Origin of the sequence: Francisella sciaenopsi, from assembly GCF_045862875.1 — a bacterium.
GTDB lineage: Bacteria > Pseudomonadota > Gammaproteobacteria > Francisellales > Francisellaceae > Francisella > Francisella sciaenopsi.
The window spans coordinates 1-57671 of record NZ_BTHG01000007.1 but is presented as its reverse complement, the minus strand read 5'-3'; the positions used below and the strand labels follow the sequence as shown (position 1 = coordinate 57671).

The window sequence follows — 57671 nt, the reverse complement described above, 5'->3', positions numbered from 1 at the left end:
AACGTTGAGGGTCAATATCTTAGAACTCTAGAAAATATTGGTTATGTTGTAATGGATATTAAATCAACATCTAATGAGGCAAAAGACCTTGTTGATGAATTCAAAAAAATCAAAACAACAATAAAAGCTCGTTTTCTTGTATAAATGTCTCTAGATAAAACCCAAATTATCTCTCAAATTTTAAAACACTCTCCTTCTCACATAATTATCGGTTATAGCGGTGGTATAGACTCTAGTGTTTTGTTAGATATAACAAAAGATTTAGACATCCCAACTATTGCTATTTATGTTAACCATAATATCCATCCTGATGCACTAGAGTGGCAATTGCATTGTCAAACAACATGCCGTAATGCAAACATAAAATTCATTACTCATTTTCTAAGTCATGCACCTAAAGGAGAAAGTTTTGAAGCTTGGGCAAGTAAACAAAGGATGGATTTCTTTATCGAGATCATGCGTCAGTATTCTAATCCGATTCTTCTACTAGGTCATCATCTAGATGATCAAGCTGAAACATTCCTAATTCAAGCGATAAGAGGATCAGGATTAGCTGGACTAGCGAGTATGCCATTCTATAAACAATTAAATCATGGGGGTGTGCTACGCCCTCTTTTAGACTATACAAAGAAAGATATCCAACAATTTGCAAAACAGCATAATATTGATTATATCTATGATGATAGTAATGAGGATATAAAATATCGCCGAAATCTTATTCGTAATCAAATAATGCCAATATTAGAGCAAATTAATCCAAATATTAGCAGAACTCTTTCTCGAAGTGCTAAGATCTGTGCAGAAAGTAGTAACATATTACAAAAGCTACTTAAGGAAAAATTACAGAAAATTTCTAAAGATAATAATCTAGTTGTCTCTGAGTTACTTACCTTAGATAATGATATACAAAAAAGTTTAATTCATCATTGGTTTAAAGAAGCAACAAACCAAAGTCTAAAAAGTAAGCAAATCAAAGAGATACATAAAGCTCTTAATGGTGATATCCATACTGGCTGGCTGCTTGATATCAATCAACAATATCAAATATCTGTAGAATATAATCAGCTAATAATCAAAAATAATAACCTAATAGATTTAAGCTCAGATAATAAAGATATAATTGAATGGCTCAAAAAGAAATGGAATAAAGACTTTAATGCTGAAGAAATTATAGTCCGAGAAAGACAAGCTTCTGATAAATGCAGATATCAAGGCAGAAACAAAGCAAATAAATTGAAAGTACTATTCCAAGAGCTAAAAATACCAGCATCAGAACGCTCCATAACAAAAGTTATATTACTAAATGATAAAATAGTCGCAGTTTATCCTTTCTTTATCTGCAACTAAAATTATTATCTTAGTTTTTTTATAAAAAATGCGACCACAAACCATAGTAAAATAGTCACGCCTAAGATAATCATAATGTGAGTAAACAATCCTTCAAATAAATGGGCTTGCTTAATTAAATCAAGATCTTCATTTGCTCCTTTAAATGCAGCTAAGTCAGCAACTTTTGCTCCTATAAATCCTGCAACACTTCCTGTAAAAAGCATATATGATGCTGCTAAAAAACCTGTATATTTTTTATCTTCAATAGAGGTAATCTCAGAAAGTGCAATAGGATCTATAAATAATTCAGATACTCCTAAGAATGCCAAAGCAATAATTACTAATAATGCTGATGTTGTACCATCCAAACTAGCATTTTTGGCAGCTATAAAGAATAAAACAAAACATATCAGTTGGAAAATAAATCCAAATGAAAATTTTATCATCCTACCGAAATCATCATCTAAAGACTTTACTCTTTTCCAAATCCAAGCAAGAATTAAACCTCCAAATAATATTGACAGAGAGTTCATAGAAGTGAATGTACTAGCTGGTATATCAATCCCGAATAAATAGGTATCCACATTTCTATGTATAAATATTTCTACAGAAGTATATAACTGCTCATCAAAAACCCAAAAAACTATGCCAAAAATATAAAAAGGCAATAAAGTAACTAATGATTTACGTGTAGAAAAATCTGTTTTGATGAAAATAATTATAAAAAATAATGTTGTTATGCAAGCAGCTACGGCTAAAAGATAACCATCAAAAAGATACTCTAAAGCAAAATAAGCAAGCACAACCATAACAACTATACTCAAAACAACTATAAAACCGTTAAAATACTTAGGTAAAGGTTTCTCAGGAAGAATATCTGGAATATATTTAGAACCTAGTATAAATACAATTAAACCAAATATCATACCAATACCAGCAACTCCAAAACCATAGTGCCAACCATAGTAATGGGCTATCAAGCCACATATCATAGGAGCGAATATACCTCCGAAATTCCCTCCTAAGTATAGTAAAGTAAATGCTGAATCTTTTTTAGGATCATGAGAACTATATTGCTGCCCCAATAAGCATGAAACGTTACTCTTGAAAAACCCATAACCACAAACTATAAAGGCCATTCCTAGATATAGTTTAGCATCTCCTCCAAAACCTAAAATAATATGTCCAATAGACATAAGTGCTGCTCCATAAATAACAGCTTTCTTATACCCCAATACTCTATCTGCAACTACTCCACCAACAATCGGTGAAAGATATACTAAGGTCACATATGCTCCAGCAATTGCATATGAGGTTGTATCATTAAATTTAAGATGCTCTACTAAATATAAGATTAAAAGAGCTCTCATACCATAGAAGCTAAAATATTCCCACATATATATTGCTATAATATACCATAATGCTTTAGGGTGTTTATCTGACTGATGAGTTATTTCTACCATTAATTAACAAGATTTATTTATATATAAATAGATTATAAATAAACAAATTAGTCAGTGAAAGTTTAATTTCACCTATTAAAAATTATACATTGACATCAAAATATGAATGGTACCAATCTATTAAAGTTATGCTAATATCAAAATAACTAGTTATAAATAAAGGATAGTCATTGATGAAGTTTTTAGCTAAAAAAGTTTTTACTTATATTTTGCTACTATTTGTATTATTTTCACAGTCTATAGCTTGCACTGCAGTAACCCTAGTAAATAAAAAAGGTAATGTAGTATCAGGGAGAACTATGGAATGGGCTCTTGATTGGAACTGGCAACTTCTCTATATTCCTAAAAATACTTCTCATTATTTAACAGCGCCTAGTAATACTAATTTACCGAAACAGGAATACAAATCTAAATATTCAGTACTAGCTACTGGTTTGTCAAAAGATGGACAAACTCTTGTAATTGACGGACAAAATAGTCAAGGATTAAGTCTAAGTGCAAATTATTTACCAGGTTTTACAAAATATCAAACTGTAGATAAAGATGACACTAAATACGCATCAATAATTGAATCTACAACATTTATTTTGAGTCAATTTACTAATGTTAATGAAGTTAAGCAAGCTTTAAAAGAATATAAAGTTTGGTCTGATACGAATATAGAAATTGATGGAATATCTCCAGAAGTTCATTTTTTAATAACAGATAAAAATGGTGCTGGTTTAGTTGTTGAATACATAGATGGTAAAGTTAAGTTCTACAATATAAACTCAAATGTTAAAGTAATGACTAATGCGCCAACTTATGATTGGCAGCTACTTAATCTAAAAAATTATTTATCATTAGATAATAGAACACCTACGAATCTTAAAATCAGTGATGTCATTAATACTGAAAAACATGAAAGAACTATTCAAGATATCAGTGGTTTCTTAGGTGGTGGATTACTTGGAATTCCTGGAGATTATTCTCCTCCATCAAGATTTGTTAGAACAGCTGCAATTGCTTATTATGCAAACAATAAAAGTCCTAAAGATGATGACAACCTTGTATCAAAAGTAACGCATATATTACATAATGTTGATATTCCAAAAGGTGTTGTAGCTGATGAAATTCAAAATAAAAAAATGTTTGATCATACAGCATACGTAGTAATCAAAGATTTAAATAATAATAAACTATACATAACAACATATAACAAACCCAATAATCCTGTTATGATAGACTTAAATACTTTAGATAAAGATAATACAAAAAGCTTTGATATTATCTTAGAAAAACTACCTTTCCCAAATAATGATATTACAAATAAATTAGTTACGATGAATAAAAACTAAACAGTATATTCTAATTACTTTCTTTTCAAAAATTTGTCATAAACCTTCTGAATTCCTTCAGCTTCATTTTGGATTTTATATTTTGATAATACCAAATCATAACCATTTTGAGCTATTTCATATCTTAATTTATCATCAGACATTAAGATATCTAACTTCTCAGCAATTTGTTGACTTGATTTTGGTTCAATCAAATATGCATTTTGAGCATCAGTAATAATCTCAGGCCAAGCACCAGCTTTAGTAGCAATCACAGCGCATTTAGATGCCATAGCTTCAAGAGCTGGCAAGCCAAAACCTTCTTTATGACTAGCACAAACCACAATATCTAATGCTCTATACCAACTTGGAATCTCTTTACTATTCTTGATAAACCCTGTAAATATTATCCGTTCTGAAAAACCTGCCTGCTTAACCATCTGTTCTAGTTGTTTTTTGAATTCTAAATCTTTGGGTGTTGCTTCACCAATAACTACTGCTGTCCAATCAGGATATTTTATTAGCATGGCTACTACTGCTTCAATAAATTCATAAGTTCCTTTAGACTTTCTGATTCTGCCAAATATCCCTATACCGTATTTACCTGGTAATTTTCTATTTTGCCACTCTCGAACCTTATTGTCAGCAGGATAAAAAACTTCCGTATTAACTCCATGCGGCACTATATAAGGTGGTCTCTCAAGATATTTTGCAGATATTTCAGATGGACATATAACAGCTTCCATTCTGTTTATATAAAATTTTGTCAACTTCTTATGATGCCTTTGTGCTACAGAGGTAAAAACTAGTATTATTTTATATCTAAAAATATACTTTAAAATAATACCCACAAGCATATCGATGTTTCTACGTGCATGCCAAATACGCCATTTATCACGCCAGCACTTAAATAAAAAGTCTCTAAATCTAATCGTCTTGATACCATTAGAATCAATATTAAAACCCATACCTACAATATTTACTAGCTTAGCTTGCTCTGGCATCACAGCTAACATACTAGCATTAATCCCAGAAAATCTACGACCTAATGACAAGGCAACAACTTCAATATCTTTTATATCTTTAGTTTCCACTGATTTAATTACAATAATATGTTATATCAGACATACTAAAGCAATATCTGATTATTTACAAGAGTCTCAAAATCTAAGAAATAGTAATTACTAATATTTACTGATATCTAATAATTGTAATGTAAGAATTACTGGCTTAAAGTGTTATAATGTTTTCATATATTAGTTAGTTGTTTGAAGTAATAGATGTCCTTTTTAAAAAAAATTTATAATATATTTTCTTACAAAAAACCCATTATAAAAGACAATACATTTTTGCTATGGGAGCCTTGTACACACAGCCATGCTGAAATAGTTCCTGGATTTGCGAAGTACTTACTTGATTTAGGTTACCATGTTTCTATCCTAATCAATCCTAAAAGATACAAAGAAGGATTGTTCTGTAGATTTGACAATGAAAATATCTCGTACAATAAAATGTCTAAAAGACAAATTCGCAAGTTTTTCAAAAAAAGCACTCTAGCTAGTATCCAAGGAACACTGATCACAACTATTGGTAAACTGTATGATGGTAAAGATCTAGACCAAGCATATAACTTTTTTAGTAAAAAAGCGGATAGAAATAAACTTTTTTTTGTTGAGCATGAGATTGATAGCTACTTTGATAATAATTCTGAAACACGTAAGGATATCATTACACTTAGAACAATGAATTACAAAAATGCTACTACTATAGCTGTTAACCCCCACTATTTTGGACAATTCAAGCTAAATAATAAAAACTCTCTTACAACTTTTGTTACTATTGGAGCAATTTCAGAAAAAAGAAAAAGCACTAAACTACTTGTAAATGCTGTAGAAGAACTAGCAAATACAGGTGTTACTAACTTCAAAGTTGTTGTTATTGGTAAAGGAAATATCAAAGATTTACCCACGCACCTGCAAAAGTATTTTGATATCAAAGGACGTCTTGACTTCAAAGAAATGTATACTGAAATTGAAAAAGCAGACTTTATCCTATCAGCATACGAAGATAATCCTGATCACATCAAATATATTACTTGTAAAACTAGTGGTACATTTCAACTTGTATATGGTTTTCTAAAGCCAATTATCATTAGAGAAAGTTTTGCTCCGATAAATGGCTTCAATCAAGATAACGCTATATTATATAAACAAGATGATAATTATGCAGAAGCTATGGCTAAAGCAATAGAGTTATCTCAGCACGATTATTTGCAAATGCGCGAAAACCTCAAAAAATACTCAGATCAACTATATTGCCAATCGCTTAAAAATTTACAATACGAGATTAAAAATAGACATTAATCAATTCTTGAACTGCTTTTCGTTCTTTATTATTTTTCTTATCAGAAATAAACTACGAGTTGGTTGTAGTAAGATATATTTGATACCTATCAATCTAGCCTTATTAAGCTTACCTTCAAGATAGAGTGAATCAATAATATATCGCCCTTTTCTTTTGTTAAAAAATTTTGACTTGACTCTATCAATTTTGCCAGAAACAAAACATTTACCAGTAAACCAGCATAACGAATAGTTGCCAGCAAAACTTTTTTTTAAATTTACATGAAGATCTTTTTTATATGAACGATTATACTCGGGTTTTATAAACATAGAGTTTTGATGCGTATAGATTGTATCTTTTATATATGGGAAGAGTTCAAATCTAAAATTATCTATATTATTAACACCTGAATTTAAAGGAGTCTTTTCTTGTTGACCAACTGTTAGATTGATGGCCTTACCCAATAATCCAGGTCCTGTAATACTCAAAGGATCATTACCATAAAAGCCATTCTTTGAGTTCTCTACTATCATGTCAATAGCTTTCTTCAAAAACGGATGCTTTGGCTTTGAGCATATAAATGCCTGATAAATATAGCCATCAAACTCATAGTCTGACTTATATTTATCTTTAACTGAAGCAAACTCAATATCAAAGCATAAAGTATCATCAAGACTAACTAATAACTCTTGCTTAATATCACTATACACGCCACCATGTACATATAACACACAATAGCGCCATAAGTCACATTTATATGCTCCAGGTATTATATTGTCATATGTATCAAGCACATCTTTCTCAAAGTTTTCTTTAAGAAATTCTCGACATGCCTCATCATCAAAAAAATAAAAATCCCATTCAGGATTTTTATTAATCCATGTATAAACCGCATTATACATCTCTTGACTTACTTCACTTGTTCTCCAAGTTTTAAAAATCTTTTTAGGAATGTACTTATATTCTATAGAATTTGATAATTTAGCTCTTGAAGGAATAAAAGCCGGAATCTTTTTAATCGAAGTTGACATAAATAAAAGTCCAAATAGTTTAATTTTTACAAGCTAGGTTATTACATAGTAGAACTTTAATAAATACTAACTTAAAGCATAACACTTGCCAATATGATGATGAAGTAGAAATAACTAACTGTTGTTTATAGCATTACGGTCTTTTTTGTTCTCACATTTCCTTTGAGATAAGAATATTGCTGTTAAATTTGCAAATAAAATTACCATTATTTGTGTAGTAAAAAAATAATCAAATAAGCAACCAATAAACATTGCCAATATCAATACTCTAAAATATACACAATTACGATAATCTAACCATCTTGCTTCAACAAAAAATGCCACAAAACACAATAAAAGAGAAATTCCAGCAATAATACCTGCTCTAAAGATATAGTTAACAAATTCATCATGAGCCATAATACCATCATTAACTACGCGAGGATCATCTCTTAATCTTTGATTTTTATTTATCAACACTTTAGTACATTCAATAACATCTGTTGTATTTGTAAGATAAGGACATCCCAGTATATAAAGTTTAGGATACTCTCTTAAAACTTTAAATGAAGAACTATAATATAGTAATCTAAGTCCCGTCGATGTCTCATACTGTTTTCTTGCATCAGTATTATTATAATCTTGATTAAAGAATACTTGTGATTCTTCTACAGATGTTTGTAATCTATAATGAAAAACACTTGAGAATTTATAGACAACTCCAAAAATGATACTAATTGCAACGATACAGCAAGTTAGAATCGTTACAAGTCGTTTTATACATAATTTATTATTTTTAAAGCTAAAATATTTTAAAGCTATAAATGAATAATAAATAAATACCACAAATTCAATAACATAACCGGCCTTACTACGATTTACAAAAAGATCTATAAAGATGACCAGTAAACCAGCAGCATACATCAGAATCTTTGGCATCATATTTGGTATTCTAATAGCTTTACCAATAATCACTACAGCTGAAAAAGGGAAAGTCAATGCAACTATTGATTGGATAACACTACCACCATGTATACCAAAATATATTTGACTAACCACGAAGTCCATATGCAATACATATCTAACTAACGCATATAGAGAAAATATAACCACAATGGATAAATAAAAGTTTAAAAGATAATTAGCATATTTAATATTTCTAGATAAAAAATAACTAGCCGAACATATATATAAAAAAACAAATATTGGATTAGAAAATCCTAATATTGACTTAACATCTAGGCTATGACTCGCAAAAGATGCATAAATCATGCCAATATTTATCATTATCGCGGATATTAATAGAAACTGTAATGATTTATTTTGTTTAAGAACCCTAAAAACTTCTTTATTAAAGAAAGAAAAAAGAATAATCAATATAAAGCTTATAGATATTAAAGCTCTAGCAAAAAAGAATATACTTACAAACATTACCAACATAAGTACAAATACTATCTTGGTATATATTTCAGATCTCAAAACTTTTCTCCTAATATAAAACAAATAATTATGATAAGTACTACAGATTATAGTATAACAGCTCTTGTTTTCATTAATAAAATGATTCAATCAATTAAACTAAAGTTTTTAAAAGTTTAAATATTTCCTTAAATGACTTATTGGGCTTTTTCTTCTCAACCTCTTTATGATGATTTCTAATTAGCTGGCGCAATTTTTGCACATCCATATCAGGATGCTCTTGTATTAGTTTTTCTAATGTCTCATTAGCCTTTATAGGATCCAAGAGATTACTTCTAAGATTCTCCAAACGCTGTATCATAAGATTTGCATCTTTATCTTTATTAACCAGAACGTCATACGCCTTATGAATCTCTTCTAAATTATGAGTTTTGCGTAGTAGCTTACCTATAAACTGTGTTTGCCTTTTTAGAGCTATCTTTTGCAAATTTTTAGCACTAAGAATATTACTTTTAAGATTTTCATCTATTGGTAGCTTACCTAACTGTTCTTTACTTAACTCAGTTAAGGATCTACCAAAATCAGTTATCTCTAATGCATCTTTTTTTACAGTAGTCTTACTCTTTACGGCTTTGTATTGCGAGTTTTCTTCTTCACGTTGTAAACGCTCTATTTCATCTAAGTCTATTACTTTACTCATAGCTATTATTTTAATTTGCTTATATATATATATAATATAAGCTATAATTTTAAACGTTTAATTTATTTTATCCACCTAAAAAATATCAGGAGACTACCAAATATGTTTAGCTTTGAAAAAAATAGCCTAAAAAATACTGATAAAGAAATTTTTGACGCTATAGAACTTGAGGTTAAAAGACAACATGAACATGTTGAACTTATTGCATCAGAAAACTATGCAAGCCCAGCTGTAATGGAGGCTCAAGGCTCTCAACTTACAAATAAATATGCAGAAGGCTATCATGGAAAAAGATATTATGGTGGCTGTGAATTTGTAGATATAGCAGAAAAACTAGCTATCGAAAGAGCTCAAAAACTATTTGGTGTTGATTATGCAAATGTTCAACCTCATTCAGGATCACAAGCAAATGCTGCTGTATATAATGCTGTACTTAAGCCAGGTGATACAGTTCTTGGCATGGATCTTGGAGCTGGAGGACATTTAACTCATGGTAGTAAAGTAAATTTCTCGGGTAAAATTTATAATTCTATTCAGTATGGTCTAGATGAAAATGGTGATATAGACTACAAACAGGTAGCTGAACTTGCTAAAGAACATAAGCCAAAAATGATAATTGCTGGATTCTCCGCATTTTCTGGAATTATTAATTGGAAAAAGTTCAGAGAAATTGCAGATTCAGTAGATGCTGTACTTATGGCTGATATTGCTCACGTTGCAGGACTTGTTGCGGCTGGATTATATCCAAATCCATTCCCTTATGTTGATGTTGCAACTACAACTACTCATAAAACTCTGAGAGGTCCAAGAGGTGGGTTAATACTTTGTAATGATAATCCTGAACTAGCTAAAAAATTCCAATCAGCTATTTTCCCAGGTATTCAAGGCGGACCTTTGATGCATGTAATTGCAGCTAAAGCAGTTGCCTTTAAAGAAGCATTAGAGCCTAGCTTTATTGACTACCAAAAACAGGTATTGAGAAATGCTAAGGCTATGGAAAAAGTTCTAAAAGAACGTAACATTAATATTATTTCAGGTGGTACCAATAATCACTTATTACTACTAGATATAACAAATACAGGGTTTTCAGGCAAAGAAGCTGAGGCTGCTTTAGGTAGAGCGAATATCACTGTAAATAAGAATTCCATACCTAATGACCCTCGCTCTCCATTTGTTACAAGTGGTTTAAGAATAGGAAGCCCTGCTATCACAACGAGAGGATTCAAAGAAGCTGAGTGTGAGCAAATCGCAAACTGGTTGGCAGATGTAGTATATAATTGTGGAAATGAGAAAATTGAAAATGAAACTGCGACAAAAGTTTTAGAACTTTGTGATAGATTTCCTGTTTACAAATAAACATCTTAATTTTATTTTTAGTAATATTAATTATTAATATTCTAGACTCACAATTCTCAAATTAATTTTAATTTCATTACCAAATCCCATATTGAACTACATATATGTACTAATATCCGCACATACTCAGATTACATTATTAAATATAAGTAAATTATTTGAATTTTATTTTAAATTTTATGTTGACTTAAAATTAACATTAAATATAATAGTCAAATATTTTAAACACTTAAATAATACTAATTTAATATTTTATTAATCATGGAGATTGGAATGAAAAAAACTATCACTATTGCTCTTTTAGGTTCAATTGCAGCTACTTCTGTTTATGCAGATGATTTAAATGCTAACATTGTAAACAACTCTATCATTGATTATTCAAATAAAGTGGAAACAGCTGCTGATACTGATCCTAACTCTCCAATTTATGCTGTCAAAAGCATAGCTGCTGACGCTGCTAACATACAAGCAAATGGTGAAAAAATAGCTAGAGGTCTAGTTTTAACAAATAACGGTAAAGTTAAAATACCTAATGCTGTTAAACCTAAAGACATATATATGAAAGATGAAGCTTCTGCTGCTCAAGGTCTTGAAAAATATAGAGCTGAAAGAGATGAAATTAACGAAACTATCGAAAGATGGACTGAAAAAAGAAATAATGTTTCAGGAATCGGTAAAAAAGTTAAACAATTAAATTATGATCGTAAAATAGCTCAAAAGAAAGCTGAGTTAAAAGCTATAAACACTAAAATTGATATCTTAAAAGGTATTGAAAATGGTGATAAAGCTTATGCTGAAGAAAAAATAGCTCAGTTTAATATTATTAAAAATATAACTGTAAATGGTCCTACAGCATACTATAATGATATTGCTAAACCTGTTTCATCTGAGTTGACTGCTGCATGGAATTCAGCTAGTGCTCTTGATTACATCGGTTATAGAAATAATATAGACAAGTTCTGGAGTGCAAGAGTTGCTCTTTGGAATGGTCAATACAACATCAATAGTAAAGATGCTGAAACAGCAATAGAGTTTAACAATATAACTAACTATTTAACTATTCAGGCTATCCAACTTATTCAAGGTGGTAACAGTGATAAAGCTATCGCTACATATGCAAATGTAAATACACTTGCATATACAGTAACTACACTAGGTGATTTAGAGAGTGGAATTCAAGAGAAAATAGCTTCTCCTAGAACTGCTCAATCAATATGTGAAGCTGATTTACTTGATATCAGAGCTAATAGTAATATTGCTACAGCAAGAAATGTTTTAAGTGACTTATCTGATGAAAAAGCTGTAGAATCTATTCTTACTCAATTCTTAGATATCATTAATGTTGGTGATATTAAAGTATATGATTTAGATAATCTTGGAAGCAATTGGGCTGTTAAGGCTGCTGTTAATGCTATCGCTATTGCTATAGGTTCTGAAGGTGTTATTTATGTTAAAGATCATACTTTAATGTTAAGACCTGCAAGTGCAGTAGCAGCTCCTGTAGCTAATGCTATCGCTGAAAATGGTATATATAAGCAAGTAAGTGATGCTGATAGCATACTGTTTGGCCAAAACGCTTGTAACTTCACAGCTGCTCAAAATAGCGATAATCCTGTTGCTAAAGCAATGGTCGCGGCTACTAAGCAAATAGCTGAACAAATAGCTAAAGGGCAAACTGTCGATGCAGCTTTCGAAGAACAAGTTTATGTAGCTCTTCAAGCAACTATGTTCGAAAACTTAAACAAAGTTATTCCTAACTAATTCTAATCCTTTATAGTCTTATACAAATTCTTATTTAGATTTTCATAATTAATTTTCCAGTAGTAAAATGCTTAGTGCGAACTTACTAGATATTAATTATTTTCTACACATACCTCCTTCTTGCCAATACTCACTGCCTACACAGTGATGACAATAAAACAGGCCATTTGGATCATATTTGTATTTAATTTTGAGAAGTTTACTATAGTTATCTCCCCAAAAAACTTGTTGCCAATTTTTTTGGAAATAATCTGCTTCATTTGCATAGGTTCCTGCATTAGGAGCTAAAGACATAATCATCCTCATGGCTTTATAAATATTATCTATTTTTTGTTGTGTTTCTGTAGTCATTTTTGCATTGCCAATCTGTGGTTCATCAGTACTATAGCTCATAATAGCCAAAGCTCCAGCATCATATACTCTTGGATGCATTGACGTTTGCTTGGTTAAATGTAAAGCTTTTTTAGATGCGCCTGCTAACCCCTTGTTGATCTGTATAGATACAGGAGCCAATCGAGATACTTCATAGAAAGTGTCTGCTGTTGTGTCAATATTTTTAGGATCAAACAACTTCTCCGGCAAATACCAAGACTGATAAGTATACCAATATGCAGAAACCTCTCCAGTATTTGAAGCCCACCAAAACTCTCCATTACGCGCATCTGGATCAGTGTTTTTAACAACCATATCAGGATAATTTTTATGCCAATAATCATAGTTCCAAATCTGAGTTGGTGGAATATCTATATATTTAGCTTGATAATGAAGATCTGGTTGATTTTCTACCCATTTTTTAAATGGTTGCCAAATTTTTAAAGCCTCTTTCTCACTTAACCCCTGAGTTACCATTGCTATAGTTATCTTATTATTTGGACGAAAAGCAAACTGTTCACCCCAATTCTCATTATTCAAGTTCGAATAATAGAATGAAAGAAACTCTTTTATCAAAATCTTATATGCTTCATCAGAGCTCGCTATTATTTCACCACTAATCAGACCAAAATGGCTAGGAAGCTGATGTGTTCTTAATGTTAAATTTGTAACAACTCCATAAGTTCCTCCACCACCACCTTTAATTGCCCAAAACAAATCTTGATTTTGGCACTCATTGGCAATAAGTATCTTACCATCTGCTGTAACGACCTCAGCCTGTACTATTCCACCCGCACCTGTACCATACTTTTTAGACCAACTACCAAAACCTCCACCTTGAGGAAAACCTCCAGCTGCACCAACCGTTGTACAGCCTCCTCCTTGTACATATTCATGATGTTTGTTAGTAACAATATCATAAGCCTCAAGCCATCTTGTTCCGGCTCCAACTGTAACTGACGAATACTCTTTATCTTTTGGACAATTCTTAGGATGAAAGTGTTTATCATAGTTAATATTTCGCATATTATGAGTCCATATCAACAATGCATTAGGAGAGCTAGAGCGCCCTAAATAGTCATGTCCTGCACCTTTGATAACAATACGTAAGTTATACTCCCTTGCAAAGTTAATAGCATTCACAACATCTTGAGTATCCTCTGCTTCAACAGCATAGCTACTTGGCTGAATATGCCATGCTCCATACCATCCTTGAGATTCATTTCTACTAGAATCTGACTGCATATAAAAAGGATTTTTCATATTTTGTAAATTTGATTTACAACTATCATTTTCTGATTTTTTTTCACATGTAGAAAAAACAGAAGTTGGTTTTATAAGCTTGCCTTTAAGTGATTTTGCCAATACATTCCATTGTTTAGAATCAGGCCAGCACGTCTCTGAAGGTAAGCAACGACAGCTAGACTTTGAAGTTTCATTTGAAGTATTTGAAAGCGCTTGACTATATGCTAAACCAACTATCGAGGTTAAAATATAGCTTGTAATAATTTTTTTGTACATTTTACCAAGAAATTATTCTTTGATAAGAAATATACTAAAGCATTAATATTTTAAAGAAAAGGAGTTATGTATTTCAAAAGTATTTTTAGAGAAAATTTCTACAACCAGCCAAACCATCTATCAAACCAAGTAGGATTTTCCGTACCATCTGGACGTAAGTTATTTACAAACTTATTTTTAGGATAGTTCTTCTTAAGCACTCGTATATTGTCCTTAGCTTGATCATACAAACCTAACTTATTATATGCTCTAATTGTCAATACTAAAGCATCTTGTGTCGATGTACTCTGTGGATAATTTCTTATAATTTGAGAAGCTCTATCCAAAGCTGCATTATATGCTCCTCGCTTATAATAAAAGTTTGCAATATCATAATAATGTTCTGCAATAATATTGTTTATATAGATCATTCTACGTTTTGCATCAGGAACAAAACCACCTTTTGGATCAAGCTTTATAGCCTTTTCAAAGTTAATATAAGCATCTTGGTAACCAGTTGGATCATGATAGTTCATGTCATAAGGGGCATACGTTTGTAACATTCCCCTACCATCCTCAAATCCAACGACACCAATCATATAATATACATATCCTTTATATGAACTATATGGATACATTTTAATAAATTGTTGACCCAGTGCTAAAGCCATAGTTGACTCATCATCCATATAGTAAACATAGATCAAATCAACCATACCTTTCTCAGCTAATGGAGTAAATGGATACTGTGCTACTAATGACTTATAAGATCTAATAGCATCAAAATACTTTTCATTTTGCATCTGTTCATGCGCTTTTGCATAAATAAAGCTTGCTGTATAACCAGTATAAACCTGAGGAAGTTCACTATCTTTTTTAGGTCCACAAGACACCAGCATCATTACCACAAGTGCAGTAATTATTAAATATAAAAACCTTTTCATTTAATTTAACTATCCTTAGAATTTTCTTATATAATTCTATATAAAATTACTTTTTAGTAAAAATACTTATATTAAGCATACAACATGGCAAATGATACACTATCTAATAAATTTCATCAAAAAATTATGATGCATCCTGATCATGCAGGAAAGAGAATTGACAGCGCGATCAATGAATTATTTGAGCAGTTCTCTCGCTCTCAAATACAGAAATGGATAAAAGACGGTTTAATTACAATTAATGGAAAGACCACTAAGCCAAAACATATTCTGCTAGGAGATGAAGAGATTGAAATTAATATAGAACTTCTACCTACAAATGAATGGCTAGCTGAAGATATTGATCTAAATGTTATTTTTGAAGATGATGATATTATAGTAATTGATAAACCAGTCGATATGGTTGTTCATCCCGGTGCTGGTAACATGACAGGTACTATATCAAATGCCTTACTCCACAAATATCCTAATCAAGACAAATTACCAAGAGCTGGTATCGTTCACCGTCTAGATAAAGATACATCAGGTTTGATGGTTGCGGCTAAGAGTAGTATTGCTTACCATAATTTAGTTCAGCAACTTTCTGAAAGGAAAGTATCTCGAAAATATCTTGCAATTGTAGAAGGTGAAATTTATGAAGAAGGCACTATTAATCAACCGATAGGAAGAGACCTTAACAATCGTACAAAAATGGCCATCAATTATAAAGGGAAAGAAGCCATCACACATTATAAGCCTATAGAGGTATATAATGGTTTCACGCTAATTGAATGTCAGCTAGAAACAGGAAGGACTCACCAAATAAGAGTTCATATGAAGAGTATCAAACACCCTTTGGTTGGCGATCAAACTTATAATAAGTCATCAACTAAATTAGATAAAATTGGAATAGAAAATATAAACAGACAGGCTTTACATGCATACAAGCTATCTTTTATACACCCTACCTCTCAAAAGATTGTTAGATTTAAAAGCAAACTTCCTGAAGATATGCTAAATTTAAAACTAGAACTACAACAAACTATCGAAAGCTACGACGACTATGAAGAAGATTATTACGATTATGAATAAAGTTGATAAGAAGTTAAGCTTCAAGTATTTTGTTGGTGTATTTATTGTACTCATATCTGCGGCAATATTATCACCTATTGGTAACTCTAAACATGAAAAAATGAATTATTTCTTGGAATCCCGAGCTCCTTTTATAGTCAAAAAACCTAATTTCTCTGAAATTAAAGACTTTAAGGAAAGAAAAAAAATATTCATAGAGTACATGCTTTCGGCTATCCAAAAAGCTAATAATGAAATATGCTTGCAAAGAGAGCAAATACATAAATTGCAAAAAGATTTATCCAATAACCGTACGCTTAGTAACCGACAGCTTGACAAGCTAAACTTATATTTAAAGTATTATAAGATTGATTCTATAGATAATTCTGCTAATGAATTAGAATACCTCAATATTAAAGCTGAAAGAATTCCAACAAGCTTTGTATTGGCTCAAGCAGCTCTTGAAAGTGGATGGGGAACATCCAGATTCTCCAAAGATTATAACAATTACTTTGGACTACACTGTTTTTATGAAGGTTGTGGCGTCAAGGCTAAGTCAGCAAATATCTATCTTGAAACATTCAACAGTGCTGAGGAAAGCGTTCTTGGCTATTACTATAGGCTAAATACAGGCTCAAAATTCAAAGACTTTAGAATAATTAGGGATAAAATAAACAATAATCAACTCCCTGAACAAGATTTACTAAATACCTTAGAAAATTACTCTGCTCTTGATGGAGATGATTATAAAAACAGACTTATTTCAGTTATTGAGCATAATAACTTAACTCAATATGACTCTATTAAATATTGTAAATAATATGCTTCTAGTTGGTATTACTATTATTTTTTAGTATATTTGAATAATTAAGATAACGCCATATAGAAAATAAATGGAAATAATAATAAAACAAGATACTATTTATTTTGAAGGTATATTAACTCTAAAACAAATAGACTCTAAGCTTATTGATAAAAGAATAAGCCGGAGCAAAGATAAACTAAAACAAATCGATTTGACCAAGGTTGTATCATTAGATACTGCTGGCGCATACATAGTTATCAAAACAGTAAATGATCTGAACTTATCAAAAGAAGATATTATTTTTGCTAATGAGAAAGATAAAAATCTTGTAAATATTGTATTTAAAAACTTTCCAACCACAGCTGAGGAAGAATTATCAAGTAAATCAAATGTCGTTTTCAATAGTATTTATACCCTTGGTAAAAATACAAATAACTTATTATCAGAAGTTAAAACAAGTATAAGCTTTCTTGGAGCTATCTTTTTAGGTTACATAACATTAATTCGTAGACCTTATAAAGCTTTTTTTTCAATTGTTCTAAATATTTGTTATGACTCTACAATTAGAGCATTGAGTATAGTAATACTATTATCATTAATTATAGGTTTAGTATTAACATACCTTCCTCTTAATTTACTAATGCAGTATGGAACTCAAATATTTGTAGTTGATATGCTTGGAATTTCATCATTTAGAGAATTTGCTCCACTATTCACTGCCATAATTATTGCTGGCAGAAGTGGTTCTGCATTTACCTCTGAAATAGGAATAATGAAGGTTAATGAAGAAATTGATGCTCTACAGACAATAGGTGAAGATCCTATGCAACGTCTTGTTTTGCCAAGAATAACGGCATTGGTCATTAGCTTACCTGTACTTACAGTCATAGCTATGATTGCAAATATTACTGGTGGTATCATTATTGCCGACCTAATCGCAGGAATCACGCCACTACAGTTTATAGAAAGACTATTTTCCAATGTAAATGTAAATCACTTCTATATAGGTCTTCTAAAGACACCTTTTTTTGCATTAGTAATTGCTGGAATAGGTTGTCATCAAGGATTATCTGTTAAAAGAGACTCCCAAAGTGTTGGTAAAGCAACTACTACAAGTGTTGTTTACTCAATATTTTTGATAATACTGGTTGATGCTATCTTCGCAGTAGGTCTAAATGGATCTTAGGAGAAAAACATGAGTGAAAGCCTAATTCAAGTAAGAGATTTAAGTACAAAATTTGGTAAAGAATGGATTCATAAAGATCTGAACTTAGACATACCTTTTGAAAAAATCAGCTGTATTATCGGTGCTAGTGGTTGTGGTAAAACGACTTTGATGCGAGAAATTTTAATGTTACAACCAATATATTCTGGTAAAATTTTCTTATTAGGTCAAGAAATCTCAAAACTAGCAGATAATCCAATTAAACGTAAAGAGATATCTAGCACAATGAGTATGATGTTTCAACATTGTGCCCTTTTTTCATCTTTGACAAACTTACAAAATGTAATATTCCCACTAAAACAACATACAAACCTTCCTTTAGATGTTTTGACTGATATAGCTATTATCAAACTAAAAATGGTAGGATTAAGAGAAGAAGCATTTAACAAATATCCTTCAGAAATAAGTGGTGGTATGCTCAAAAGAGTTGCTCTAGCCAGAACTATTGTTTTAGATCCTAAAGTTGTATTTCTAGATGAACCGAATGCTGGATTAGACCCTTACTCTGCTAGAGCTATGGATGATCTTATTTTATATCTAAAAGAAGAGCTTAAAATGTCAGTAGTTATGATTACTCATGATTTAAGCACTATTTGGCATATTGTTGATGATATTATATACATGGATGAAAAGAAAATAATGCTACATGATACTGTTGAATTTGTATCACAACAAACTCAGTATGAAAGTATTAGAAAGTTTTTTGATTCACATAATGATAGTAAGTATTAGGAGCTTATAATGAATGAAAATAGTATAAAAAACCTAATTGCAGGACTATTCGTAATTTTTATGGTATTCGTAATGGTATTTATAGGTTTCTTCCTATCAGGAGGATTTAAAAACCAAGACACCACTACATTCGTTACGAATTTTAAGAGCATTTCTGGTCTAAATGTAGGCTCTGATGTCTCGTACAAAGGTTTTAATATTGGTAAAGTATCTGATATTTCAATAAATAAGGAAAATCCTAAACTTGTTAGTGTTTATATGAAAATAAACAGTCAAATTCCAATATATAAGCAGACAGTAGCAACTTTACAAAGTGTAGGTATTACAGGTCAATCTAAAGTTGAGCTCTCTTTAGATATTTCAGAAAAAAATACTAGCTTAGACTTAATAGATTTAAGAAAAGGTAAAATACCAGAGATAAAATCAAAACCTTCACAACTTGAAACTATTTTGACTAAAGTAAATGGAATTGCGGGTTCTCTCGAAGAAATTTCTAGTAAATTTAATAAAATGATGTCCCAAGAAAACATTCAAAGATTTAATGAGTTTGCCGATAGCCTAAATATTTTATTGTACAACTTAAGTAATTCATCAATATACTTTAACAGAACTCTTATGAATTTTAATGACACTATGCTAGAGGGTCAGGAAACATTTAGTCGACTTAATAGAGTAATAAGTATACTTGATTATGATCCATCAACAATTGTTAGAGGCGTGACCCATAACGACGAGGACTAGAATAATGAAAAAATATATAATTTTATTTACAGTGATACTTATACCTTTTCAATTATTGGCTTTTTCTATATTTGGAGATCCCTTAGAGGTACCCACAAAAAAACAGTATGTAATATACAATCAACAGATAGAGGCTAATAAGCTTCCTGATACTAAAGATGCTGATATTAGTACAACCTTACTCATCTACAATATCCAAACTCAAGCATATAAATCTACACAAATGTTTTATGTTAAAGGTAACAGACTATATACTTTCAAAAATAGTGAATGGGCTTTACCTGTATCAAAGATGCTGACTGTTGCTGTATTTGAATACATTCTTGATAATAATATTGTTAATAATCTTGCATTCCAAGACATTAACATTAGACAAGAGTTTACACTATCTGGAACTACTACTTATGGGCCTCTACTAGACTTAGATAATAAACAATTCTTTTTCTATATTACGTTTTACTTAAAGAATGAAAGAACAGGATATACAGAGATAAAAACCATAAAGTATCATTATAAATTTGATAATAATAATATAACTTCTGATGAGTATGCTGAAATGACAAATAATGCTCTGGTTCATATATTTTCTCAATTAAAACCATGGTTATTAGAAAATCTCCAAAAAGAAAAACATAAAAATAAGCAAAGAGAGCAGAAAGAAAAAGCTACGTCAGTAAATAGTATTCAATCATTATTGACAGTTAAGCAATAAAACTGGCAACCAATCCTATTATACCCCCAAAAACTCCTCCCCATACAACAAGCCAACCAAGATGCTCACGAATTATTTTTTGAATAATCTCTTTAACCATCTGTGGTGTTAGCTCATCTAATCTTGCATCTATAAGTCTTTCTATTTTTTCTGATGCTTTTTGAGAAATATTATTAGTATCTATATTTAGATTACCCAAAAGCTCAATAACTTTTGCATCAAGTTTACTAATAAAAGGTTTTCGTAAACCCTCTAGTCCATCTTTACCACCTAAAAACATTTCGATCATTGAACCATACTTACTACTCATTAGCATTTCAAGAAAACTATCAAAAATTTTATTGTAATCTATTTTTGTAGCTACATTATTTGCAATATATCTCTTTATATCATCATTACTGAGGAACTTATTAAGATTCTCTTGAGAGAAAAACTGTTCCATAATCATTTTTTTTATCGCTTTTTTAAAGCTTTCAAACTTGTTAGGAATTATTCCAGAGCCATAAAGAAAAGGAATTTTCTCAAAAAGCATATATATCGCTATCCAATTAGTTAAGGCTCCTGATAGCGCGTAAAACCCGATATTCTTAATGTGTTGCTCAGCAAAATACCATCCTAATATAGCTAATACTGCAGCAATAAAATTAGTCAAAAAACTTTTATTAAAAATACTCATAAATATACCCTACTTTTTAAATGATTCTGAATTTATAATAAGAAACAGTATTTTATCAAATTTTAATTTTATGAGAACTATTCGAGGTTTTTTTGCAGATATTTCGGTACAAACAACTAAACTATCTATCACTGATGAATATTATAACTACTTCAAAAATGTGCTTAGACTTAAAAAATCTGATTTTATAGAATTATTTAATAATAATGATGGCCTGCAATATAGAACACAAATCATTGATATAAACAATAAAAGCATATTGTTAGACGTAATAGAAAAAAAAGAAATCCATAATGAAAATAGTTACATTGTAAACATTTATCAAGCTATTATCAAAAATGAAAATTTTGAACTTATTATACAAAAAACTACAGAACTTGGTGTAAATAATATTTATCCTATTATAACAGAGTACACAAACCACAAATTTGACAAAAAAGGATTTAATAAAAAATTAGAACGTTGGAATAAAATAGCTATCTCTGCTGCAGAACAATGTGAAAGAGTATTTATACCTAAAATTCATACTCCCGTTGAAATTAATACTGTACGGCTATCAGACAATGATATGAATATAACTCTTTGCCCATATTCTAATACTCCCGATAATTTTGAAAATCTTATCAAAACTCATAATAATTTTAATATTTTCATAGGTCCAGAAGGTGGTTTTAGTAACGAAGAAATGGATTTATTTAAAACTAAAAATTTCAATACTATAAATTTAGGTAAAAGAATACTAAAAGCAGAGACTGCGCCTATAAATATCCTTTCAATAATCAACTTTATCAAATAGTAAATTACTCAACATATAATTATTGCAAAACGCCTATTGTAATGCTTTAATTAAGTATCTTAATACTGTTAATTTTCAGGAAGAATATTCATGGACAAAAATTATCATACCCTATCTCGTCCTTTTTGGATAGTTTGGGCCATTGAATTCTGGGAAAGATTTGGATTTTATGGCTTCCAGGCAATTATTGCTTTGTATTTCACACAGCAATTACATCTTAGCGAATTAGAAACTATTTATCTAATGGGCTCTTTCTTTGCTTTTACCTATGGGTTTATATGGGTAGGCGGTATTATTGGCGACAAAGTCCTTGGAACCAAACGTACAATATTAATTGGAGCAATAATTCTTTGTCTATCATACCTAAGTTTCATCTTTGCCAACGAAAAATCAATATATTATATATTCGCAGGTATCATAGTCGGTAATTCACTATTTAAAGCAAATCCTTCTTCCTTAATATCTAAAATGTTTGATAAAGGAGATGGTCGTCTAAATAGCGCAATGACTCTTTACTACCTCGCTATTAATATGGGGGGGTTATTATGTATGGCTTTAACTCCTGTAATATCTCAAACTTATGGTTATGTTGAAGCATTTGTAATTTGTGGTATCGGTTTATTTATCGGTATAGTTGGTTTTATAATGTTTTACCGACAGCTAGAAAACTTAGGATCCGAAGCAGGTAAAAAGCCTTTAAATGTCGCAAATTTGGCATACGTAATAGTTGCGAGCATTATCTTAATATTACTCATAGCAAATGTACTTCCAAATACAGGGCTATGTATTTCAATTACTGCTATTGTAGTTATATTAGCTACAATTTATTTCTTAGAAATAGCTCTAAAACTTAAGCCATATGAAAGAAATAGAATGTTAGTCGCTTTGGTACTAATTATTGAAGCAATCTTCTTCTATGCATTGTATTTTCAGATGCCAACAACTCTAACATTTTTTGCACTACATAATGTTGATTTATCTATATTTGGATGGCATGTCCCTGCTGCGCAATACCAACTTCTGAATCCTCTATGGTTAATGATACTATCTCCTGTGCTTGCGATTTTGTATAAAAAGAGTAAGATGACACATGCAACCAAGTTTAGTATAGGTATTGCTCTTATGTTTGTCTCATATGCGATCCTATATTTCACAAAATATTTTGCTACAGATGGAATTATCTCAGGATATTGGTTAATTCTAACTTATGCTAGTTCATCTTTAGGAGAATTATTAATATCTGGATTAGGGTTAGCAATGGTTGCAGAATTATGTCCAGCAGCTATATCAGGCTTTGTGATGGGATTCTGGTTCCTTGCGACAATGGTTGCTTCTTACCTAGCATCATATATAGGATCGTTTATAGCACTTCCTCTATTTGACAATACTATAACTAGTCAACAGAGTTTAGATACTTACACATCTGTATTTGGATATGTTGCAATATCCATACTGATAGTTACTATCATAATGATTATTTTGACACCTATTCTTAACAGATATATAAAAAGAATAGAAGTTATTGATGATCATAGAGCAGATGCTCCTAGCGTAGTAATCAAAGCTAAATAGCCATAAATACTCGAAACCTATTACTTCCTTAATAAATTTAATATCCTAAAATTATTTCAATACGTTGTATTTTTGCTAGAATAACTACTAATGATGAAAAATCTTATTTACTATGAGTACATTTTCTAATAAAACTTGGATATCAAACTATCCAGAATATGCCCCAGCAGATATTCAAGAAAATCAATATACAATTTTAGATCTATACGAAAACACAATTATACAATTTCCATATAGAGATGCTGTTTCATGTCATGATGTAAATTTAACATTCTGTGAACTTGATGACTTAGCTACTAGTGTTGCGAGTTTCTTACAGAATGATCTGAATATTCAAAAAGGTGATAGAGTAGCTATTATGCTGCCTAACTGCTTACAATTTACTGTCTGCTTATTTGCCTGTATTAAGATTGGCGCTATTTTTGTTAATACAAATCCTTTATATACGGCTGATGAACTTGAGTCAATCTTTAACAACTGTGATATTAAAGCAGCAATTGTATTGGATATGTTCGCTCATCATATACAAAAAGCTAAAGTAAATATTAACTCGTTAGAAAATGTTGTTGTTACAAATATTGCTGATTTATATCCATTCCCAAAAAAGCAGATTATCGGCTTTGTATCAAAAAACTTAATAAAAGATAAACCTAAATACAATAAAAATATTTTTATACCTTTTAGTAAAGCTATTAAAGGCAATAAAAAACTATATAAAAAACCTGAAATAGATAAAGAAGATATATTATGTTTACAATATTCAAGTGGTACTACTGGCAAACCCAAAGGAGCTATATTAACACATAATAATCTTGCCTCAAATATTCAGCAGGTATGGGCATGGGTAAAGCATGACATGGATATGTCTGATCAGGTTATAATAACAGCTCTACCTCTTTATCACATATTCTCTTTGAGTGCGAACTTATTATGTTTTTTCTTTGCTGGAGCAAAAAACATTTTGATTCCTAATGCTAGAGATATTAAAGATCTAATAAAAACTATGTCAAAAAATGAGTTTACTATTTTTAATGGTCTTAATACTCTTTATATGGCAATGTTAGAGCATCCTGATTTTGAAAAAATAAATAAAACCAGATATCAATACTCTTTAAGTGGCGGTATGCCTATTTCTCGTAAAATATATTTACACTGGTTAGATAGAACAGGTGTAGAACTTAAAGAAGGATATGGTATGACAGAAATGTCACCAGCTATTGCTTTAAACAAGTTTAATGAGTCAGAAGATGATTACTTTGGCACTTGTGGCTACCCTATTCCAGGTACAAATCTTAGTATTAGAGATATCGAAACACAACAAGAAATCAATGAGTGTTATAAAGAGGGAGAAATTTGGCTTAAAGGTCCTCAAAAATGTCGTGGTTTCTGGAATGATAAACAAAATAATGAACTATACTTTACTGATGATGGTTGGTTAAAAACTGGTGATATAGGATACATAGATAAAAAAGGACGCTTAACTATATCTGATAGACTCAAGAATATGATTATTGTGTCGGGATTTAATGTTTACCCTCGTGAAGTTGAAATATGTATACTTAAACTAGACTATGTAAAAGAAGTAGCTGTTACAGGAGTTGAGTCTAAAACTTCTGGAGAAAGAGCTATTGCTTTTATATCCTTAGAAAAAGGTTCCAAAGCAACTGAAGATGATATTATAAAGCACTGTAAGGAAAAATTAGCTAGCTATAAAGTTCCTAAATCTTGTATTTTTGTCGAAACTTTACCTAAAAATAACACTGGTAAAATAGATATTAAAAAGCTTAAAAATCAATTCTTATAATACCTTTTAATTTTAATTTTCTTATTTGAAAAGTATTGTTTTGGCGTTTCACCAAACGCTCGTCTAAACATTGCAATAAAATTACTTGGTGATGCATAACCTAAATAATCAGATATTTCACTAACTGATATGTCTTGTGCTAACATATCTAACCCTTTTGCTAATTGAGCTTGCTGTCTCCAACGAGAAAAAGTTAGTCCAGTCTCTGATAAAAATGCTCTTCTTAAAGTTCTTGGTGACATTGCTCCAAAGGATGCCCACTCTTCTAAGCTTTTGTCAATAGAGGGACTATCCATTATTGCATTAGCTACTTTTATAACTCTTTGAGTTTTTGGCATCGGCATATGTAAAGATTCTTCAGGAGCCATAATAATTTCATTACAAATAATTGAAGCTATCGATTCTTGCTCTATAGTCAAACTATCTCGCCTGTCCCATTCTGTTGCTCTTAAGGAAAGAGCTCTAAGAACTTCACTTATATGTATAACACAAGGAGTTTTTGATAATCCTTCACATAATTCAGGTAATATAAAAACTGTCCAGCCTCTTACCAAACCATTAGTCCTAATTCTAAAAGGCATATTAGGAGGAATCCATGCTGCTCTATTAGATGGTAATATCCACGAACCATATTCTGTCATAACATGAATTACACCAGTTTCAATGCAAACTATTTGCCCTCTGTATGGTTTATACCATCTTACAGTTTGTGTCTCATATTGTGAGTTATCTGCCTTGATAGCAACAATTGATGGCCCATTACGCCATTCACCACAAAAGTTAATATCTTCTCCTAGATCATTTTGGCCATTTTTCATCATTTATTGTCCATATAATGCTACAATACATTCTATAATTATGTAATAATCTTAAAATAAAATAAACTATGATGAATGTTCTTACTTATTTTAAGAATAAAATTCATAAATTTAAATAATTGTTACTAAAGAAAAGCTAGAATATAATTTATGCCAACAAACACTTCTAATGTAGGCTTTTGGAGTCAAAAAAGAACAATAGTTGCGTTAGCAATAAGTTTGCTAGCATTAGCTGAAATTGTTGACTTAACAATCGTAGCAGTTGCTATTCCTCAAATCATGGGAGCAATAGGAGCAAATGTTGAAACTATTGCTGATGTAACTACAGTATATATTGTTACCGCTGCAATTTTCATACTATTATCGGGATTAATTATAGAAAAATATGGCATTAAAAGAGTTGCTTTAGTTTCATCTGTAATTTTTGGTATATCATCTATTATGTGTGGTTTATCAACATCTCTAGCAGAAATGATTGTATTTAGAGCTTTTCAAGGTATGGGAGGAGCATTTTTACCATCAGTAGCCCAAACATACATCTCTACAAATTTTAGAAATGAAGAATACAATAAAATGATGACTGTATATAGTATGGTTATCGTTATGGGTCCGATTATTGGGCCTGTACTTGGTGGTGCTATTTGTGAAAACATGTCATGGGAATGGATTTTCTATGTAAATGTACCTCTTTGTATAGTTGCTTTTGCAATTATATTCTTTATGATGGATGCGACTAAAATTAAAAAAATTAAAATAGACTATATTAGTTTTGGCTTTATGGCTATTGGTGTCGGATGTCTAGAACTTTTTATTGATAATGGAAACACTAATGGCTGGTTCTCTTCTATAGAAATGATTATACTTTTAAGCATATCTATTGTTTCACTGGGATTTTTTATCTGGAGGGGCTTAATATATTCCTCTGTAGTCAAATTTCGAATATTTAAGAATTTTAATTTTATCCTAGCATGTTTTTTATGCTTTATGTTCGTACTATTGTTTTCTGCTGCTATGGCATACTTACCAACAATGCTACAACAAGTATATGGTTATCCTGTTGATTTAGCTGGTTATATTACCGCTCCTAGAGGAGTCGCCGCAATTTTTGGCGCTGTAATAACTCAAAACTTCCTAGTAAAAAAGCTAGGCGTTAGAACTACAATCAGCTTAGGAATGCTTACATTTGGAGCATCTTGTCTAATGCAAGCAAGCTTCTCACCTACAGCAAGTGAGTTTGACATAGTCTTAACCACTGCTATTCAAGGACTAGGAATGATGATGTTTTTCGTTCCGTTTATGAGCGTACTTGTAGTTGGTGTAGCTGATGAGGATATGGGAGATATGTCTGGTTCCTTTAACTTTTTCAGAAATTTTGGTAGCTCCGTAGGTACCGCTTTTGTGGCGACTTTTATATCAAGAAACCAACAGACTACATATCAAGAGTTATCACAAAATATTTCATATATGAATAATAGCTTTCAAGCTTGGACCAATACATTACCAATTGCAAATAATACAGAAGCAATAGCTATAGCAAAACAACAAGTATTGCATCAAAGCAGTTTATTAAGCTATGTTAACTCTTTTTATGTTGTCGGTATTCTTAGCCTCTTATTAGCTATAGTACCATTTTTATTAAAAGAACCTCCTAAAAACGCTACTGTTCCAGCAATGCATTAATTTTTATTATAGGAATAATTTAAAATGTCAGAAGAAAAAATACTTGATACTCAGATACCGGAAGAAAAGCAAGAACATAATGTGAAAAAAGAATCTAAATTTTCACCTAAGAAAATAGCTATTGGACTTAGTATAGTTACTTTAACAGCACTTAGTATCTATGGATACTATAAGTATAATAAAATTTTTCCGAATACTGATAATGCATATGTAAATGCTGACGTAATTAACATATCACCTAAGGTTGGTGGATATATTGAAAAAGTTTATGTGCAAAACAACCAGTATGTATATAAAGGTGATAAGCTAGTACAAATTAATCCTAAAGACTATCAACTACAAGTTGCAAATGCAAATGCAAAAATTATTCAAGCTAAAGGGCAATTAGCTGTAGCCCAAGAGCAAGTAAGTGTTGCAAAATCAAATCTTACCAAAACTCAATCATCACTTGATACTGCTACAAGCATGGCTGATAGATATATAAAACTATACAAAGAAGATGCCGGATCTCTACAAGATGCTCAAAAATACATAAATCAGAAAATACAAGCAGAAAAAGCTAAGGATGAAGCATATTCATCTCTTAAACAAGCTCTTGTACAAGTGGAAATAGCAAAAGCTCAAGTTGATGCTGCAAAAGTTGGATATGATAATGCCAACTTAAATCTAGGCTATACAACTCTTATTGCTCCTGATGATGGTTATGTTTCAAACCTAAAAATTTATAAAGGTCAGCTTGTTTCTACTGGACAACCACTGTTTGGTTTCATTGATAACAAAACGTGGTGGATAGATGCCAACTTTAAAGAAACTGATCTCGATAGAATCAAACCAGGGCAATCAGTAAAGATTGAGCTAGATATGTATAGTCATGCATATACAGGTACAGTAAATAGTATTAGCTATGCAACAGGATCTGTATTTTCACTTTTACCTCCTGAAAATGCTACTGGTAACTGGGTTAAAGTTACACAACGTTTTCCAGTAAAGATAGTACTAAAAAATGACCCTAAATATCCGTTGAGAGTTGGTGCTAGCGCAACAGTAAAAGTAGATACTTTATAGGTGACTACTATGATTAAAAATAAAATTATTTTATTAGCATCCATTACAACAACACTCTTAATCTCTAGTTGTAGTTTTTTCGATCCAAAATATGAGAAACCTGAAGTTAAAGCACCAGCTCTTTGGAATAGCCAAGATAAAAATATTGGAATAACGAAAAATTGGAATCTTACAAAAATTGCATGGTGGAGAGAGTTTCACGATCCAGTATTAAATAACCTTATAACCACCGCACTAAAAGATAATAACAAGCTACAAGTTTCTATAGGAAATGTCCTCCAAGCTAATGCTGAAATAAATAAAGCCAACTATGGTTGGTTACCTACAGCAAGCGTTGGAGGTGGTGGGTTCGTAGCTCAAGCTTTTGATATTAATTCAAATTCAAGCATACCTCAGCTTAACAATGTTGGAACTCAAACTGCAAGTGGCTCTTTAGTAGGCATCATCCCTAGTTATACAATAAATATTGCTAGGCAGTTTAAACTAGGAGAAATTTCTAGATTAAGTAAAAAGATGCAAGTCAATCTTAAAAATACTACTAGATTATCAATAATAAGTCAGGTTAGTGCTGCATATTTCTCATTAATTACGGCTCAAGAGCAGTTAAAACTACAGACTCAAATGGTTAATCAACTTGAACTACTTTTCTACTATGCTGAAAATCAGCGTAAACTTGGGGCGACATCTCCAATGCTAGAAGAAGTTATAAGACAACAGCTTGAAACTCAAAAAGGAAAAGTAGCTATGATCAAGAATGATATAGTTCATTTCCAAAATACTCTCAAAATACTAATGGGTAGAAATCCTGGCAAGATAGTAACAACAAGAACACTTAATGAGATAAATGCTGATATTAAAGTGCCAGTAAATATGCCTTCTCAAGTATTAGAGAATAGACCTGATGTAGCTATTGCTGAATATAAATTACAAACTGCTAATGCAAATATAGGCTTAGCCAGATCTCAATTTTTCCCAAGTATCGATTTGACAGGTGCTTTTGGAAACGCAACCCTTGCTCTTGGAGAGCTTGCTACAATGAATGCTTGGGCATGGGCTGCTCAAGCTGTAGCTGCAGTACCAATATTTAATATGAGCATTCTTGCAGATAGCGACAAAGCAAAGGCACAGTTCTACCAAGCTTACTATGATTATATAAATACGCTGCAACAAGCCTTTCAAGATGTTGATGATACCTTATCAGAAAGATCAGCAAATGAAAAAAATTATACGAAACAAACAGTTTCTCTGAAATCAACAGAAAAACAAGAAAGTATATTCTCTAAAAAGTATAGTTCCGGTGCTATTAGCAAAGCACAGTATACAGGTATTACTCTTAATGTACTTTATCAACAAATGCAGGTAAATCAAGCAAAGCTAAAATCTTTGATAAGTATTGTCAACCTATACCAAGCGCTAGGTGCTGGCTACAATGTTGATAACTATATAGATCCACACTACGATCACCCTGCTTTTGATAAGTAGTTATCTTTCGATAACCTAGATACATTATCTTAGTAATAGTTTGTTGTTATGATAAAATCTCTCAAAATTAAAATCTTAATTAAAGGTAATCTAATATGAAAATAATAAAAAATTTTATTGCAGAAGAGTATTCTAAAAAATTAATAGAATGGTTAAAAAAAATTTGTATAAACTATCCTGCTGAAGGTTTTGTAATTGGCATCAGTGGTGGCATAGATTCAGCAGTAGCAGCATCTTTAGCAGTTAAAACTGGATTACCTACAACAGCACTAATACTACCATCAAAAAATAATCAAGATCAAGATATGAAAGATGGACTAGAACTCATTAAAAATCTTGATATAGAACATCATATTGTTCCAATACAACCTGCTTATGATACATTTATAGAGTCGACTCTTAACTTCACAAACACACAAAATGACCGCCAACATGTCATCAAAGGTAATGCTCAAGCCCGTCTTAGAATGATGTATTTATATGCTTATGCTCAACAAAATAACAGAATTGTTATAGGCACAGATAATGCCTGCGAATGGTATATGGGTTACTTTACAAAATTTGGGGATGGCGCAGCGGATATATTACCTCTTGTTAATCTTAAAAAATCACAGGTCTTCGAATTGGGAAAATATCTCAAAGTTCCACAAAATATTATAGATAAAGCTCCATCTGCGGGTCTATGGCAAGGTCAGACTGATGAAGATGAAATGGGTATTTCATACAAAGAAATTGATGATTTTCTAGATGGTAAAAAAGTCTCAGAGAAAGCTCTTGACAGAATAAACTTCTGGCATAATCGTAGTCATCACAAAAGATCTATGGCTTTTACCCCAGACTTTTAATAAAACTCTCAAAATTATATTTGACTATAATTAAAAATCTAATATATCATAACTAAAAAGAATCAACTAAAAATCATAATGAAAAAGTTATTTATAATATCTCCTTTTTTACTGTCGCTTGCTGCTTGTGCTCACTTAGGCAATAGTGACAAAATGACAGAGCTCTATATTGATAAGAAAGCTCCTGATATTCAAGATATAAATTTCAATAAATCAGGTACTCTTCCAGCAAATATAGAAAATCAAAGTTATTACAACGTTATAACTTCTGGCTCTGCAATAACTAATTGTAGTGTTTTTGACTATGGTAGTAAAAAAATTGATGAACCAGGAAAAAATCAAATATTTATAGGTGATGCACGCGATTGGGACATTGTTAGAATTGATTGTCGCAAAAATCATGGCAAAGGTAAAGTTGGCGAGAAATATAACTTAGAAATTAAAGTGTTTACTGATGGTACTACATATTATGCCTCAACAGAAGTTGTACATGGCTAATATGCTTAAATAATTCTCTTATGAAATCCTTTAAACAATGGCTTTTTATTATAACTATAGTTGTATCAGTAATAGGAGTGACTCCTTTTAGCTTCCTAGAACATCAATCTCAGCTAGAACGAAAAGATTATACAACCACGATAACATTTCTTGGAGAGAATTATTCGCAAATAACTCATATAGGAACAGCTAAATTAGCACATATCTCATGGGAAACAAATTCAAAAGGAATTATATTTAAATGCCCAAATGGATATGCTTTTCCAAGTTCCTCTAGAAGAGAAATCCCCCCAGACTCAATACAAATGCTTTCATCAGAACATCAATTTAATAAAAAAAGCATTACCATTATAACTACAATTGGGGAAATTATTTCAGATGATGATCAATTACCTAGTCAGCTATGGATAGCTAGAAACAAACTAACATTAGAAGTAGACTGCATACCTATAAAAGAGATAGATTCGTTTAAATAATTATAAACATTTACTCAAAAAATTTCTTGGCATAATCTTTGACATTATCAAACCAAGTTTTACTCTTAGGTGAATGTTTACTTTGATAATCCTCACCTAAACTATCTGCGAACTTTTCTAATAGCTCTTTCTGTTCAGAGTTTAGATTAATAGGAGTTTCAACAACTACTTTACAAAGTAGATCTCCTCTTCTTTGACCTCTGAGAGATTTCATTCCTCTTTCTCTTAAGCGAAATACTTTACCAGTCTGAGTTTCTGGTACAACTTTAAGTACTACCTCACCATCAAGAGTTGGAACTTTTATCTCTCCACCTAAGCAAGCCTTAGTAAAACTTATAGGCATTTCACAATATAGGTTCATATCTCTTCTTTCAAAGATTTTATGATCCTTAACTAAAATTTGGACATACAAGTCGCCATTCATTGAACCGTTAGATCCTGAATCACCCTCACCTTGTAGCCTAATTCTATCGCCGTTATCAACACCTTCAGGTATCTTAACTTTAATAGTTTTTTGTTTTTTAACTTTACCACCGCCATAGCAATCATCACAAGGATCAGCAATACTTGAACCTGTACCATTACATACAGGACAAGTTTGCTCAAAAGCGAAGAAACCTTGCTGTCTTCTAATTGTTCCTTGTCCATGACAAGCATGACATGTTGTTTTAGTTTTTGACTTAGAGCCTGTACCATCACAGCTATCACAAGATTCCATTCTTGGTATATTTATCTCTTTTTCAACGCCAAAAAAAGCCTCTTCTAAAGAAATCTCGATAGTATATTCTAGATCACTACCCCTAGATGCTCTAGACCTGCCAGATCCACGTGAAGCACCTCCAAAGAATGTATCAAAAATATCTTCAAAACCTCCAAAGCCACCTGCACCACCAGCCCCGCCTTGCTGATTAACTCCAGCATGACCAAACTGATCATACCTAGATCTTTTACTATCATCACTTAGTATTTCATAAGCTTCGGAGATCTCTTTGAATTTTATTTCTGCTTCTTTATCATCAGGATTACGATCTGGATGGTATTTCATCGCAAGCTTTCTATAAGCCCTTTTAATCTCAACACCTGAGGCTGTTTTAGATACATTTAAAATTTCATAATAGCATTTCTGTTGCATTTTACCTAACCTAAAAATTTTGGACAGACTATTATAACAAAAAGAAAAGTGTGGATAAACCACACTTTGTTGACTTATTCAGATTTTATTTATTTTTTATCGTCTTCAACATCTTCAAAGTCTGCATCGACAACGTCATCATCTTTTTTTGGCTCTTCAGCTTGAGCACTGCCTTGAGCACCTGCAGCTTGAGCTTGTTCAGCATATGCCTTTTGAGCAATTGGTGAGAACACTTCTTCTAGAGCTTTTGTTTTAGCATCAATTGCTTCTTTATCATCACCTTTCACTACAGATTCTAGATCTTTACAAGCTTCTTCTACTTTCTCTTTTTCTTCTGCAGTTACTTTATCGCCTAACTCAGCTATAGCCTTTCTAGAGCTATGAATTAAGTTATCAGCTGTATTTCTTGCAGATACTAATTCATGGAACTTCTTATCTGACTCAGCATTAGCTTCCGCATCTTGTACCATTTTTTCGATATCTTCTTCAGATATACCGCTAGATGACTTAATCACAATATTTTGCTCTTTTCCAGTAGCTTTATCTTTAGCAGATACATTTAAGATACCATTAGCATCTATATCAAATGTAACTTCGATTTGTGGCATACCACGCGGTGATGGTGGAATATCTGCCAAATCAAATCTACCTAAAGATTTATTTGCAGAAGCCATTTCACGTTCACCTTGAAGTACATGAATAGTAACTGCTGGTTGGTTATCTTCTGCAGTTGAGAATACTTGTGATTTTTTAGTAGGAATCGTAGTATTTCTCTCGATAAGCTTAGTCATAACGCCACCCATAGTCTCAATACCTAGAGAAAGTGGAGTCACATCTAGTAAAAGTACATCTTTAACATCTCCTGCTAATACACCACCTTGAATAGCTGCGCCAACCGCTACAGCTTCATCAGGGTTTACATCTTTGCGCGGTTCTTTACCAAAGAACTCTTTTACTTTTTCTTGTACTAGAGGCATACGAGTTTGTCCACCTACTAACAGTACTTCCGTAATATCAGACTTGCTTAAACCAGCATCTTCAAGAGCTTTTTTACAAGGCTCTAAAGATCTAGCTACTAAATCACCAACTAAAGATTCAAATTTAGCTCTAGTGATTTTAATATTTAAATGCTTAGGTCCTGTAGCATCAGCTGTAATATAAGGTAGGTTAACATCAGTTTGTTGAGCTGAAGATAATTCTACTTTAGCTTTTTCAGCTGCTTCTCTAACTCTTTGCAGAGCTAACTTATCATTATGAAGATCTATGCCTTGCTCTTTTTTGAACTCATCAATTAAGTAGTCCATTAAAGCTAAGTCAAAATCTTCACCACCCAAGAATGTATCACCATTTGTAGATAAGACTTCGATTTGGCTATCACCATCAACATCAGCAATTTCAATAATGGAGATATCAAAAGTACCACCTCCCAAATCATATACTGCTACTGTTTGCTCACCTTTTTTAGAGTCAACACCATAAGCTAATGCTGCAGCTGTAGGCTCGTTGATAATTCTTTTAACATCAAGACCTGCAATCTTACCAGCATCTTTTGTTGCTTGTCTTTGACTATCATTAAAATAAGCAGGAACTGTAATTACAGCTTCTGTAACTGGTTCACCCAAGAACTCTTCTGCTGTCTTTTTCATTTTTCTTAAGATTTCAGCAGATACTTGTGGTGGAGCCATTTTCTTACCATCTTTAGTAGCAACCCAAGCATCACCATTATCAGCTTTAACTACTGCATAAGGCACTTTCTTTTTAATATCATTTTGAACAGCTTTATCATCATACTTGCGACCAATCAGTCTTTTGATAGCAAAGAATGTATTATCAGGGTTAGTTACCGCCTGTCTTTTAGCTGCCTGACCTACTAATATTTCACCACTATCAGTATATGCAACAACTGAAGGTGTAGTTCTATGACCTTCAGCATTTTCTATAACTTTAGCACTCTTACCATCCATAATAGCAAGACAAGAGTTAGTAGTACCTAAATCTATTCCTATAATTTTTCCCATGAAAATTCTCCTGTATTATTTTAACTTTATTTTTAAACTTTTTTTCAATCTCAACTTATAAATGGGTATCTCTATTAGTTTTTCAAGTATTTTTTTAATTTTTTACTATAACCACTTTAGCTGCTCTAACCACACGACCATTTAGCATATAACCTTTCTGAAATACATCAAAAATAATATTATCTTCAAGTTCTGGGTTAGGGATCATAGCCATTGCTTCATGAATATTTGGATCAAACTTCTCACCTTTTGGATCTAACTCTTCTAAACCATTTTTCTTAAGTGTATCTACAAGCATTTTAGAAGTTAATTCTATACCTTCCTTCATAGCGATAGCTTCTTCAAGCTTTACTTCATGCTTTAATGCTTGCTCAATACTATCAATTACCGGCAAAAGCTCTTTGGCAAATTTTTCTACACCAAACTTGCGTACATTAGAAACATCCCTTTCCGCTCTTTTACGAATATTCTCCATCTCTGCCCTAGCTCTTAGAGCTTCATCTTTAAAAGAGTCACAAGTTTCTTCTAATTCTTTGATTGTATCTTTTGCTCTTTCTAATTGTTCTTCTACAGATAATTCTTCTATAGCTTTACTAGTAGACTCTTGATTTATCTCTTGCTCATTATCTAAGACTTGATCTTCAATATTATTTTTTTCTTTTTTACCCATAAAACAACCTTTTATTTTAATCTTGTTAATACTACAATCTGTTAGATGTTTTATACATAGTGATTGTTTTTGTATTTTCAAGAAATTATTGGCATTTTTTTATATGAATATGAGAAAAATAAAAGAGAATTTAAAAAAAATAAGCTTTATAGTGCTTTTTATTCTTATAAGTAGTTGCACAAATGTAACTGCTCAACGCTATTTATCAAAAAAATATTCAGATAAAGTTGATTATAAAAAAGCTAGTTTCAAAGATCTAAACAATTGGGATATTAGTGATCAATTTACATCTTTTGATACCTTTAAAAAATCATGTATAAAAATAGTTGATGAAAATAAACCTGAATATACAAATTGGATAAATATTTGCCATAAAGTGATAGCTGCTAAAATAGAAACAAAAGATCAAGCAAAAACTTTTTTTGAGCAAAACTTCTCTCCATATCAAGTAATATACAATAATAAGGATACAGGAACATTCACGGGATACTATGAACCTACCATAAAAGGCAGTCTAGTCAAAACTCTACAATACACTGTGCCTATTTATAGAACTCCCAACGACTTAGTCAAACGACCTAAGGGCGATGATAATTTTTCTTTTGGCAGATATAAAGATGGTAGATTAGTTCCATATTATACGCGTGCAGAAATATCAAATGGTAACCTGCTAACAAAAAAAGATGTATTGGTGTGGGTTAAATCAAAAGTTGATAGAACATTCTTGCAAATACAAGGCTCGGGAAGGATCGAAACTGATAGTGGTGACATTTTAGTTGGTTACGATAGTCAAAATGGACATGAGTATAAACCCATAGGAAGATATCTACTTGATAATGGCTATATGGGCAGAGATCAAATGTCAATGCAAGCAATTAAAGCTTGGCTAAACAAAAATAAAGACAAAATAGATGATGTTCTAAATTATGATCCCTCTTTTGTATTCTTTAGATATGTAGATCGCAAAAATGCAGTTGGTGCTCAAGATGTTGAATTAACTCCTGGTTATTCCCTGGCTGTTGATGACAGATACTATCTATATGGAGTTCCTCTTTGGCTAGAAACTGATTACTACGAAGATAATCATCATGACACTAAACCACTTGATCGATTAATGATAGCTCAAGATACGGGAGGTGCGATTCGAGGACCTATTCGAGGTGATGTATTCTGGGGTCATGGCCAACAAGCTGAATTCAACGCTGGACATATGAATAATCAAGGTAAACTATGGATTCTGTTACCAAATGAATAACCCTAAACATTTTAACACTATTATTATTGGTGCGGGAATCTCTGGCATATCCCTAGCACAAAAACTATCTCAAGCAAATATAGACCACTGTCTATTTGAACCAAATAAAATCGGAGGATGTATAGACTCACAGAAATACAAAGATTTTTGGTTTGAAATGGGTGCACATACAATATATAACTCTTACAATGAAACTATAGACTATATCCGCAACAACTCTCTCGAGCAAAACATCCAACCAAGAAGAAAAGCCCCATTCCTATTTGTACAACCTAATAACAAAATTCAAAGTATTTTTACTAATATAAATCCTTTTACAGCTGCTTTTAGTTTCTTAAAGAATAGAAATATCTCAAAAGAAGATAAAACTGTTAGCGAATATGCAATAAAGCTATTTGGCAAAAAAAATTACTACCGAACATTAAGATTTTGTTTTGATGCTGTGCTATCTCAAAATAGCCAAAACTTCCCTATGGAATACTTATTTAAAAAATATGATAGAGATACCTCTCTACCTCGAAGTTTTACATTCAAAAATGGTTTGTCTGAACTATTTACTAATCAAAAACAAATAGTTATCAAAGAAAAAGTTATCAATATTTCAAAGCAAGACAAATGGATAATTGAAACAGACCATGCCAATTATCACTGTGAGAACTTATGTATTGCAACACCATGGAATATAACGGAGTCTTTGCTAGAAGATATACTACCAAATATAGCAAAACATCAGTATAGACCTGTAATGTCAAATCTAATAAGCATAGGAATTGTTGCAAATAAAAAATCATTGAAACATATTAAAAATATTGCTGGCTTAATTGGTAAAGATCAGTTCTTTTACTCAGCTGTCTCTCGTGATGTTGTTGATAATCCGAGATATAGAGCTATAGCATTTCATTGTAAAGATAATTATTCTCAAAAAGAATTAATGCATAAAATAACAAAGCTTTTGAATATAACTGAGGAAGATATTCTTCATATCTACATAAAACAAAACACATTACCCTGCTACCATCGTAATCATCATATTTTCCTACAAGATTTAGAAAAAGAGCTTTTAGAAATACCTAACTTATATATTACTGGCAATTTTTTTGATAGATTAGCAATTGAAAACTGTATTAGAAGATCAAGCAAAGAAGCCTGTAGACTAATCAAATCTCTCTAAATAAACTGGCTCAAATATACTTAATTCTAGGAGCATAATTCAATGATAAAAACCCTTGCAGTTAATAACTACCGCTCATTACTAAATCTAGTAATACCTCTATCGCAACTAAATATTATAACTGGTGCTAATGCAAGCGGTAAGTCAAATCTTTATAAAGCTTTGAGACTACTAGCAGAAACAGCTCAAGGTGGTGTGGTAAACTCACTTGCTAAAGAAGGTGGACTAACCACAACATTCTGGGCAGGTCCTGAAAAAATTTCCAAAGAAATGCGTGAGGGTAAAGTTCCAATACAAGGAGGACCTAAACAAAAAGAGCCTCGTCTACGCCTAGGATTTAGTGATGAAACATTTGGCTATACGATTTCTCTCGGCTATCCCGGCCCGCTAACTGCAACTTCTTTTTCTTTAGATGCTGAAATCAAACGTGAAACAATTTGGGCGGGCAAAACCTATAAACATCCAAGCGCTCTAGTTGATAGAGATAGTCATATTATAAAAGTCCGAGAGCAAAGACAATGGCAGATCATCGAACAACACTGTCCTAACTATGAAAGTATTTTTACTCAAGCTTCGTATATAGATAAAACACCCGAAATTGTAGCCTTGCGTGAGAAAATCAAACAATGGCGTTTTTATGATCATTTTCGCACAGATATTGACGCTCCAGCACGAGCTAATCAATTAGGTACTCTTACAACAGTACTAAGTCATGATGGCCACGATCTTGCTTCAGCATTACAGACAATTATTGATATTGGTGACCACCAAGCCTTAAATGAAGCTATTGAAGATGCTTTCCCAGGTAGTAGTCTAAATATCAAAAAACACTCTGATGGGCAATTCATCACAGAACTAAGTCAACATGGGCTATTACGCCCATTATCAGCTCGTGAATTCTCTGATGGAACACTGCGATACTTATTGTTAGCAGCTGCTCTATTTACCCCAAGACCTCCAGAACTTATGGTTCTAAACGAGCCTGAGACAAGCCTACATTCTGACTTGATAGCACCGCTTGCAAGATTGATTGCTAAAGCATCTACTAAAACTCAAATTTGGGTTATCTCACACTCTAAAGAACTGATAAAATGTCTACAACAACTACCAAATCACAACCTAATTGAAATAGAAAAAGAGCTAGGACAAACCAAAGTTATTGGTCAAAATCTTCTAAACACTCCAAATTGGAGGTGGCCAGATACAAAATAACTCATACTATAAATTTTCTTCATTAATTTTATTTGCTTATCTTACATAGACAGTGTACTATATAGACTGCTTAAATTTTTAAAGTACGGCGAGCTGTATAGGTTTGCATGATTAAGAATTTTTTGCAAAAACTGAGTAATTGACAACAATAAATAAAGGAAAAAAGATGAAAACGTTTACTGCAAAACCATCAGATATCAAAAGACAATGGCTTTTGATTGATGCTACAGATAAAACTTTAGGTCGTCTAGCTACTGAAGTGGCAATGATCCTAAGAGGTAAAAACAAACCAGAATATACTCCTTCTATGGACACTGGTGATTATGTTGTTATCATTAATGCTGAAAAAATAGCTGTAACTGGTAACAAAAGAAAAGACAAAATTTACCACCACCACACTGGATATATTGGCGGTATCAAATCAATCTCTTTTGAGAAGCTAATTGCAACTCATCCAGAAAGAGCTATTGAAAAAGCTGTTAAAGGTATGCTTCCTAGAACTCCACTAGGACGTGCTATGTACAAAAAGTTAAAAGTTTATGCTGGTGAAAATCACCCACATACAGCTCAACAACCTCAAGCTCACAATATTTAATAAAGGATGGTAAAAATGTCAGAATATAATTATGGTACAGGTCGTCGCAAAAGTTCTGTAGCTCGTGTATTTATGAAAAAAGGTACTGGTCAATTTATCGTTAATGGTCTTCCATTAGAGCAGTATTTATGTCGTGAAACAGATTGTATGGTTGTAAAACAGCCTTTAGAATTAACTAACAACACTGAAAACTTTGACTTTAAAGTAACAGTAAAAGGTGGTGGTACTACTGGTCAAGCTGGTGCTATACGTTTAGGTGTTACTAGAGCTCTTATCGAGTTTGATGAAGATTTAAAACCTGCTCTTCGTGAAGCAGGTTTCGTTACTCGTGATTCACGTAAAGTTGAGCGTAAAAAGTTTGGTCTTAGAAAAGCTCGTAGAAGAAGACAGTTCTCTAAGCGTTAATACGTTTTATTACCTTTCTATTATTCTTTTTATTTTTATCACTAGGAGGATAAAATCTTGTTATTATATACAAAAAAGGATGATATCTATAGCGACATAGTTCGTATGATTCTTCTTATCAAAGGAGCTAATGCGAAGATTATAGATGTTTCTAAAGAAGAAAACTCAAAACACTTAGAAGAACTAAATATAATAACGCCTAATGGCAATATTCCTACGCTTAGTACTGATGATTTTGCTGTTTATAGACTAAGTATTATTATAGAAGCTATAGAAGATTTGTATCCTTTTCCTCCAATGTTCCCAGTTTTTCCAAAGCAAAGAGCTAATGCAAGAATATTATTAGAATATGTTAATAAAACATTTCTACAAAATATCATAAAATTGCAAGACTCAAATTTGACAGAAGAAGAAGCATCTGAGATAAAAGTAAAAATGCAAAAAGATATTATTAGTACTTATAAGACAATTGTCAGTGAAAGAGAGGTAAATGCAGAAAGTAATCCAGATGCACAAAACATTAATGTTTTAACTCTTATTATAACTTTTGTTTTTTATTACTTTATTAAGCTTAAGATTTCAATTCCTACGAAAGATAAGAACATTATCAAAGAAATCAAAGAACTTTTGAGTGAAGCTAATTTTATAAAAACGATTAAAGCACAAGGAGCTTGATATGGCTATGCTTAGAGCATATGTAGTCAAAGCTACATACAACTGGCTAGTTGATCACGGATTTACACCATATATTTTGGTTGATACTGAGTATGAAGGTGTAGTCGTACCTAACAACTATATTGATGAAGATAACAAAATACTACTAGACTTGTCTCCTCAAGCTATACAGAACTTAGATATTGATGATAACCATATTAGCTTCGATGCTACTTTTGATGGTGAACCAATATCCATTAATATTCCTATAGAATCTGTTTTAGAAGTTTTCTCTAAAGAAACTGAGCAAGGAATGTATGCTCGTGAATTCGGTTACGGAATCAATATTAATGAAGGTGAAGATGATGAAGCCGTTAATCCTAAAAAATTAGGCGAAGCAAACTCAGACAATGTTCTTTCTCTAGATTAATCTTTTCTTTTATCATTATCTACCATATGCTCTAGATTACTAATTATCTCATCTAGCTGCTTAGTGAAAATATCTAAATCTTTATTATCGATATGTCCTAAAGATTTTTGCCAATTTATATTTATAAAATCTTGAGTCCTAACCGAAAACTCCTTTCCTAACTGTGTTAAAGTAAAACGTACAACTCTCTTATCTTGTGAGTCAATGTAACGTTGCAATAATTTTTTAGATACTAAACTGTTAATAGCTCTAGTAATACTCTGAGGCTCACATCTCATATAATTAGAAATATCAGATTTCGAAGGTCTATTTAGTCCCAAAGCAGCTAATAAAACAATAGCCTCAGTGTAAGTAAAATGTTTTTTTTCTAAATAGTTCATGAATATTTTATACCATAGAGCATTAATTCTTCTCCATTGCTGACTTAAACTTGTAAATTTATCTAGTGGCATAAAAGAATATATTTTTTACTTACAATTATATGAAGCATTGCGTTATATTTCAACAGGTGATAATATGTCTTTCGTAATTTTCTAACTAGTCTTAAAATATGATCACATTAAATCAAAAACAAATCTTACTTGACAAAGCTATCATGCAACAGAAATCACCTTTTTTTATAAAAAATATTGATGGCAAATATATTTATATAAATCATCAAGCAGCCGCATTAGCAGACTTAACTCCAGAAGATTTTATTGATTTTGATGACTCAGAAATTTTTGGGGCTGAAATTGGGGCTATATATCGAAAAAAAGATCAAGATATTATTGCTGGTAAAGATGTTAATCCTATTGATATTTTCACTGATAAAAAAGGTGTTACAAGAGCATATTTCATATTAAGACAACCTATCTATGATAAGGATAAAGTTATCGGAGTATCTGGAATTAGAGCTGACATAACTAACTTCATAGATAAGATTGCAGCAATCAAAATTTAGCTTATATGACAAAAAATATTTTCACAGATAAAAGTAGTTATATTTTTGCTTCGACAATTACAGCTTCTGTATTTTTTTCTAGCTTAAGCGCATCTTACCTTTACAATCATAAAACTCTACTTATGATTTGGGCTTTTGTTTTTGGAATATTTCTACCTTTTTATCGCTTTGGAAATACTAAGCTTGAACAAATCAAAAGCCTAACTACAAATACAATTCTAGTTCTAATAATGATGCTTCTAGCATCTTTTGTTAGTTTGATAAATTCACCAATATTGCAAGAACTAGCTCGTGGAATTTTAGTTTTTTGTTGTCTATGTTCACAACGATATTTCAATGGTGGACGTATTTTAATCATATTCTTGATAGTATATGTACTACTTTTTTTCTATCTTGATCCAATTCTATATGAGAATACCTTATTACCTTCTCTTAATTCCTGCCTAACTGGACTACTAATAGGCTTCATATCAACTTCATTATTTACAATAATTATGCCAAGTGTTGATATCAAAACTCCTACTATTGATAAGGATTCTTTTGTTTTTAAACAAGCTATTATTACTATCCTTATGGTCTCTGTTTATATAACTGCTAGATTTATACATATAACCAATCCTGCTTGGATTTGCTATTCTATAGTTATAGTATCTACAGGAAATTATATAATATCGATAAAAACATCTCTGCATCGACTAATTGGCACTCTCATTGGAGCTGCTATAGGCATTGTATTATCACACTTTATTTTTGATAAGTATCCGTTAGCAATATACTCTTGTTTTATTTTCATTTTTCTTACATATTTTATGATTAATCATAATTATGGAGTTGGCATTGTTTTTGCAACAATTTGGTTAATTGCAGTATTTTATTTTCTCAAATCAGATATGACAGTAATCAGGTTTACTATAGCACGAATTTTTGACACTCTAATAGGTATAGGTCTTGGAATATTTGCTGAATTCATACTATTTAAGAAACTCAGAAACGATAAACTATAATTTTTTTTAAATATCCTAATACCACAGGTAAATACCCAATCATAAAACTCAAAGGTATACACACAGTTGCCCAATAGAAAACAAAATCATATTGATTAAAAACAAAATAACAACATAAAGCACTTATTACACCTATAACAGTACTTAGAATAGCTCCTAATAAATTAGTCTTACTACCATAAAAGCCATATAGCAAACTAAATGCTAAGGCAGCTATAGGAATATTGAAAAGTAACATTTTATCAAGAACCTGATCTATAAAAGTATTAGCAAGTATATAGCTAAAAATTGCAATAATAATTACGGTAAGGATACTTTTCTGCTCGCTTTTATTATCTTGAAAATGTACAGAACACATCGATGCCATAGTATTCCATAATGCTGCTATAGTTGTTAAAGCTATCATAAACATCATAAAATAAAATATCATTAACATAGGTCTATTGAAAAGATTTCGTACAATATACGAAAAAGCTTCATCAGGATTAGTGGAGCTAATCACATCTGCATATTTAGCTGTAGTATAGACAGCTATTAGATAAATCAAACTCACAATAAATGATGTAATTAGCACTGCATAAAATGCTACTTTCTTAGATTTGGCAGCAAATATTTTTTGTCCATACCATGGTGAAAGTATATATGTAAATGCTGTAAGAATTGCTAGAGATATAGAAAAAGAAAATGGTAAGGTTGGTATTTGTGCATTATTAATACGTCCGAATGCAGAAGCATCGGCATTATATGCTGAATACCATAAATATATAAATAGAACTATAGATAATAAAAAGCTCAATTTATCTATTTTTACTATTATTAGTAGCCCATCTCTTATGGTAAATAACAACATTAAACTACAAGCAACCCCACTTATTAACCAATGATTATAAGCAGGAAAAATCTGTTGTAGATAAATTGTAGTAGAGTATATAAAGTTAGCTCCAAATCCTGCCATTGCAGTTAATAAACATAATGCTACTACCAATCCAAATACTGGATTATAACGTTGAGAAAAAAATTCAGACACACTAATTGCATCAAAGTTTTTCCACTTTTTAGCGACACTAAAAGAATAAAATAATAATCCAACTAAAAACACAATTCCTAGAGATAGTGCTGAGAATCCATATAAATATCCCAAGCTCGAGAAGCCTATCAGAGTTGATACATTTAGCTCCGTCATTACAAGAGTAGCTGTAAGTGCAAAAAGCCCTAAACTCTTTCCTGCTGTATAGTAATTTTCAGAGTTATTCATTTATAACAATAGTTGAATTGGTTTATAGCTTTTTCTATGGATATCTAATACACCATATTTTCTTATATTTTCAAGATGCTCTTTTGTTGGATAACCTTTATGCTTGGCAAAACCATATTGTGGATATAATCTATCATGCTCAAGACAAATATTATCTCTATGTACTTTTGCTAATATCGAAGCTGCAGATATTTCTTGAATTTTTGAATCACCTTTCACAATAGCTTCTGATTTATAATCCCAGTTTGGTAATTTATTACCATCAACCAGCACTTTATCAAATTGTCTTTTTAAATTATCTGCAACTTGATTCATAGCTTTGAGCGTTGCTTGAAGGATATTTAATTCATCAATTTGCTGAGGTGAAACTTCAACTATTGTATATGCTTTTGCATGAGCAATTATTTGTTCATATAGTGATTGACGTTTTTTTTCTGTTAATTTTTTAGAGTCTTTAAGACCATAAATAATTTTTTCAGGATCTAATATTACTCCAGCGGCAACTACAGAACCAGATAATGGTCCACGCCCTGCTTCATCTATACCTAGTATAATCATTTTAACTTATCCAAATTATCCAATGATGTCAAAAACCCCCTCAAAATATTAACCTCTTGACTCTCTAATTCAGATCTTTGAAAAAGTCTGCGTACTTTATCCATCACATGGCCAGGTTTATCTTTATCCAAAAATCTAGATTGAAGCATACTATTTTCAAAATGTTGATATAACCCTTGCAACTCTTTGACAGAAGCTTTCTTATGCAAATGATTATATTCAGGCACTTCTTTTAAATCACTAATCTCGACAACTTGCTTATAAATCTCATAGGCTACTAGTTGTACCGCTTGAGCTAGATTAAGTGAAGTATATCCTTCATTTGACGGGATATACGCGTGCACATTACTCATCAAAAGTTCCTCATTTAAGAGTCCCGTTCTTTCTCTGCCAAATAATATTGCTATTTTTTCATCAGATTTTTGGATTTTATTAAGTATGTTTGTAGCTACTTTGGATATAGGCTCTATAGGCAGAGATACTCTACGCACTCTTGCACTAGTACCTACTACATAATCTATACCGTCAAGCGCTTCTTGAAGATTAGTCACAATCCTAGCACTTTTGACTACTTCTGTAGCATGACATGATAACGCTATAGCTTCATCATCTATACCTTTTTTAGGGTTAACTAGCCATAAATTTGTTAATCCCATATTCAGCATTGCTCTAGCTGTAGAACCTACATTGCCACTATGAGATGGCTCAACTAGAACTATGCGTATATTATCAAATAAATTAGTCATTGCTCGTATTAATAATTAAATTATATAAATCCTCAGAACTTTCAGCTTGTTGAAAATATTGCTGGGTACGATCTTCTTTCAAGTATAGTGCTAATTGCTTTAAAAGCTCCATATGAATAGCAGATATTTTATCAGGGAAAAAAACACCAACTGCTATTTTAATATCATCATCAATGGAGTCATCATAATAACTATTTTTTAATGTGACTATTATCAATCTAGTAGTCATAAGATTTTCAACTCGACAATGAGGAATATAAATATTCTTACCTATATATGTATTACCCATTCTTTCACGTTTATAGATATTTTTTAGAACAAGATCCTCATCTATATCAGGATAATCAGATATTCTATTTGCAAAAAATTCAATCAAACGTTTTTTTGATTCAATATTAAGATTCAAAATTATATCTTTTTTGTTTATTAGAGCTTTTAAGTTCATGAACTAGATAGAAAGATTATATAGTAGAATATTTATTCAGAATGACCAGTAGCATGGTTATCTCTTAATTTGTTTTTATGCTTCTTAATTTGACGAGCTAATTTATCTTCAAGCATGTCTATAGCTGCATACAAATCCTTATCTTCAGCTTTTGCAACAAATTCGCTACCAGGAACCGTAACTATAGCTTCTGCAACTTGATGATCTTTTTCAACATCTAAGATCACTTTTGTTGAAGTAATATTGTCAAAATAATGCCCTACCTTTCCAACTTTCTCATTTACATAGTTTCTGATTGCATCAGTAACTTCAACATGTCTACCAGTAATTTGAATATTCATATAAACCTCCGGATTTTGAATACCACGCCCACAGAATTTTGTAGAGCCCTATTTTAATAACCACCTAAGTGATATACTTGTATTCATATTATACAAGCTAAATACTATAAAGCAAAGCAATGAACAATAATGTAAAACAAATTTTAGCCTCTATAAGTCTTATTGCAATAGCGGTTATATCGTTTATTATTTTTGCACCTTTATTTGTTTTTCTGATTGTTTTCCTGATGATTTTTTCATTTTTTGTACGTAGAAAAATAATTAAAGAAAATCCTGATTTTTTTAGACAATACACTAGCAAAAAAGGGCGAATAATAGATCAAGAAGAAAATAACGAAAATAACTCAAATCACAAATTAAAATAAAATGTACACAAAAGACACTATAGTTGCAATTGCAACTCCTCAAGGTAATGGTGGCATAGGTATAATACGTATTTCTGGTGTTGATGCTTTGCCAATAGCCGAAAAGCTCACAAAAAAGCGACTCAAACCTAGGTATGCCACATTTTGTAATATTTATAACACTAATGAAATTATAGATCATGGTATTGTAATATTCTTTAACTCCCCTAACTCATACACAGGTGAAGATGTCGTTGAAATACAAGCACACGGCAATCCTTTTATACTTAATTTAATAATTAAAGCTGCATTAGAATATGGTGCTAGAATGGCTAATGCCGGTGAATTTACTGAAAGAGCCTTTCTAAACAATAAACTTGATTTGACTCAAGCTGAAGCTGTAGTGGATATTATTAATGCATCTTCAGAAACAGCAGCTAAATCAGCAGCTAAATCTCTTCAAGGAGATTTTTCTAAAGAAATTAATAATCTTCTAGAAAAACTTATTTATTTACGAATGTACGTAGAAGCATCTATTGATTTTCCAGAAGAAGAAATTAACTTTTTAGAAGATCAAAAAATCCACAATAGCTTACAAGATATATATAAAACAATTCTCAATGTCAAAAATAGCTGCAAACAAGGAGCAATTCTTGTTGAAGGTATAACACTAATACTAGTGGGTAAACCCAATGCTGGTAAATCTAGTCTTTTAAATGCCTTAGCTGGTAAAGAGTCTGCTATTGTGACATCTATAGCAGGTACAACTCGTGATATCGTTAAAGAGCATATCCAAATAAATGGTGTTCCAATGCATATTATCGATACTGCTGGATTACGTAGCAGTGACGATATTATCGAAAGCGAAGGAATTAAAAGAGCTATCAAAAAAATTCAAGAGGCAGATCAAATATTATTTGTAACTGATGACTATACAAATAGCCAGGTTAAATTTAGTGATATAAAAGATATAATTCCTGAATTTTACCATCAAATACCCAAAGATATAGATATTACTTATGTCCATAATAAAATAGATCTTCTTAAAGAAATACCTCTAAATCATGATAATCATATCTACATATCAGCTGAAAGTAACATTGGTATTGATAAACTAAAAGATCACATACTTGCTAAAGTTGGATATACTACTCAGAATGAGAGTATTTATACAGCTCGTGAAAGGCACGTCACAGCCATAGATAATGCGTTTGATCATATCAAGCTTGCTATGGAGCAATTAGAGCTTGGTAATGGCGAGCTTTTAGCTGAAGAGTTATTAATAGTTCAAGAGTATCTTAACTCTATTACAGGAGAATTTAGTTCTGATGATTTATTAGGAGAAATCTTCTCAAGTTTCTGTATTGGCAAATAAAATTTTTTATCGCATACTATTTATTCTTAGCCATAGTAATACCATCTTCAAACTGATCACTAGTAATAGGTTCATCAGTATGTTTATTAATTGCGACTGTTTTAACTTTACTACTCGTTACATTGAGCGAATTACCAGCTACAATCGCATATAAATTAATACTAATAGCTAGCATAATAAAAGTTGTTAATATCTTTTTCATCTAATATTCCTGTAAACATACATCAATAAATTTAACAAACTCTTGTTCTAAATTATTTCTGACTCCTGTTGCTCTTACCAAATAGAAATCAGTCCTGCCAAAATAATAATCATCAAGTACCGGTAATACATTTAATTTACTATTAGCAAAAATATCTAAGGTGTTAATAATCTTATTACATTTAGTTGCTATATTAATATCACATATAGAGTTATTAAGAAACATATTTGGATTAATACAGACCTCTTTTTTAGAATCATCTTTCTCAGAGAAAGCTATCAATATGGTCTGAAATTTATCATTATGCAAAAATCCAACTACATCATGACTTTCAAGATCTTCTAGTAAATTTGGCTGTCCATATGTTTGAATATAATCTTGACTAGCATAAAGTTTATTTTTTGCTCTTACGAGAGTTTTTATAGTACAACTACTAGTTATAGGTTTTTTTATAGTAATTGCTATATCAATATCATCTTTAACCAAATCTACAATTCCTGCTGTGTAACTAAATACTAATTTAACGTTAGGATAACGCGCATAAAAAATGCCTAGCTTATCAGCAAGTATATTATCGAGAAAAAGTTTTGGCATACCTATCTTTAGAGTACCACTAATTTCTTTAGATTTGTTCACTATCTGTTGGAGTGTCGTATTAGCTTGCTTCTCAATATCTTTAAAACTTCTATAAAATGACTCTCCATCCTCAGTCATTTCTATTAAGCCTCTTGAGTTTCGCTTTATTAGTTTCATATTCACAGACTCTTCTAAGTTTTGAATTCTACGAGAAACAGTACTTTGCGAAACATTTAAGTGCTTTGCTAACTCTGTAAAAGTACCTACATCAATAAGCTTTATAAAAATAAAAATATCATCAAAGTTCATCATCACCCTCATTTATGCATAGCTCTTATGCATTATTTGCTACAGACATATTAATACTACTACAAATATAATAGCTGTGTAAGTTAACAAACTAACTTTAACTTTTTAAAAGAATCAATAGGAGAGTAAAAAATGAAAAAAATATTATCAAACATTCTACTAACTAGTACAGTATTAGCCACTTCAGTACCTGCCATGGCATGTTCTGAACTTAATCATAATTTTGGCAAAGATTTAGGAATTTATACTACTAGAACTATGGATATTTTTATTGATTTGAAACCAAACTTAACAGTATATCCAAGAGGCACTGAAGAAAATGGTGGCTTAGATGAAAATTCATTAAACTGGACAGATAAATATGGTTATGTTTCTGTTGATGAAACAAACTTAGAGAACTTGACTGGTGAAGGTGTAAATGAAAAAGGTTTAGCTGCACATCTATTATATCTTGGTGATACTATCCAACCCAAAAGAGACTTAAATAAGCCTGGAGTAAATGGTGTAAATTGGGTTAGATATGTATTAGGAAATTATGCTACAGTCAAGGAAGTTTTAAAGAACTTAGATAAATATCAAATATATAATCCTCCTGTAAAAATAAATGGTCATGATAGCTATTTACCTGTACATTATTTAGTTGAGGATAAAACTGGAGATAGTGCTCTTATTGAATATATAAATGGAAAATTAACTGTACATAGAAATGTAAAAACTCTTAGTAATGAACCAAGTTATGATCAACAATTAAAAACTGTTAAAGAGGCTAAGAAATTAGGTTTTTATAATATTGATAAACTACCTGGTGGCGCAAATTCTGGATATAGATTCGTCAGAGGCAGCTTTATTAATGAAAACTTACCTGAAGCGGAATCTATGGATCAAGCTGTTAACTATATGTTTGCAGCTGCTGACTCAGTATCCGTTCCATTTATAAAAGGCTATAAAAATGAGAGCTTTAACAATCCAAGCCTAGATGATAAATGGCCAACTCAATGGAAATCAGTAACATCTTTATCAAACGCTACAATATATATAACAGATACTCTAGTTGGTAACCGAATTTCTGTTAATCTAAACAAAGTAGATCTAGATAAAGGACAACCTATTAGAAGCATATCTGTTATGGATGAATCTTTAACTGGTGATGTAACAAGTAAATTAACTCCTAAAAATAAATAATATAAAATTTTTTCTAGTAGTTAAATTTGAATGAATGTTTCTTCAAAAAGGATGAAAATATTCCTTGAGAATACTATTTATATCCTTTAAGTTTTATTCCCATAACTCTCTACATAATTTCCTAAATCATAATACTTTTAAATTAAATTCAGTAACGGTTAAACATTATTACTTCTAAAAAAACATTCATATTGATACTATTAAATTTAATTTTTTTCTCTAATTAATAAAATAATCAAAGACTCCTATATTAATTTATATAAATTTTCACTTCAAGAATCTCTATTCTATTTATACATAGCTGCTATGCATTTTTTGCTACAGACACGTTAATACTATTATAAGTATAATAACTTTGTAAGTTACAGCACAGACTTTAAACATTTTAAATCATCAATAAGGAAAATGAACATGAAAAAAATATTATCAAAAATCCTATTAACTAGTGCTATATTAGCTACTTCAGTACCTGTTATGGCATGCTCTGAACTTAATCATAATTTTGGCAAAGATCTGGGGATTTACACTGCTAGAACGATGGATGTCTTTATTGATCTTAAGCCAAAATTAACAGTATATCCAAGAGGAACAAAAGAATTAGGAAACCTTAAAGATAACCCTTTAAATTGGACTGATAAATATGGTTATGTTACCGTGGAAGAGACAGTCCCTGTAACTTTAGCTGCAGAAGGTGTAAATGAAAAAGGTTTAGCCGCACATTTATTATATCTTGGAGGTACTATTCAACCTAAAAGAGACTTAAATAAACCTGGTGTAAATGGACTTAATTGGGTTAATTATGTATTAGGAAACTATACTACTGTCAAAGAAGTTTTAGAAAATTTAGACAAGTATCAAATCTATATGCCACCAGTAAAAGTTAATGGTAAAGATAGTTATCTGCCTATACATTATATGATTGAAGATAAAACTGGGGATAGTGCTCTTATTGAATATATAAATGGAAAGCTAACTGTACATAGAAATGTAAAAGCAATTAGCAATGAGCCTAGTTATGATCAACAGTTAAAAACTTTAAAAGAGGCTAAGAAATTAGGTTTTTATAATATTGATAAACTACCTGGTGGTGCAAATTCTGGATATAGATTTGTTAGAGCAAATTTCATTAGTGAAAACTTACCAAAAGCTGAATCTATGAACCAAGCTATAAATTATATGTTTGCAGCTGCTGATTCAGTATCTGTTCCATTTATAAAAGGTTATAGAGATGAGAGTTTAGATAATCCAGCTCTTGAAGATAAATGGCCAACTCAATGGAAATCAGTAACATCTTTGTCTCAAAACACTATCTATGTTTCTGATACTTTAGTTGGTAATAGAGTTTATGTTAATCTTAATGAAGTTAACTTAGATAAAGGACAACCCATAAAGAGTGTATCTATTATGGATAAAACTTTAACTGGTGATGTAACTAGCAAACTAGAACCTCAAAAGTAAATAAAAATTCATCTAAATATCTAATTTACCTTTATATTTCGTTTATGCATAGCTGGTATGTAAATTATGGTACAGACTTAGTATTACACCATATATACACTAGAAATAAATAGAATATATAGTAAAAAACAAGGAATAAATAATGAAAAAGATACTCATATTAGTTTTGATTTTAGTTGGTACTACATCTATTGTGAATGCAAACCCAACAAAATTAAGATCATATTCAATTGGGGTTAAACGCTATCACACATTGTTAACCCAATCAGATAATGTCCAAAAGGCAACTCACTACTATACACATCATAACTAATAAAACAGTTCTACAGCAAACATTTTGTTAAAATTATCTAATTTAAAATATACCCCAAAATATTATGATATCTCTAATAGGTAAGACTCCTATTATTAAACTAAAAACTAATAATAATCACAATATATACGCCAAATGCGAATGGCTTAATCCCACCGGAAGTATAAAAGATCGAGTTGCAAAATATATTTTAGAAAACTTGATTAAAAACAAAAAAATAAATCCTAAACAAGCAATCATTGAAGCAAGCTCTGGTAATATGGGAACTTCTCTCGCTGCAATTGGAAAATTATATGATCATCCCGTATATATTACATGCCCAGGAAAAACTGGAAAAGTAAAAAGAAAAATGATCAAGAGTTTTGGTGCTAACATAACAATATGTAAAAATACCGCTGATCACACAGATATTGATTTTTATGTCAATAAAGCTAAAGAATTAGCAAAAAATTTAAATGGTATATTAATTAATCAATACGATAATCTACTTAATACAGAGTGTCATTACAAAACCACCGGGCAAGAAATAGTTAATTATTTTTTAACTCACTCTCAAAATATTGATTATTTTATAACAGTCGGAGGATCTGGTGGAACTATTACTGGTTGTGCAAAAAAAATAAAAGAAATATATACAAAAACTAAAGTTGTTATGCCAGATCCCAAAGGATCTATTTATTATGATATTTTTTATCATGGTAGATCAATACAAGAAAATATTTATAGCTATAAGGTTGAAGGTCCTGGTAATCCCGTATTTTGTAAATCTATGGACATGTCATACATCGATGAAATAATTCAGTTTACTGATGATGAAGCTATACTAGGATGTAATGAATTAGCAGAAGAACAAGGAATTTACGCTGGTCATAGTAGTGGTGCAAATTATTTTATAGCGAAGAAGCTAATTGAAAAACTACCTAAAGATAAAAACTACAATATCTTAATTATGATTTTAGATAATGGTATGAAATATAATTTTGACTAGTCTTAGGAAAATATAAAATGAAATGATATTGAATTACTGTTATCATTAAATTTGTGTATCAATATATAGGAGTATTTCAAATGCCAGGTATATTAATAAGTTTCATACTGCTTTTTATTTCCGTTTCTTTTGCTTGGTTTAGTTGGCGCTTAGGTATTATAATGTTTAGCATATTCCTTATTGTAGCTGGACTTGTTTTTCTCCATCATGCAACTGATCACTTAACAATATATTTATAACTTAGAGGTTTTTATATATGAAGAAATATTTTAAAGATGATTTAATTAAATTTCTAAGTGCTATAGAACTTACAGGTATAACGATTACTATTATTTCTGCATTTTACTTTCAATTTATAATGGGAGAAATTCCTTGTCCACTATGTCTTTTACAAAGATTAGGACTACTAGCAATAGGATTTGGATTTCTATTAAATATGCGCTATAACGTTAGGCCTAGTCATTATGCTTTATCATTATTGGCTGCAGTATTAACATCATTCATTTCATTAAGACAAATTGCTCTTCATGTTTCAGATCCTGTTGGTTTTGGATCAACTGTCTTTGGACTACACATGTATACATGGGTATTTGTAATATCAATGATTGCAATAATTTATATAGCCATTGTCATGTCATATCCAGATCAATACAAAATAAATAAAGATCCAAACGAAATAAAAGAGGCTAAAAATAATAAGGTTCGTGCACTAACTCATATTGTATTTGTAATATTCTTAATAGCTATTTTCACTAACGTTGCTTCAACATTTATTGAATGTGGTATACATGAGTGTCCAGACGATCCTACTAGTTATCTACTTCTAACAAAATAATCATAATATAAATACTAAAAAACAAATCAACGAGTTATAAACTACTGTGGAGATATTTAAAGCAATAATATTCTATTATATTTATTAAAACTCTATATCAATATTTCTACATTTAGCCGTATCATAAAAAATATCGAATAAATCTGTAACACTCCAAGGAGTATCTTCTGGCATTTCTTTAAACTCTCTATATGCTCTTTCTATACACATATATACTCTATTTGCACCTTTCCATTCTTTATATTCTTTAAGATCTATAATCTTAGCTGCTTCAATTGATGTGATTCCTTGATCATAATATTTTTTTGATTCTGATAAAATATGTTTTAATAAATTTTTAAAATGTAAAACACCCTTTTTATCACAAACAGGTCCATGGCCTGGTACTACAACATCTGGATTTAAAGAGATGATATAATCTAAAGCCTTAAACCAATTTTTATAAGAACCTACCCAGCCAACTGGTATACTATTTTGAAAAACCACATCACCAGCAAAAACAACTTTTTCTTGTGAAAAATAAACGATAGTATCTCCAACTTGATGACATGGACCTACATAAATAAGCTCAATATTATAACCTTCAATTTTTAAAGTATATTTTTCATCAAATAACTTTGTCGGTAAGACAAGTTGTATATCACTGAAATTATAATCTTCAGCAAGCTGCCTCTCAACTGCTTTCAAACCTGGATGATTATCATCATTTGCTGAAGATTCTTTCATATGTTCTGGATTTGCTACTAATTTCATTCTTTCAGGTACTGATTTATGAGCAATAATTTCAGAATTTCTAAATAATTGATTACCAAAAACATGATCACAATCTTCATGTGTATTTATAATGAACTTAGGATGCCCTTCTGAAATAGGAGATAGTAAATCTATCATCATCTGAGCATGCTTAACATCAGACTGAGTATCTATTAATACTCCATCTCCTAGATTTATAAAACCTGAATTTGCATCACACATCCTATTTTTTTCATTTAATATTGCATAACAACTATCACTAACTTTTTGTAATTTCACAATTAATTTCTCTTTTTTTAAATTATAAATATTTGTTAAACCATTCTAGTTGTTTATTTGATATCTCTTTAAGACAATCTCCAACATAAACATCATAATGCCCAGTATCAACGCAATGATATTGTTTTGGTTCATTTGCCTTTTCAAATAAAATTTCTGATTCTTGTACAGGAACGACTGTATCATTTTTAGCAGATACTATAAATATAGGAATTTTTATCTTTGATACATAGTCTTCAGGAAAATATTCTGTGATTTTTTCAATAGAAAGCAAAGGGATATCAACATCAAAATGGGGAAAATTAACAACTTCAGAATTATAAAAATCAATAGATTGCTTATCTGCTAAAATTTGATTTGCTGATATGCGCAATAGACTATTTTCCAATACAGCAAGTCTCGAAGCTTTAGAAACCATTTCATTGAACATCTGTAATTTTTTTTCATCTTTTACTTTTTTAAAAACTCGCTCACCATTTCCAAATGTTACTTGAGCACATAAACATTTAACTCGTTTATCTATTCCTGTTGTTACAATAGAATTAGCACCTCCAAAAGATGAGCCCCAAAGTCCAATTCTTTCATGATTCACTTCTGGCAAGGTTTGTAAGTATGTAATCATATTTCTAATATCATTAACTTGCTCTTGTGGAACAAGATAACTTTTAATGCCTTCACTCTCACCAAAACCACGATGATCAAATGTAGCTACAATATAACCATTAGATGAAAAAAATTCTGCAATAGGAGGTAGTTTATGTTCCTTTATCTCAGCGAAACCATGACACATGACTATAGCTGGAGCACCTTCTTTAGATATATTATTAGGAAAATATATTTCTGCACTTATTTTATTACCATCTGAATAGAAACATGCTTTTCGTTTCATAAGATTACTCCTAATTAAATTTATATTTTATCAAAATATAATAGTAGACTGTAAAAACCCTTTCATTTTAATGACTATATTCTCATCTTTATGGTATTTAATATCAATAATATCTCTTAACAAAATAAAAGCAAATCTAGATTTTAAAAATTAGTAAAACATTTAATAATATCAAATTACTAACTAATGATGGATTTTCTTAAATTATTATATTTTAAATAATCAAAATTAAAAAATCATATACAGTATTTGATTTATTTTTTAAGAAGAACTATTTATACACTTTTGAGTTATAATTTATTTAGTAGAGCAATTTGAGGAAGTGAAATGACTAAAAAGAAGATTATTACTTTTATTTTTTTATTATTCTCTTGCACATCTATATATGCAACAACAGATATTAATTTAGATAAAAATACAAACGCAACTATTATACAGTCTATACAAAAAGAGCTGATAGCAGCAGAAACTGAAACACAAGGATTAATTAATCAAAAAGATCAAGATAATCAAAACAGTCAAGATTCATTTGTTATGTATAATAATGTAGTTGTTAGACATGCTAATTAACGAATTTACTTAAAACATTTTTGCTAGAGTCATGTTAGATATAAGTGATAGATATAAGTGATAGATATAAGTGATAGATATAAGTGATAGATATAAGTGATAGATATAAGTGATAGATATAAATATCAGGAGATTATAGATTAAATTTGCTATTTAATATAGCAGTAATAGTTTTAAAAATTATGATGTATATAAATGCAAAAAGCCCCATATTTCTATGAGGCTTCTAGAATGCTTATCACGATAAGTCTTTAATGTAATAAGATGGCGATTA

60 protein-coding genes (1 of these 60 running past the window's edge) are annotated in these 57671 nt (G+C 31.0%); 38 read left to right on the top strand and 22 right to left on the bottom strand.

Features of this window, described 5'->3' with window-relative positions:
* A protein-coding gene (gene serA, locus ACKTR7_RS08610) for a phosphoglycerate dehydrogenase (protein WP_407877925.1) crosses the window boundary here: on the top strand, positions 1 to 144 show its 3' end. The gene continues 1092 nt to the left of window position 1, outside the view; the window shows 144 of its 1236 coding nt (coding positions 1093–1236); its start codon lies off the left edge, out of view; it ends in the stop codon at positions 142 to 144.
* Entirely contained in the window at positions 145 to 1347 is a 1203-nt protein-coding gene (gene tilS / locus ACKTR7_RS08605; RefSeq protein ID WP_407877924.1) for a tRNA lysidine(34) synthetase TilS, read from the top strand.
* A gap of 5 nt (positions 1348 to 1352) precedes the next feature.
* On the opposite strand, the gene ACKTR7_RS08600 is transcribed toward tilS, so the two are convergent.
* Positions 1353 to 2792: a peptide MFS transporter gene (locus tag ACKTR7_RS08600; protein ID WP_407877923.1), complete on the bottom strand. Its 1440-nt coding sequence runs from the start codon at positions 2790 to 2792 to the stop codon at positions 1353 to 1355.
* Positions 2793 to 2965: 173 nt separating this feature from the next.
* Between ACKTR7_RS08600 and ACKTR7_RS08595 the strand changes: the two genes are divergently transcribed.
* A complete protein-coding gene (locus tag ACKTR7_RS08595) occupies positions 2966 to 4129 on the top strand; it encodes a linear amide C-N hydrolase (protein ID WP_407877922.1) in 1164 nt (387 codons plus the stop codon).
* 14 nt (positions 4130 to 4143) lie between these two features.
* Here ACKTR7_RS08595 and ACKTR7_RS08590 read toward each other — a convergent pair whose 3' ends face one another.
* Positions 4144 to 5202: a glycosyltransferase family 4 protein gene (locus tag ACKTR7_RS08590; protein WP_407877921.1), complete on the bottom strand. Its 1059-nt coding sequence runs from the start codon at positions 5200 to 5202 to the stop codon at positions 4144 to 4146.
* A 186-nt stretch (positions 5203 to 5388) separates the two neighbouring features.
* Here ACKTR7_RS08590 and ACKTR7_RS08585 point away from each other — a divergent pair, with 186 nt between their 5' ends.
* Positions 5389 to 6471, top strand: coding sequence for a hypothetical protein (locus ACKTR7_RS08585; protein ID WP_407877920.1), 1083 nt, complete (start codon positions 5389 to 5391; stop codon positions 6469 to 6471).
* Here the strand turns inward: ACKTR7_RS08585 and ACKTR7_RS08580 are convergent, their stop codons facing one another.
* The 3 genes from ACKTR7_RS08580 to yjgA form a co-directional block, all read right to left on the bottom strand.
* Positions 6472 to 7482, bottom strand: coding sequence for a glycosyltransferase family 32 protein (locus ACKTR7_RS08580; protein ID WP_407877919.1), 1011 nt, complete (start codon positions 7480 to 7482; stop codon positions 6472 to 6474).
* A gap of 114 nt (positions 7483 to 7596) precedes the next feature.
* Entirely contained in the window at positions 7597 to 8940 is a 1344-nt protein-coding gene (locus tag ACKTR7_RS08575) for a hypothetical protein (protein ID WP_407877918.1), read from the bottom strand.
* Between the two features lie 94 nt (positions 8941 to 9034).
* Complete coding sequence (gene yjgA, locus ACKTR7_RS08570) at positions 9035 to 9580, bottom strand: ribosome biogenesis factor YjgA (RefSeq protein WP_407877917.1); 546 nt, start codon at positions 9578 to 9580, stop codon at positions 9035 to 9037.
* Between the two features lie 102 nt (positions 9581 to 9682).
* Between yjgA and glyA the strand changes: the two genes are divergently transcribed.
* Both glyA and ACKTR7_RS08560 read left to right on the top strand, forming a co-directional pair.
* Positions 9683 to 10936, top strand: a complete 1254-nt coding sequence (gene glyA, locus ACKTR7_RS08565; RefSeq protein WP_407877916.1) for a serine hydroxymethyltransferase — start codon at positions 9683 to 9685, stop codon at positions 10934 to 10936.
* Positions 10937 to 11209: 273 nt separating this feature from the next.
* A complete protein-coding gene (locus ACKTR7_RS08560; protein WP_407877915.1) occupies positions 11210 to 12697 on the top strand; it encodes a coiled-coil domain-containing protein in 1488 nt (495 codons plus the stop codon).
* Between the two features lie 96 nt (positions 12698 to 12793).
* Here the strand turns inward: ACKTR7_RS08560 and ACKTR7_RS08555 are convergent, their stop codons facing one another.
* Together ACKTR7_RS08555 and ACKTR7_RS08550 are read right to left on the bottom strand one after the other, a co-directional pair.
* Positions 12794 to 14590, bottom strand: a complete 1797-nt coding sequence (locus tag ACKTR7_RS08555; protein WP_407877914.1) for an FAD-dependent oxidoreductase — start codon at positions 14588 to 14590, stop codon at positions 12794 to 12796.
* A 98-nt stretch (positions 14591 to 14688) separates the two neighbouring features.
* The gene (locus tag ACKTR7_RS08550; protein WP_407877913.1) at positions 14689 to 15513 is read right to left on the bottom strand and encodes an outer membrane protein assembly factor BamD; all 825 of its coding nucleotides are present in this window, start codon (positions 15511 to 15513) and stop codon (positions 14689 to 14691) included.
* A gap of 84 nt (positions 15514 to 15597) precedes the next feature.
* On the opposite strand from ACKTR7_RS08550, the gene rluD reads away from it, so the two are divergent.
* From rluD to ACKTR7_RS08520, 6 genes are all read left to right on the top strand, one after another.
* Positions 15598 to 16584: a 23S rRNA pseudouridine(1911/1915/1917) synthase RluD gene (rluD, locus tag ACKTR7_RS08545; RefSeq protein ID WP_407877912.1), complete on the top strand. Its 987-nt coding sequence runs from the start codon at positions 15598 to 15600 to the stop codon at positions 16582 to 16584.
* A complete protein-coding gene (locus ACKTR7_RS08540) occupies positions 16556 to 17383 on the top strand; it encodes a glucosaminidase domain-containing protein (RefSeq protein ID WP_407877911.1) in 828 nt (275 codons plus the stop codon). Before rluD ends, ACKTR7_RS08540 begins: the two co-directional genes overlap by 29 nt.
* Before the next feature lie 73 nt (positions 17384 to 17456).
* Positions 17457 to 18554 carry an MlaE family ABC transporter permease gene (locus tag ACKTR7_RS08535; RefSeq protein WP_407877910.1) on the top strand — a complete coding sequence of 366 codons (1098 nt, stop codon included), beginning with the start codon at positions 17457 to 17459 and terminating at the stop codon, positions 18552 to 18554.
* Positions 18555 to 18563: 9 nt separating this feature from the next.
* Positions 18564 to 19325, top strand: a complete 762-nt coding sequence (locus ACKTR7_RS08530; RefSeq protein ID WP_407877909.1) for an ABC transporter ATP-binding protein — start codon at positions 18564 to 18566, stop codon at positions 19323 to 19325.
* A gap of 9 nt (positions 19326 to 19334) precedes the next feature.
* Positions 19335 to 20066, top strand: a complete 732-nt coding sequence (locus ACKTR7_RS08525) for an MlaD family protein (RefSeq protein ID WP_407877908.1) — start codon at positions 19335 to 19337, stop codon at positions 20064 to 20066.
* A 4-nt stretch (positions 20067 to 20070) separates the two neighbouring features.
* The gene (locus ACKTR7_RS08520; RefSeq protein WP_407877907.1) at positions 20071 to 20778 is read left to right on the top strand and encodes a hypothetical protein; all 708 of its coding nucleotides are present in this window, start codon (positions 20071 to 20073) and stop codon (positions 20776 to 20778) included.
* Here ACKTR7_RS08520 and ACKTR7_RS08515 read toward each other — a convergent pair.
* A complete protein-coding gene (locus ACKTR7_RS08515) occupies positions 20768 to 21454 on the bottom strand; it encodes a DUF445 domain-containing protein (protein ID WP_407877906.1) in 687 nt (228 codons plus the stop codon). The genes ACKTR7_RS08520 and ACKTR7_RS08515 overlap by 11 nt on opposite strands.
* A 70-nt stretch (positions 21455 to 21524) precedes the next feature.
* Between ACKTR7_RS08515 and ACKTR7_RS08510 the strand changes: the two genes are divergently transcribed.
* From ACKTR7_RS08510 to ACKTR7_RS08500, 3 genes are all read left to right on the top strand, one after another.
* On the top strand, positions 21525 to 22250 hold the full coding sequence (locus tag ACKTR7_RS08510; RefSeq protein ID WP_407877905.1) for a 16S rRNA (uracil(1498)-N(3))-methyltransferase: 726 nt from the start codon (positions 21525 to 21527) through the stop codon (positions 22248 to 22250).
* A 90-nt stretch (positions 22251 to 22340) separates the two neighbouring features.
* Positions 22341 to 23822 carry an oligopeptide:H+ symporter gene (locus ACKTR7_RS08505; protein ID WP_407877904.1) on the top strand — a complete coding sequence of 494 codons (1482 nt, stop codon included), beginning with the start codon at positions 22341 to 22343 and terminating at the stop codon, positions 23820 to 23822.
* A 112-nt stretch (positions 23823 to 23934) separates the two neighbouring features.
* Positions 23935 to 25626: a long-chain-fatty-acid--CoA ligase gene (locus tag ACKTR7_RS08500; RefSeq protein ID WP_407877903.1), complete on the top strand. Its 1692-nt coding sequence runs from the start codon at positions 23935 to 23937 to the stop codon at positions 25624 to 25626.
* On the opposite strand, the gene ACKTR7_RS08495 is transcribed toward ACKTR7_RS08500, so the two are convergent.
* Positions 25614 to 26447, bottom strand: coding sequence for an AraC family transcriptional regulator (locus ACKTR7_RS08495; protein WP_407877902.1), 834 nt, complete (start codon positions 26445 to 26447; stop codon positions 25614 to 25616). The two genes, ACKTR7_RS08500 and ACKTR7_RS08495, sit on opposite strands and share 13 nt — an antisense overlap.
* 147 nt (positions 26448 to 26594) lie before the next feature.
* On the opposite strand from ACKTR7_RS08495, the gene ACKTR7_RS08490 reads away from it, so the two are divergent.
* From ACKTR7_RS08490 to ACKTR7_RS08465, 6 genes are all read left to right on the top strand, one after another.
* Complete coding sequence (locus ACKTR7_RS08490) at positions 26595 to 28124, top strand: MDR family MFS transporter (RefSeq protein WP_407877901.1); 1530 nt, start codon at positions 26595 to 26597, stop codon at positions 28122 to 28124.
* Positions 28125 to 28148: 24 nt separating this feature from the next.
* Entirely contained in the window at positions 28149 to 29189 is a 1041-nt protein-coding gene (locus ACKTR7_RS08485; protein ID WP_407877900.1) for an HlyD family secretion protein, read from the top strand.
* Positions 29190 to 29198: 9 nt separating this feature from the next.
* Positions 29199 to 30671: a TolC family protein gene (locus ACKTR7_RS08480; protein ID WP_407877899.1), complete on the top strand. Its 1473-nt coding sequence runs from the start codon at positions 29199 to 29201 to the stop codon at positions 30669 to 30671.
* A 95-nt stretch (positions 30672 to 30766) separates the two neighbouring features.
* The gene (gene nadE, locus ACKTR7_RS08475) at positions 30767 to 31516 is read left to right on the top strand and encodes an NAD(+) synthase (protein ID WP_407877898.1); all 750 of its coding nucleotides are present in this window, start codon (positions 30767 to 30769) and stop codon (positions 31514 to 31516) included.
* 78 nt (positions 31517 to 31594) lie between these two features.
* A complete protein-coding gene (locus ACKTR7_RS08470) occupies positions 31595 to 32014 on the top strand; it encodes a hypothetical protein (RefSeq protein ID WP_407877897.1) in 420 nt (139 codons plus the stop codon).
* Between the two features lie 20 nt (positions 32015 to 32034).
* Positions 32035 to 32490: a hypothetical protein gene (locus ACKTR7_RS08465; protein ID WP_407877896.1), complete on the top strand. Its 456-nt coding sequence runs from the start codon at positions 32035 to 32037 to the stop codon at positions 32488 to 32490.
* A gap of 10 nt (positions 32491 to 32500) precedes the next feature.
* Here ACKTR7_RS08465 and dnaJ read toward each other — a convergent pair whose 3' ends face one another.
* The 3 genes from dnaJ to grpE form a co-directional block, all read right to left on the bottom strand.
* Positions 32501 to 33622, bottom strand: a complete 1122-nt coding sequence (gene dnaJ / locus ACKTR7_RS08460; protein ID WP_407877895.1) for a molecular chaperone DnaJ — start codon at positions 33620 to 33622, stop codon at positions 32501 to 32503.
* A gap of 89 nt (positions 33623 to 33711) precedes the next feature.
* Entirely contained in the window at positions 33712 to 35640 is a 1929-nt protein-coding gene (dnaK, locus tag ACKTR7_RS08455) for a molecular chaperone DnaK (RefSeq protein ID WP_407877894.1), read from the bottom strand.
* Positions 35641 to 35734: 94 nt separating this feature from the next.
* Positions 35735 to 36310, bottom strand: coding sequence for a nucleotide exchange factor GrpE (grpE, locus tag ACKTR7_RS08450; RefSeq protein WP_407877893.1), 576 nt, complete (start codon positions 36308 to 36310; stop codon positions 35735 to 35737).
* A 103-nt stretch (positions 36311 to 36413) separates the two neighbouring features.
* Here grpE and mltA point away from each other — a divergent pair, with 103 nt between their 5' ends.
* From mltA to mglB, 7 genes are all read left to right on the top strand, one after another.
* Positions 36414 to 37565, top strand: a complete 1152-nt coding sequence (gene mltA, locus ACKTR7_RS08445; protein ID WP_407877892.1) for a murein transglycosylase A — start codon at positions 36414 to 36416, stop codon at positions 37563 to 37565.
* Positions 37558 to 38736, top strand: coding sequence for an NAD(P)-binding protein (locus ACKTR7_RS08440; RefSeq protein ID WP_407877891.1), 1179 nt, complete (start codon positions 37558 to 37560; stop codon positions 38734 to 38736). The genes mltA and ACKTR7_RS08440 overlap by 8 nt, the downstream gene beginning before the upstream one ends.
* A 42-nt stretch (positions 38737 to 38778) precedes the next feature.
* Positions 38779 to 39948 (top strand): AAA family ATPase, encoded by a 1170-nt coding sequence (locus tag ACKTR7_RS08435; protein WP_407877890.1) that lies wholly within the window; start codon positions 38779 to 38781, stop codon positions 39946 to 39948.
* 166 nt (positions 39949 to 40114) lie between these two features.
* A complete protein-coding gene (rplM, locus tag ACKTR7_RS08430; protein WP_014714547.1) occupies positions 40115 to 40543 on the top strand; it encodes a 50S ribosomal protein L13 in 429 nt (142 codons plus the stop codon).
* Positions 40544 to 40558: 15 nt separating this feature from the next.
* Positions 40559 to 40948 (top strand): 30S ribosomal protein S9, encoded by a 390-nt coding sequence (gene rpsI, locus ACKTR7_RS08425; protein ID WP_012280747.1) that lies wholly within the window; start codon positions 40559 to 40561, stop codon positions 40946 to 40948.
* Between the two features lie 57 nt (positions 40949 to 41005).
* On the top strand, positions 41006 to 41623 hold the full coding sequence (mglA, locus tag ACKTR7_RS08420) for a transcriptional regulator MglA (protein ID WP_407877889.1): 618 nt from the start codon (positions 41006 to 41008) through the stop codon (positions 41621 to 41623).
* 1 nt (position 41624) lies between these two features.
* Entirely contained in the window at positions 41625 to 42032 is a 408-nt protein-coding gene (mglB, locus tag ACKTR7_RS08415) for a transcriptional regulator MglB (protein WP_407877888.1), read from the top strand.
* Here mglB and ACKTR7_RS08410 read toward each other — a convergent pair.
* Positions 42029 to 42484, bottom strand: a complete 456-nt coding sequence (locus ACKTR7_RS08410; protein ID WP_407877887.1) for a MarR family winged helix-turn-helix transcriptional regulator — start codon at positions 42482 to 42484, stop codon at positions 42029 to 42031. The genes mglB and ACKTR7_RS08410 overlap by 4 nt on opposite strands.
* Positions 42485 to 42582: 98 nt before the next feature.
* Between ACKTR7_RS08410 and ACKTR7_RS08405 the strand changes: the two genes are divergently transcribed.
* Together ACKTR7_RS08405 and ACKTR7_RS08400 are read left to right on the top strand one after the other, a co-directional pair.
* A complete protein-coding gene (locus tag ACKTR7_RS08405) occupies positions 42583 to 42975 on the top strand; it encodes a PAS domain-containing protein (RefSeq protein ID WP_407877886.1) in 393 nt (130 codons plus the stop codon).
* A gap of 5 nt (positions 42976 to 42980) precedes the next feature.
* On the top strand, positions 42981 to 43979 hold the full coding sequence (locus tag ACKTR7_RS08400; protein WP_407877885.1) for an FUSC family protein: 999 nt from the start codon (positions 42981 to 42983) through the stop codon (positions 43977 to 43979).
* Here the strand turns inward: ACKTR7_RS08400 and ACKTR7_RS08395 are convergent.
* Genes ACKTR7_RS08395 through hpf form a run of 5 tightly spaced genes read right to left on the bottom strand, consistent with a single transcriptional unit; the run spans position 43960 to position 47324 of the window.
* Entirely contained in the window at positions 43960 to 45234 is a 1275-nt protein-coding gene (locus tag ACKTR7_RS08395; RefSeq protein WP_407877884.1) for a sodium:solute symporter family transporter, read from the bottom strand. The genes ACKTR7_RS08400 and ACKTR7_RS08395 overlap by 20 nt on opposite strands.
* The gene (rnhB, locus tag ACKTR7_RS08390) at positions 45235 to 45792 is read right to left on the bottom strand and encodes a ribonuclease HII (RefSeq protein WP_407877883.1); all 558 of its coding nucleotides are present in this window, start codon (positions 45790 to 45792) and stop codon (positions 45235 to 45237) included.
* Entirely contained in the window at positions 45789 to 46538 is a 750-nt protein-coding gene (locus tag ACKTR7_RS08385) for an RNA methyltransferase (RefSeq protein WP_407877882.1), read from the bottom strand. The genes rnhB and ACKTR7_RS08385 overlap by 4 nt, the downstream gene beginning before the upstream one ends.
* A complete protein-coding gene (locus tag ACKTR7_RS08380) occupies positions 46531 to 46983 on the bottom strand; it encodes a PTS sugar transporter subunit IIA (RefSeq protein ID WP_044526557.1) in 453 nt (150 codons plus the stop codon). Before ACKTR7_RS08380 ends, ACKTR7_RS08385 begins: the two co-directional genes overlap by 8 nt.
* A 32-nt stretch (positions 46984 to 47015) precedes the next feature.
* On the bottom strand, positions 47016 to 47324 hold the full coding sequence (gene hpf / locus ACKTR7_RS08375) for a ribosome hibernation-promoting factor, HPF/YfiA family (RefSeq protein WP_407877881.1): 309 nt from the start codon (positions 47322 to 47324) through the stop codon (positions 47016 to 47018).
* A gap of 119 nt (positions 47325 to 47443) precedes the next feature.
* Here hpf and ACKTR7_RS08370 point away from each other — a divergent pair, with 119 nt between their 5' ends.
* Positions 47444 to 47689: a hypothetical protein gene (locus ACKTR7_RS08370; protein WP_044526559.1), complete on the top strand. Its 246-nt coding sequence runs from the start codon at positions 47444 to 47446 to the stop codon at positions 47687 to 47689.
* A 1-nt stretch (position 47690) separates the two neighbouring features.
* Positions 47691 to 49043, top strand: coding sequence for a tRNA uridine-5-carboxymethylaminomethyl(34) synthesis GTPase MnmE (mnmE, locus tag ACKTR7_RS08365; RefSeq protein ID WP_407877880.1), 1353 nt, complete (start codon positions 47691 to 47693; stop codon positions 49041 to 49043).
* A 16-nt stretch (positions 49044 to 49059) separates the two neighbouring features.
* On the opposite strand, the gene ACKTR7_RS08360 is transcribed toward mnmE, so the two are convergent.
* Both ACKTR7_RS08360 and ACKTR7_RS08355 read right to left on the bottom strand, forming a co-directional pair.
* Positions 49060 to 49245, bottom strand: a complete 186-nt coding sequence (locus ACKTR7_RS08360) for a hypothetical protein (protein WP_407877879.1) — start codon at positions 49243 to 49245, stop codon at positions 49060 to 49062.
* Complete coding sequence (locus tag ACKTR7_RS08355) at positions 49246 to 50130, bottom strand: LysR family transcriptional regulator (protein ID WP_407877878.1); 885 nt, start codon at positions 50128 to 50130, stop codon at positions 49246 to 49248. It lies immediately after the preceding gene.
* 132 nt (positions 50131 to 50262) lie between these two features.
* Here ACKTR7_RS08355 and ACKTR7_RS08350 point away from each other — a divergent pair, with 132 nt between their 5' ends.
* The 5 genes from ACKTR7_RS08350 (at position 50263) to ACKTR7_RS08330 (ending at position 54906) form a co-directional block, all read left to right on the top strand.
* Positions 50263 to 51312 carry a linear amide C-N hydrolase gene (locus ACKTR7_RS08350; RefSeq protein ID WP_407877877.1) on the top strand — a complete coding sequence of 350 codons (1050 nt, stop codon included), beginning with the start codon at positions 50263 to 50265 and terminating at the stop codon, positions 51310 to 51312.
* A 411-nt stretch (positions 51313 to 51723) separates the two neighbouring features.
* The gene (locus ACKTR7_RS08345; protein WP_407877876.1) at positions 51724 to 52770 is read left to right on the top strand and encodes a linear amide C-N hydrolase; all 1047 of its coding nucleotides are present in this window, start codon (positions 51724 to 51726) and stop codon (positions 52768 to 52770) included.
* Between the two features lie 142 nt (positions 52771 to 52912).
* Positions 52913 to 53083 (top strand): hypothetical protein, encoded by a 171-nt coding sequence (locus ACKTR7_RS08340; RefSeq protein WP_004287404.1) that lies wholly within the window; start codon positions 52913 to 52915, stop codon positions 53081 to 53083.
* Positions 53084 to 53147: 64 nt separating this feature from the next.
* Entirely contained in the window at positions 53148 to 54071 is a 924-nt protein-coding gene (locus ACKTR7_RS08335) for a PLP-dependent cysteine synthase family protein (RefSeq protein WP_407877875.1), read from the top strand.
* Between the two features lie 256 nt (positions 54072 to 54327).
* Positions 54328 to 54906, top strand: coding sequence for a disulfide bond formation protein B (locus tag ACKTR7_RS08330; protein ID WP_407877874.1), 579 nt, complete (start codon positions 54328 to 54330; stop codon positions 54904 to 54906).
* Positions 54907 to 54990: 84 nt separating this feature from the next.
* Here the strand turns inward: ACKTR7_RS08330 and ACKTR7_RS08325 are convergent, their stop codons facing one another.
* The gene (locus ACKTR7_RS08325; protein ID WP_407877873.1) at positions 54991 to 55938 is read right to left on the bottom strand and encodes an MBL fold metallo-hydrolase; all 948 of its coding nucleotides are present in this window, start codon (positions 55936 to 55938) and stop codon (positions 54991 to 54993) included.
* Positions 55939 to 55960: 22 nt separating this feature from the next.
* Positions 55961 to 56827 carry an alpha/beta hydrolase gene (locus ACKTR7_RS08320; RefSeq protein ID WP_407877872.1) on the bottom strand — a complete coding sequence of 289 codons (867 nt, stop codon included), beginning with the start codon at positions 56825 to 56827 and terminating at the stop codon, positions 55961 to 55963.
* 327 nt (positions 56828 to 57154) lie between these two features.
* Here ACKTR7_RS08320 and ACKTR7_RS08315 point away from each other — a divergent pair, with 327 nt between their 5' ends.
* Entirely contained in the window at positions 57155 to 57397 is a 243-nt protein-coding gene (locus ACKTR7_RS08315; RefSeq protein ID WP_407877871.1) for a hypothetical protein, read from the top strand.
* Positions 57398 to 57671 lie beyond the last annotated feature (274 nt).

What these genes read in the sequence shown, in the direction of transcription:
- tilS (WP_407877924.1), top strand. Translation starts at nt 145, where the DNA reads ATGTCTCTAGATAAAACCCAAATTATCTCTCAAATTTTAAAACACTCT.
- ACKTR7_RS08600 (WP_407877923.1), bottom strand. Translation starts at nt 2,792, where the DNA reads ATGGTAGAAATAACTCATCAGTCAGATAAACACCCTAAAGCATTATGG.
- ACKTR7_RS08595 (WP_407877922.1), top strand. Translation starts at nt 2,966, where the DNA reads ATGAAGTTTTTAGCTAAAAAAGTTTTTACTTATATTTTGCTACTATTT.
- ACKTR7_RS08585 (WP_407877920.1), top strand. Translation starts at nt 5,389, where the DNA reads ATGTCCTTTTTAAAAAAAATTTATAATATATTTTCTTACAAAAAACCC.
- ACKTR7_RS08580 (WP_407877919.1), bottom strand. Translation starts at nt 7,482, where the DNA reads ATGTCAACTTCGATTAAAAAGATTCCGGCTTTTATTCCTTCAAGAGCT.
- yjgA (WP_407877917.1), bottom strand. Translation starts at nt 9,580, where the DNA reads ATGAGTAAAGTAATAGACTTAGATGAAATAGAGCGTTTACAACGTGAA.
- glyA (WP_407877916.1), top strand. Translation starts at nt 9,683, where the DNA reads ATGTTTAGCTTTGAAAAAAATAGCCTAAAAAATACTGATAAAGAAATT.
- ACKTR7_RS08560 (WP_407877915.1), top strand. Translation starts at nt 11,210, where the DNA reads ATGAAAAAAACTATCACTATTGCTCTTTTAGGTTCAATTGCAGCTACT.
- ACKTR7_RS08555 (WP_407877914.1), bottom strand. Translation starts at nt 14,590, where the DNA reads ATGTACAAAAAAATTATTACAAGCTATATTTTAACCTCGATAGTTGGT.
- ACKTR7_RS08550 (WP_407877913.1), bottom strand. Translation starts at nt 15,513, where the DNA reads ATGAAAAGGTTTTTATATTTAATAATTACTGCACTTGTGGTAATGATG.
- rluD (WP_407877912.1), top strand. Translation starts at nt 15,598, where the DNA reads ATGGCAAATGATACACTATCTAATAAATTTCATCAAAAAATTATGATG.
- ACKTR7_RS08540 (WP_407877911.1), top strand. Translation starts at nt 16,556, where the DNA reads ATGAAGAAGATTATTACGATTATGAATAAAGTTGATAAGAAGTTAAGC.
- ACKTR7_RS08535 (WP_407877910.1), top strand. Translation starts at nt 17,457, where the DNA reads ATGGAAATAATAATAAAACAAGATACTATTTATTTTGAAGGTATATTA.
- ACKTR7_RS08530 (WP_407877909.1), top strand. Translation starts at nt 18,564, where the DNA reads ATGAGTGAAAGCCTAATTCAAGTAAGAGATTTAAGTACAAAATTTGGT.
- ACKTR7_RS08525 (WP_407877908.1), top strand. Translation starts at nt 19,335, where the DNA reads ATGAATGAAAATAGTATAAAAAACCTAATTGCAGGACTATTCGTAATT.
- ACKTR7_RS08520 (WP_407877907.1), top strand. Translation starts at nt 20,071, where the DNA reads ATGAAAAAATATATAATTTTATTTACAGTGATACTTATACCTTTTCAA.
- ACKTR7_RS08515 (WP_407877906.1), bottom strand. Translation starts at nt 21,454, where the DNA reads ATGAGTATTTTTAATAAAAGTTTTTTGACTAATTTTATTGCTGCAGTA.
- ACKTR7_RS08510 (WP_407877905.1), top strand. Translation starts at nt 21,525, where the DNA reads ATGAGAACTATTCGAGGTTTTTTTGCAGATATTTCGGTACAAACAACT.
- ACKTR7_RS08505 (WP_407877904.1), top strand. Translation starts at nt 22,341, where the DNA reads ATGGACAAAAATTATCATACCCTATCTCGTCCTTTTTGGATAGTTTGG.
- ACKTR7_RS08500 (WP_407877903.1), top strand. Translation starts at nt 23,935, where the DNA reads ATGAGTACATTTTCTAATAAAACTTGGATATCAAACTATCCAGAATAT.
- ACKTR7_RS08495 (WP_407877902.1), bottom strand. Translation starts at nt 26,447, where the DNA reads ATGATGAAAAATGGCCAAAATGATCTAGGAGAAGATATTAACTTTTGT.
- ACKTR7_RS08490 (WP_407877901.1), top strand. Translation starts at nt 26,595, where the DNA reads ATGCCAACAAACACTTCTAATGTAGGCTTTTGGAGTCAAAAAAGAACA.
- ACKTR7_RS08485 (WP_407877900.1), top strand. Translation starts at nt 28,149, where the DNA reads ATGTCAGAAGAAAAAATACTTGATACTCAGATACCGGAAGAAAAGCAA.
- ACKTR7_RS08480 (WP_407877899.1), top strand. Translation starts at nt 29,199, where the DNA reads ATGATTAAAAATAAAATTATTTTATTAGCATCCATTACAACAACACTC.
- nadE (WP_407877898.1), top strand. Translation starts at nt 30,767, where the DNA reads ATGAAAATAATAAAAAATTTTATTGCAGAAGAGTATTCTAAAAAATTA.
- ACKTR7_RS08470 (WP_407877897.1), top strand. Translation starts at nt 31,595, where the DNA reads ATGAAAAAGTTATTTATAATATCTCCTTTTTTACTGTCGCTTGCTGCT.
- ACKTR7_RS08465 (WP_407877896.1), top strand. Translation starts at nt 32,035, where the DNA reads ATGAAATCCTTTAAACAATGGCTTTTTATTATAACTATAGTTGTATCA.
- dnaJ (WP_407877895.1), bottom strand. Translation starts at nt 33,622, where the DNA reads ATGCAACAGAAATGCTATTATGAAATTTTAAATGTATCTAAAACAGCC.
- dnaK (WP_407877894.1), bottom strand. Translation starts at nt 35,640, where the DNA reads ATGGGAAAAATTATAGGAATAGATTTAGGTACTACTAACTCTTGTCTT.
- grpE (WP_407877893.1), bottom strand. Translation starts at nt 36,310, where the DNA reads ATGGGTAAAAAAGAAAAAAATAATATTGAAGATCAAGTCTTAGATAAT.
- mltA (WP_407877892.1), top strand. Translation starts at nt 36,414, where the DNA reads ATGAATATGAGAAAAATAAAAGAGAATTTAAAAAAAATAAGCTTTATA.
- ACKTR7_RS08440 (WP_407877891.1), top strand. Translation starts at nt 37,558, where the DNA reads ATGAATAACCCTAAACATTTTAACACTATTATTATTGGTGCGGGAATC.
- ACKTR7_RS08435 (WP_407877890.1), top strand. Translation starts at nt 38,779, where the DNA reads ATGATAAAAACCCTTGCAGTTAATAACTACCGCTCATTACTAAATCTA.
- rplM (WP_014714547.1), top strand. Translation starts at nt 40,115, where the DNA reads ATGAAAACGTTTACTGCAAAACCATCAGATATCAAAAGACAATGGCTT.
- rpsI (WP_012280747.1), top strand. Translation starts at nt 40,559, where the DNA reads ATGTCAGAATATAATTATGGTACAGGTCGTCGCAAAAGTTCTGTAGCT.
- mglB (WP_407877888.1), top strand. Translation starts at nt 41,625, where the DNA reads ATGGCTATGCTTAGAGCATATGTAGTCAAAGCTACATACAACTGGCTA.
- ACKTR7_RS08410 (WP_407877887.1), bottom strand. Translation starts at nt 42,484, where the DNA reads ATGCCACTAGATAAATTTACAAGTTTAAGTCAGCAATGGAGAAGAATT.
- ACKTR7_RS08405 (WP_407877886.1), top strand. Translation starts at nt 42,583, where the DNA reads ATGATCACATTAAATCAAAAACAAATCTTACTTGACAAAGCTATCATG.
- ACKTR7_RS08400 (WP_407877885.1), top strand. Translation starts at nt 42,981, where the DNA reads ATGACAAAAAATATTTTCACAGATAAAAGTAGTTATATTTTTGCTTCG.
- ACKTR7_RS08395 (WP_407877884.1), bottom strand. Translation starts at nt 45,234, where the DNA reads ATGAATAACTCTGAAAATTACTATACAGCAGGAAAGAGTTTAGGGCTT.
- rnhB (WP_407877883.1), bottom strand. Translation starts at nt 45,792, where the DNA reads ATGATTATACTAGGTATAGATGAAGCAGGGCGTGGACCATTATCTGGT.
- ACKTR7_RS08385 (WP_407877882.1), bottom strand. Translation starts at nt 46,538, where the DNA reads ATGACTAATTTATTTGATAATATACGCATAGTTCTAGTTGAGCCATCT.
- ACKTR7_RS08380 (WP_044526557.1), bottom strand. Translation starts at nt 46,983, where the DNA reads ATGAACTTAAAAGCTCTAATAAACAAAAAAGATATAATTTTGAATCTT.
- hpf (WP_407877881.1), bottom strand. Translation starts at nt 47,324, where the DNA reads ATGAATATTCAAATTACTGGTAGACATGTTGAAGTTACTGATGCAATC.
- ACKTR7_RS08370 (WP_044526559.1), top strand. Translation starts at nt 47,444, where the DNA reads ATGAACAATAATGTAAAACAAATTTTAGCCTCTATAAGTCTTATTGCA.
- mnmE (WP_407877880.1), top strand. Translation starts at nt 47,691, where the DNA reads ATGTACACAAAAGACACTATAGTTGCAATTGCAACTCCTCAAGGTAAT.
- ACKTR7_RS08360 (WP_407877879.1), bottom strand. Translation starts at nt 49,245, where the DNA reads ATGAAAAAGATATTAACAACTTTTATTATGCTAGCTATTAGTATTAAT.
- ACKTR7_RS08355 (WP_407877878.1), bottom strand. Translation starts at nt 50,130, where the DNA reads ATGAACTTTGATGATATTTTTATTTTTATAAAGCTTATTGATGTAGGT.
- ACKTR7_RS08350 (WP_407877877.1), top strand. Translation starts at nt 50,263, where the DNA reads ATGAAAAAAATATTATCAAACATTCTACTAACTAGTACAGTATTAGCC.
- ACKTR7_RS08345 (WP_407877876.1), top strand. Translation starts at nt 51,724, where the DNA reads ATGAAAAAAATATTATCAAAAATCCTATTAACTAGTGCTATATTAGCT.
- ACKTR7_RS08340 (WP_004287404.1), top strand. Translation starts at nt 52,913, where the DNA reads ATGAAAAAGATACTCATATTAGTTTTGATTTTAGTTGGTACTACATCT.
- ACKTR7_RS08335 (WP_407877875.1), top strand. Translation starts at nt 53,148, where the DNA reads ATGATATCTCTAATAGGTAAGACTCCTATTATTAAACTAAAAACTAAT.
- ACKTR7_RS08330 (WP_407877874.1), top strand. Translation starts at nt 54,328, where the DNA reads ATGAAGAAATATTTTAAAGATGATTTAATTAAATTTCTAAGTGCTATA.
- ACKTR7_RS08320 (WP_407877872.1), bottom strand. Translation starts at nt 56,827, where the DNA reads ATGAAACGAAAAGCATGTTTCTATTCAGATGGTAATAAAATAAGTGCA.
- ACKTR7_RS08315 (WP_407877871.1), top strand. Translation starts at nt 57,155, where the DNA reads ATGACTAAAAAGAAGATTATTACTTTTATTTTTTTATTATTCTCTTGC.